Below are 57,671 nucleotides of genomic sequence, written 5' to 3' on the forward strand. Positions count from 1 at the left end.
TAAATGGCGGGGACCCACGGACCGCGAATCCGCGCTGTGCCCATCGCACCGAGCGGGGCCTGCTGTGCGCTCTTCCCGTCGACATCGAAGCTGGCGCGCACGCGATACGCCAGCACGCCCTCCGGCGTAGGTTCGGCGCGCCACGCGATGGAGTCGATCCGTGCGTCGTAGCTGGTAAGCGGCGAGCTCTTGGGATAGAGCGTGAGCACCGCGCCGGGCTGCACGTCGATGTTGTCGGCGACCGGTAGCCAGGCCGTGACCTCGACATGCGCGGGGTCGGCCAGCACCAGAATCTTCTCGCCGACGGCCACCGCCTTGCCAGTCCACTCGTTCGGGTCGCTGAACACGGCCACGCCGGCGCGCGTCGCGTTGACGCTCACGCGCGCGAGCTGCCGCGCCGTGAAATCGAGCTCTGCGCGACTCTGATCGAGCTTGCCGCGTCGCTCGGCCATGTCCAGACGCGTGCGGTCGTCGGTCACGGCAAGCTGCGCCGTCTGACGAAACTCTTCCTGCGCCGCATCGAAGTTCGTGCGGGCCACGGCGTAGCGCGACTGCAAGGTGGTGGCGTCCAGACCGAGCAACGCGGTGCCGGCTTTCACCGGCTCATTCGGCTTCACATACAGATGGTCGATGACGCCGTCGAGCGGCGCACGCACCACGAACGGATCTTTCGGCGTGACTTCCGCCGGCGCCAGCACCGTCAGACGCATCGGTATCAGGCAGATGGCGACGACGGCGATCAGCACGCGGCGCTGCAACTTGCCGGGACGCAGCACGGCCCGCGCGCGATCGAGCCAGCGCGCACGCGGCGAGAAGGCTTCGAGCGCATGCGCCCACACTTGCCCGAGTTCGCTCAGCAGGGCGAGATCGGTGGCGCTCCATGGCGTTTCGCGCGCGAAGACGATACCCCCGGCGGGATGTCCACCGCGATAGGCCAGCGGCAGCCAGGCGCCGTGGGCCGGCCACCACTCGGCCCATTCCGCCGCAATGTGCGGTTCCTCTGCTGCGACGTCGTCCGCCGTGAAGACACGGACTTTGGACTGTGCCGGCAGTACCGCCGCGTCGCGACCTTCCACGTGCGCGGCGGCATCCTTCGGCGGGACCTCGGGCAACCCTTTGGCGAGGATCTTGCACAGCGCCCCGAGCCATTGCACGTAGGGCGCGTTCGGATCGCTTTGCGGCAGGCCGGAGACGGCCGCCACGTGACCCGGCGTGTCGCCCCGCCACCACGCCGCCTGCCGGAAGGGCACGAGGGCCAGCGTCTCGTTGACGATCGTGAAGCCGAGTGTCGTCTCGCTCGTGGCCGCGCGCGCCCGGATCGAGAGTTGCCACAACAGCGCGAGCTGCTGGCCGTCGATCCGGATTTGCTGGGCGTCTTCGGCCATTTGGGTCTGCGTCATGCCGTCACCGCGCGAAGGTCGCCCAGCCGCTCATGCCCGGCAATAGCTCGGGCGCACTGCCGTTGAGGGCGGCCGTCACGTCGACGGTCTGCGTGACGGGATCGACACGCGCGCCAACGCGTACGACCTTGGCCGGATACGTCTTGCCCACTTCATCGACCTGCACGCTGAGCGCATGGCCGGTTCTGAGCCAGCCGAGCCATTTCGACGGCACGATCATCTTCAGTTCGAGATGACTGGTGTCGACGATGGTCAGCAGCGGCTTTCCCGGCTCCGCGAATTGCTGCGGTGCGGCGCTGCGCTTCGAGACTCGGCCGTCGAACGGGGCTGCAATCGAGCACTTGCGCACGGTTGCCTGCATGTAGGCGACGTCGGCCGCCGTCGACTTCTGCTTCGCCTGTGCCTGCTGAACCTCCAGATCACCGATGGAGCGCAACGCCTGGAGCTTGCGGTTCGTCTCGAGCAGTTCGCGCGCGCCATCGGCATCGGCTTGCGCCTTGCGCAACTGCGCGCTGAAGAGCGAACAGTCGAGCGTGACGAGCGTCTGGCCCGCACGGAAGGCATCGCCGTCACGGAACGGCAACGACGCGATCTTCGCGGCGACCTCGCTCGACACGTCCACCTGATCGCGCGAGACGAGCTGGATACGGATGCGCGAATCGTTGCTGTCGGCTGCCGTGGCGGGTACGGCTGGCGACGCTGCTGACGGCGCGGCCGGCGCGTTGCTGGCCGGGAGGCCGGGGACCGATCGCGCCGGGGGGGACGCGACCGGTGCGGCCTGCGGGGATGCCGCCGAAGCGGCATGCGTTGCAACGAGCAGCGTGACGGCAAGCGCTGCCCGGTGAGTCACGAACCACGTCATTTCTGCACGGCTCCCGTCGGCAAGGCTGCCGCAGCGGCAATGGTCGGGCCCGGCTGGGCGAGTGCGGCGGCCTGAACGCCATGCACCGCGATATCGTCCCAGCGCTTCTGTTCCTCGCCGATCGATTGGGTCAGCGACGCGATGTCGTTGCCGTTGAGCTTGGCCGGCACCGGATCGAGGCCCAGCGTGGCCAGCATCTGACCGTAAGCGCTCTCGAGTTCCCCGTAGCTCTGATAGAGGCGCAGCTCGGACATCATTGCCGCCGTTGCCACGCGGATTTCTTCAAGCTTGCCCTTCGCGTTGGTCACCGTGGCGTTGTGCGTCTGTTCGAGGATCTGCTGGTCGACGTCATTGAGGCGCTTGAACAGGTCGAACTGACGCGTCTTGGCGCCGAGTTCGCTGCGCGCGACGTGTACCTGCGTGAGCACGGCCATGCTCAGCGCCATGCGCTGCATCTTCGCGACGTCGAGCTGCGCCTGCGCCGTGCCGCGAATGTTGCCTGCATTGAGCAGGTTCAGCAGGTTCCAGCTCACGCTGATACCGGCCGAGCGCCACGCGTTGTACACGAGGAAGCTGTTGCTGTCGTAATGCGCACCGACGCTCAGTTCGATGCCCGGCAACAGTTTGGCGATCGCCTTGTGCGTTTCGTTGACGCTGATCCGCTCGTTGTAGCTCGCTTCGACGAGTTCCGGGCGACGCTGCAAGGCCATGTCCTCCATGGCGGGCATGGCCATGTCGAAGTTCGGCACACGGAACGTATCGGTCGCGGCGAGCGAGAAGTCGCGCCCCGGCTCCAGGTTCATGAGCGAGGCCAGACGGGGCTTGGCGACTTCGAGTTGATCGCGCACGGCTTCGAGCTGACGCATCAGATCGAGCAGCGAGCGCTGATAGTTGAGCGTTTCGACCGGCGAGCGCAGGCCTTGTGCCTGCGTGGCGCGCGAGTCGTCGAGTGCGCTTTGCGCCTCGGCGAGCAGCGGCCCGATACGGTCGCGCAGGCGCTGCGCGCCGACGGCTTGCCAGTAGGCTTCGCGCACCTGCTGCATCATCAACTGCACGACCTTGCGGCGGCGCTGTTCGAGCACCAGCAGGTGATCGGCCTGTTCCTTCGCTTCGAAGTAGCTCACGCCGAAGTCGAGAATGTTCCAGGACAGATTCAGATCGGCAGTGCGCGCGTTCTTGTCGGTCGAGAACGACGGCACCAGCGATTGCTCACGCGTATAGAAACCTTCGGAGGAGGACGCCAGATCGTGGTTGCGGTTCGTGTAGCCGGCGGCGGCCGTCAGCTTCGGGAGCAGGTCGAAGTTCGACAGGTCGAGCTGACGCTGCGCGAGCGCCTCTTCCATCATCTTCAGACGATGGTCGAGGTTGTAGCGAATCGCGCGGGCCATCGCTTCGTCCAGCGTGATCGGACCGGTGACCGGCTGCTGATCCGCAAACATGGTGGTTCGGTCGGCTTGTGCCGTTGCCGCACGTTCGGCATCGGTGAACGGCACAGGCTTGATCGCGCAGCCGGACAACGACACGATGGCGAGCGCAACCGCGAGCAGGGCGGGGCGCGGCAGGCGTCCCTTGATCGGCTTGTTTTTCACTTCGACGGGTCTCTTTTTAAGTTGAGCGAGTTGAGTCTGGAAAGCTGGGATCACGAGCGGTCTCCCGTGGCAGCGTGCGAGTCGCCGGGGGCTGTCGCGACGTGGAGCGCCGCATGCGCGTTGGCGAACTGCGCAGCGAGCGACGCCTTCGCGGGCGGCAGCGCGGCGTGCGGTCGGGCGGCCGGTGTTGCCGGGGCTGCCGGCGCGTTCGGTGCATTCGGTGCGCGCTGAGCGGGCGCATCGAAGTGCAGCGTCACCTCACGACGCGACAGATTGCCGGCCGCGTCGCGCACGAGCAGCGTCACCTGCATGGCGCGAATGCCGGCCGGCGGCGTGCCCGTGAGCACGTCGTGCTCCACGTCGTAATGCAACCATTGCGGCAGCGGTCCGCCATCGGCCAGCGTGATCGCCACCTGCGTGGCGGCGGCATCGCCGCTGCGTGTGGAAGACGGGGTCTGCACCAGCGGCGTCATCGAGAGCACGAAGGCCTGCCCCGGCTGACGTGCGGGACTGACATCGGCGGCGGGCAGCGTGCGTGCAATCGCGGGCGCTGGCACATCCTGCGTACCCGGCGGAACGATGGAGTCCAGCGCGCTCACATGCGTGTCGCCGAGCGACGCATCGCTTGCCCCGTGTGCAGCGAACGTAAAGGTCGTCCGCGGGGGAATGGCGCCGAATTGGGCAGGCGTGTCGAGGGCGCCGTTCACGATGATCGGATTCGAGACACCGTCACTGTGACCGTTGACGTCCGGGACGATCAGCGGATTGTTCCGTCCGAAGACAATCGGCTGCGGCTGCACGTTGGGCACGTCGAAATGATTCGGCGGCGTCAGCGGCAGGATCGGCGTGCCGACCGGGCTTTGTCCGGCGTTGATTTGCAGCGTGCGTGAAACTGGAGCGCTACTGGCGGTGCCGTCGCCGAGCACGAAGGTCAGCGTCCGGGCGCCGCTCTTGCTTTCGTTTTGCGTGTCGCGATACGTAATGGCCTGAATGGCGGCTTGCCATTGAGCAAGCGTTGCGGTGCCGCTTGCCGAGCTGAGCGTCATCACGCCGTGCGCGGCGTCGTAGGTCGCCGTGATATCGCCCGTCGCCGCGCTGGCGGCAAAGCTCAGCACGTCGTGCACCGGATCGAAGCCCGCGCCGATCGAGACCGTCGCCGACGTCGGCGGCGTGTCGTTCCGGTCGGTCAGCGTAATGCCCGTGCCGATGGCGACGCTCGACGTCGCCTTGCCGTCGGCCGTGTAGCTCAGGGTCGAGCCGTCCGTGCCGACAATCGGCGTCTGGTGCGTTGCCGTGACGCTCACGTCGCGGGTGACCGCGAGGCTGGACTTGGTCCCGTCGTTCACCGAGAAGCTGACGGTACGTGTCGCCGTGTCGGGCAAGACTGCCGTATCGGTGTAGGTCACCGAGCGCAACGCCGCCTGCCACTGGGCGAGCGTGGCGCTTGCACCGGTCGAGGTCAGCGTGAGCGTGCCGGTGGCGGCATCGTAACTGGCGGCGATGTTGCCCATCGACGCACCGTCGTTGACGAAGCCGAGCACGTCTTCGCCGGCATGGAAACCGCTGCCGATCTGGAACGTTGCCGAGGCCAGCGTAGCGTTGTCGAGGTCCGAGATGACGATGCCGCTATCGACGGCCACCGGTGTAGAGACAACGTTGTCGCCCGCCACGAACGGTGCGGCGCCGGTGCTGCTGCTGGTGAGGAGCGGCGTCTGATCGGTCGCGGTGATGGCGATGTCGCGCGAGTAGATGGGGCTGGACTTGGTGCCGTCGCTGACCGCAAAGTCGATGGAGCGTGTGGCCGTGGCCGGTGAGATCGCCGTGTCGATGTAGGTGACGGAACTCAAGGCGGCCTGCCACTGCGCAAGCGTGGCGCTCGCGCCGGCCGAGGTCAGGGTGAGCGTGCCGGTGGCCGCGTTGTAGCTGGCGGTGATGTTGCCCATCGTCAGCCCGTCATTGGTGAATCCGAGCACGTCCTCGCCGGCGTGGAAGCCGCTGCCGACCTGCACGGTGGCTGAGGCCAGCGTGCCGTTATCGAGGTCCGACAGAATGATGCCGTTGTCGACCGTGATCGGCGTCGAGCTGCCGTTGTCCGCCGAGACGAACGAGACCGATCCTGAGTTGACGGAGCCAACAAGCGGTGTCTGATCGGTATCCGCGACCGTGATGTCGCGGCTCAACGCGATGCTGGACTTCGTACCGTCGTTGATCGCGAAGCTGATGGTGCGGGTCGACGTATCGGGCGTGATGGCCGAGTCGGTGTAGGTCACGGCGCGCAGCGCGGCCTGCCACTGCGCGAGCGTGGCGCTGGCACCGTTTGACGTCAGCGTGAGCGTGCCGGTGGCGGCATCGTAGCTGGCGCTGATGTTGCCCATCGTGCCGTCGTTGATGAAGCCGAGGATGTCTTCGCCCGCATGGAAGCCCGCCCCGATCTGGAACGTGGCCGAGGCCAGCGTGCCGTTGTCGAGATCAGACACGACGATGCCGCTATCGATTGCCACCGGCGTGGAGGTGACGTTGTCGCCTGCCGTGAACGGCACCGAGCCGGTGCTGCTGGTCGTGAGGATCGGTGTCTGGTCGGTCGCTGTGATGGTCACATCGCGCGAGAACACGGTGCTCGACTTGGTACCGTCGTTGACCGAGAAGCCGATGGTGCGGGTGGCCGTATCGGGCGTGACGGCCGTATCGGTATAGGTCACCGAGGTCAGCGCGGCTTGCCACTGCGTGATCGTGGCGCTGGCGTTAGCCGAGGTCAGCGTGAGCGTGCCGGTGGCGGGGTCGTAACTGGCGGTGATGTTGCCCATCGTGCCGTCGTTGACGAAGGAGAGTACGTCTTCGCCTGCATGGAAGCCCGCTCCGATCTGCACGGTTGCCGACGCGAACGTGCCGCTGTCGAGGTCCGACAGGGTAATGCCGTTGTCGACGACAACTGGCGTCGACGGCGCATTGTCGGCGGCGACGAACGACGCCGAACCGGTGTTGCTGGAGCCTACGACCGGTGACTGGTCGCTGTCGGCCACCGTGATGTTGCGCGTCAGTGCGGCGCTCGATTTCGTGCCGTCGCTGATGCTGTAGCTGATGGTGCGGGTGGTGGTGTCGGGCGTGACGGCCGTATCGGTGTACGTCACGGCACGCAGCGCGTTCTGCCATTGCTGGAGCGTGGCGCTGGCGTTGGCCGAGATCAGCGTGAGCACACCGGTGGAGGGGTCGTAGGTGGCGCTGATGTTGCCCATCGTGCCGTCGTTGACGAAGCCGAGCACGTCCTCGCCGAGCTGGAAGCCCGCGCCGATCTGGAACGTCGCCGAGGCCAGCGTGCCGTTGTCGAGATCGGACACGATGGCGTTGGAGTCGACCGCCACCGGCGTCGAGATCGCGTTGTCGCCGGCCGTGAACGGCACTGAGCCGGTACTGATAGTTCCCAGGACCGGCGTCTGGTCGGTATCGGTGACCATGATGTTGCGCGTGTACGCGGTGCTGTTCTTGGTGCCGTCGCTGACCGTGAAGTCGATGGTGCGGGTGCTGGTGTCGGGCGTGACGGCCAGGTCGGTGTAGGTCACGGCGCGCAGCGCGGCCTGCCACTGTGCGAGCGTGGCGCTGGCGGTGGCCGACGTCAGCGTCAGCGTGCCGGTGTTGGCGTCGTAGCTGCCGATGATGTTGCCCATCGTGTGGCCGTCGTTGACGAACGACAGCACGTCCTCGCCGAACTGGAAGCCCGCGCCGATCTGCACGGTGGCCGATGCCAGCGTGGTGTTGTCTACATCGAGCAGCGCGATGCCGTTGTCGATCACGACCGGCGTCGAGATATTGTTGTCGGCCGCGATGAACGACACGCTGCCGGTGCTGCTGGTGGAGATCAGCGGCGTCTGGTCGGTGGCCGCCACCGTGATGGTGCGCTCCAGCGTGTTGCTGACCTGCGCGCCCGCGCTGAGCGTGATGTCGATGGTGCGCGTGGCGGTGTTCGGCGTGATGGCCGTATCGGAATAGACAACCGAGCGCAGCGCGGACTGCCATTGGGCAAGGGTGGCCGTGCCGCTCGACGACGTCAACACCATCACGCCGGTCAGCGTGTTGTAGACGCCGCTGATGTCACCCATCGTCGAGCCGTCGTTGGTGAAGTTGAGCACGTCCTCGCTGGTATGGAGGTTGCCTGAGATCGAGATGATGGCCGTGTCCACCACGTTGCCGAGCGGATCGGCAACCGAAATGTTGGTGTCGATCGCCACCGGCATGGAGGGGACGTTGTCGCCGGCCGTGAAGCTGACGCTGCCGCTGCTCGAAGTGGACAGCGCCGGTGCGGAACTGATCACGTCGATCGTGTATGACGCCGGCGTGCTGGTCTTGACGCCGTCGCTGATGGTGATCGAGATCCCGCGCGCGCCGAGCGGCGCGTTGCTGCCGGTCTGGAACTGCAGGTTGTCGAGCAGGCTCTGCCACTGGGCGAGCGTGCCGCCGGTGGAGGTGATCGTCAAGGTGCCGGTGGAAGCGTCGTAGCTCGGGCTGATACCGTTGGTCGGAATCTGTCCCAGGCCGCTGAAGGACAGCACGTCGCCGAGCTCGAAGCCCGAGGTGATCTGCACCGTGATCGTCAGCGAGACCAGTGCGGACGGGCTGCCGATGTTCAGGTCGGTCAGCGCGAGACTGCCGTCGATCGTCGTCGCCGAGTTGCCCGGCAGGAAGTCTTGACTGGTCGACGACCCGGTCGTCAGGACCGGCGTCTGGTGCGTGGCGACGATGCTGAGCGACTTCGTTCCGGTGACGCTCGTCTTGGTGCCGTCGTTGACGGCGAACGAGATGGTGCGTGTCGTGCCGGTCGGCACGGCGGCAAGGTCGGAGTAGGTCACCGAGCGCAGCGCTGCGACCCACTGCGCGGTGGTCGACGCACCGGCCGAGGTCAGCGTGAGCTTACCGTTGCTGGCGTCGAAGCTCGCAGTGATGTCGCCGAACGAACCGCCTAGCGACAGCACATCTTCGCCCGATACGTAGTTGCCGGTGATCTGCACGGTGGCTGACGCCATCGTGGCGCTGTCGCTGTCGGTCAGCGTGAGACCGGTGTCGATGGCCACCGGCGTGGACGGCGCGTTGTCGGCCGAAGTGAAGGTGGTCGTGCCGCCGCTGTTGTCGAGCAGCGGCGTCTGGTCGGTCAGCACCACGTCCACGGTGCGGATCCAGCCGGTGCTGGTCTTGGTGCCGTCGCTGATCGCGAAGCTGATGAGGCGCGGTGTAGTGTCCGGCACCGCCGATGCGTTCTGATACTGAATCGAGCGCAGCGCGGCCTGCCATTGCGCGACCGTAGCGGTGGAGTTCTGCGAGGTCAGGATCATCACGCCGTTCGAGTACGAACTGGAGATGTTGCCCATCGTCGTGGGGTTCGGGACGAACAGCAGCTCGTCGCTGGCGTTAGGGTTGCTGATCGTGACGGTGGCGGAGGTGAGCGTGCCGTTGTCGCTGTCGGACACCACGATGCCGCTGTCCACCGTGACCGGCGTCGAGCTGGTGTTATCGCCCTGCGTGAACGTGACGGTGCCGCTTGAGCCGATGATGAGCGGCGTCTGGTCGGTATCGGTCACGTTGACCAGATCCGTCACGACGGTGCTGGTCTTGACGCCGTCGCTGATGCTGAACGTGACAGTGCGCTGCAGGGTTGACGGCGTGATGGCGGTGGACGTGTACGTGACGGCGCGCAGTGCCGCCTGCCATTGCGCGAGCGTGGCGGTGCCGGTGGGCGAGATCAGCGTGAGCACGTTGTTCGAGACGCTCGCCTGGATGTCGCCGTACAGCACCGTGTTGTCGTTGCTGAACGTCAGGAAATCGGTGGACTGGTAATTGCCGGTGATTGTGACAGTGGCCGTGTGCAGCGGGCCGCCGTCGGCATCGGCCACAGTGATGGTGTTGTCGACCACCACCGGCGTGGAGTTGAGGTTGTCGCCCGCCACGAAGCTGGCGGTTTGGCCGCCGCCGCCGATCACCGGCGTCTGGTCGGTGTCGGTCACGCTGATGTTGCGAGTCGCCGCCGGGCTGATCAGGGTGCCGTCGTTGATCCGGAATGTGAGCACGCGCGTCGCGTTTGACGGCACGACCAGGTCGTTGGTGAAGGTGACGGAGCGCAGCGCGGCCTGCCATTGCGCGAAGGTGGCCAGGCCGCTCTGCGAGGTCAGCGTGAGCAGGCCGGTACTGGTGTTGTAGGTGGCGGTGATGTCACCCATCGTCGCCGGGTTGTCGTTGAACACCAGCTGGTCGTGATTGACCTGGAAGTTGCTGGTGATCTGGACCGTGGCGCTGGTGAGCGTGGTGCTGGTGCCGTCCGAGATCGTGACGCCTGCGTCGACCACCACCGGCGTCGAAGGGGCGTTGTCGCCGGTCACGAACGAGGCCGAGCCGCCGTCGGTGACCACTTTCGGGCCGACCGTCACGACCACGCTGTGATGCAACGCCGCGCTGCTCTTGGCGCCGTCGTTGACCGAGAAAGTGATGTCGCGTGTGCCGCCCGTCGTGCCGCTGGAAGAGGCGAAGGTCACGGCGTCCAGTGCGGCTTGCCATTGCGCAGCCGTCGCGGCGCCACTGCCCGAGAACATCGACAGCGCATGCGTGCTCGGGTTGAAGCTGGCCTGGATGTCGCCGTACAGCGTCGCGTTGTCGTTGGTGAAGCCGAGCGAATCGCCGGTCACGAAGCCGCTGGCGATGGTGACGGTGCCGGTCGCCAGCGTGGAATTGTCCGCATCGCTGACGTGGATGTTCGCGTCGACCGCAGTCGCTGCCGAGCCCGCGAGGTAATTGGTGCTGGCCGCGCCGCCTTCGGTCACTACCGGCGTCTGATCGGTCGCCGTGATGACCATGTTACGGGTGGCGACGTTGCTGACGAAGGTGCCGTCGTTGAACGAGAACGAGATGGTGCGCGTGGTGGTTGACAGGTTGGGCGAGGTCAGCGAGCTGGAGAACGTCACCGATTCGAGCGCGGCCTGCCACTGAGCGATGGTCGCGGTGCCGGCGCCGGTGCTGAGCGTCAGCGTGCCGGTGGTCGGATCGTAGCTGCTGGTGATGCCGTTCTGTGCCGTGAAGTTGAGTACGTCGCCGGTCACGAAGTTCGTGATCTGAACGGTCGCGGTCTTCGCGGTACTTGATCCGCCGTCGCTGAGCGTGATGCCCGGATCGACCGGCACGGGGGCGCCGCCTGTACCGGCGCCGTTATCTGCTGAGCTCCATACGGCGTTGCCGCTGCTGGTGGTGACGGCAGGGCCGGTGTCCTGATAGGTCAGGTTGTCGAGCGACGGCTCGAACGCGCCGGGGTCGTTCTGGTCGATCAGCGAGAACGAGACGATGTTGTTGAAGGCGCTGCCGAGCTGACTCGACACGGTGGCGCCGGGGAAACCGCCCACGGCGGCCGTGGCGAGCTGGATCAGTCCGCTTGACGTGCCGTTGGCGTAGTGCGCCTGAATGTAGAGATCGCCGTTGAACGAACTCAGATCGAAGCTTTGCAGGTTAAAGGTGTGGCCGTTAGCGAGCGAAATGGTGACGTTGCTCATGGCCGAGCCGCCGTCGGCATTGATCTCGAGCACACCATCGGTCGACGAATCGGTAATGTCGGTCGGGCCGTTCGGCGAGTTACTGTCGTTGTACGCGAAGGTGTTAGCGGCCTGATCGAACGTGTAGACGATATTGTTAAGCGTGAATTGCGACGATCCGAGCGCCTGGAAGTTGTTGTTTGCGGCTGTATCGTAGGTTTCTACGGTCACGCCAAGCAATTCGTTGAACTGCGCTTCGGCGCTCGCCGACTCGTTCAACGCGCTATGGACCTTGCCGGCCTGATATTCGAGCGTCCAGTTACCGCCGAGGGACGCCGCACCGGTGGCGTCGGTCGACGCGGCGACGTTCAGATGCGTAATGCCGGCAATTTTCTGTACCAGCGCCTGCCCGTCGGCCAACTGCGCGACATCGCAACCGTAAATCAGGAAGTCGCCGCCCGGCTTCATTGCCGCACCGATCTGCGCGAGATCCGCGGTGTAGGTCGACAGGCTCGACGCCGTCAGCCATGCCGAGCCCGCCTGAATGGCGCCGTCGGTGCCGTGCGAGATCAGCGCGATCGAGCCGACGTTGTGGTGCGTCTGAAGGTATTGCGCGATCTGTGCGAAGCCATCGGTGTTGGCGTCGAGCATGACGTATTGCGTGCCGGCGGGCAGGCCGGTAATCAGCGTCTGATAGTTCGCCACGCTCGGATCGATGAAGACGACCTCGGTCTGCTGCGGCGCTTGCGCGGCGCTTCCCGTATCGGCTGTCTTGGCGTCGGCGTGCGGCTTGTCCTGCGCATTGGGGGCCGCCGAGGGTGTATCGGTGGACGTCTTCGCCGGACGCGACGCACTGCGGTCCGGCGGTGCATTCTCAGTCGCGTTGCCCGACGTGCGCGCGGAGGACGTATCCGTATGCGACTCTCCCGTGCCGTGGTTTTCGGCGTGCGCGTGCTCGTGTGCGTGCGATTGGGCGGCGACGGCAGCTACCGACGCGTCGTAGACCACGCGCGGTTCAAGCGCGAGCAGCAACGGCGAATCCGCCACGCGCGGACCGGGGCGGTCGGCACTCTGCGCTTGGCGCGCGAACCATTGTTTGATGATCTTCATGGCAATGCTCTCCTTGCAGTCGCCTGCCCCAGCTAACCAGTGATGGGTATCGGAATGGGGATGCGTCGCTGTGCGACGGAAATGCTGTGACGGTGTCGGTCGGGTGCGTGCTTTCAGGCGCGCGAAAGCGGACGCTGCCCTGCGAAAGTCGCAGAGGCGCCATCACTTTCCGGGCGTTTCGGTAGCCAACAGGCCGATGACATTTGCCGGGTGAACCGGCTCGTCGATACGGTGCGCCGAAGGGGGTGAGTCGGCCCTGTCGTCGGTCGGCGAGACGATGGGCATTTGTCCGGGCGCGGCACATCGCCCGTCATATTGGGTAGAACTAACACGTTGCGTTTCCCCAGGCCTTGGCCCTGACGCCCATTCGTTCGCACACGCTGGACTTGTGGTCGCGTGAGCCAGGCGTTTTTTCGTTATGTCGTCGGGCCGCGGCCGGTTCCCCCCGTATCGCGCCCTAACCCCGATTGCAAACGCAGCTTCAACTGCGTTTTTTCTTGTTTCGGAATGGATGTTTTGCTAGTAAAAACAGTCCGAAAACTTTCTTAACTTCGACAGCTTTTTGTGTGCGCTAACTTATCCGACTTTTATGATGGTTGGGTGAAAACCTATAATAAATGATAGGTCGTTTTTCCGACGCGTTGGTGTAATCCCCGATACCTGTAATTTGCTATATCAGAGAATTGGGTGCATCTGTTTCGCATCAGATTTCAAACATATGTTTGAAGTGCGTAACAGGGAAAATCGCCAGTATTGGTGCGGTATTGCACAGTAAAACAAACGGAGGGGGACTGTTGTGTAAGGTGAGTTTTAGGGGATTTGTGATTTAAATAATGATGTTTTTTTAATTATTTTAATTTCGCTTGGTAGATTTAAAGCGGATGAAGATTAATTGGCAATTTTTGTCAAAAAATCAACATTATCGTTTGCTGGGAAATTGGTAGTCGATTGAATGGGCTCGGCATGTCGTTGCATCGTTATTACCGACGCAATGCGCGATTCATGAAGTGGAGGGTGCCCACGAGCGAGGTGGCAAGTATGCCGAGGCAGGCCCAGGCGAAGCCGCCGGCACCGGCCCGCGCCAGCAACATGCCCCCGATGGCGCCGCCCGCTGCGACCGCCGTATTCCATCCCGTCGTGTACATGGACTGCGCGACATCCATCGACTCGCCGGCCAGTCGTGAGAGGGCGGTCTGGGTGATCGTGGCAAAGCCGCCGACAGCCAGTCCCCAAATCGCCACGCTGAGATACACCGCCAGTGGATTGGCGCGCCACATGCCCAGCAGCAGCAAGGCCAGAATGAACACGAGAACACTTGCCACCGCGAGGCGCCGAAGCTGACGGTCGACGTGTGTGCCGACGAACCACAGGCCGACGATGGACCCGAGTCCGAAGACGAGCAGGACACGCTCGACGTCCGCGCTCAGCCCCGAGGCTTGCAGCAGTGGCTCGACGTAGATATAGAGGATGTTGTGAGCGGCCACGAACGTGAGCACCACGAACAGGACGGCGCGGATACCCGGACGCAGCAATACGCCCGTGAGGGACAGACGCTCGCTCCGGCTTTGCCCGGGGAAGTCGGGCACGATAGCGAGTACCCAGACGGCGAGCAGCAACGCCAGCGCCGACATCAGACCAAAGGTGCCCTGCCATCCGAGGTATCGCCCGAGCATGGCGCCGAGCGGCACGCCCAGCACCAACGCGACGATGGCGCCGGTACCCGAGATCGCAATGGCGCGTCCGCTCAGGTGCGGGGGTGACATACGAATCGCGTAGCCCGCCAGAAGCGACCAGACGACACCGCCGAACACGCCTGCGAGCCAACGCGCGGTCAGCGAGAGCCAGTAGTGGCCGGAGAGTGCCGTGACCAGATTGACCGCCGCGAATCCGAGCAGGGCGGTGAGCAGTAATGGCCGGCGGCGCATGCCTTGCGTCAACATCGTTACCGGGATTGCGGCGAGAAGCGCACCGACCGCATAGGCGGTGATGAATTGCCCGGCCAACGCTTCGGAGACATGCAAACCTGTGGCAATGGACGACAGCAGCCCCGCGGGTGCGATCTCCGTCAGCAAGGTAATGAAGGCTGCCATCGCGAGCGCGAGCAGGCCCCCAAGTGGCAAGTGGTCGGCGGTCGGGCGATGGGCGGATGTGCTCGGAAGATTCATCTGGCAGTTTCCTTCGTGTGATGTGTTGCGGCTCGCGAGGGAGCACGATGCGGCAATACTGCGGCGGCATGCGTTGAAGAGAAACAGGCTAAAGTGAACAATACTTATGACACTCGCGTCATCAATGACGCAGCGATATGGAAAGTCTTGGCGCTCTGGATATCTTCGTGCGGGTCGGCGAGTCCCGCAGTTTCACCGCAGTGGGTCAGCAACTCGGGATTTCGGCGTCGGCCGTCAGCAAGGCGATTGCCCGGCTTGAGGACAAGCTCGGTACCCGGCTATTTCATCGCTCCACGCGAACCGTCACGCTGACACCCGAAGGCATCACCTTTCTGGCGCGATGCCGACGCATTCTTGGGGAACTGGAGCAGGCGCAAGAGGAACTGGCGCAGTCTCAACGTTTGCCGCGCGGCAAGCTACGTGTCAGCTTGCCTTCGGTCGGCTTGCTGTTCATGCCGCAAGTCGCGCAATTCAATCGGCAGTATCCGGACATCGAACTGGAGATCGATGTGACGGATCGTCTGGTGGACGTGATCGAGGAGGGCTTCGATGCGGTCATCCGAACCGGCGTGCCGAAGGATTCCCGGCTCACCGCACGTACGCTGGGCACCTACCGTCGGGTCATGGTGGGCTCCCCCGACTATCTGAAGGCACGTGGCGTGCCGACGTCTCCCGAAGATCTGTTGCATCACAGATGCCTGCTCTACCGTTACCCGAGCAGCGGAAAGGTCGATGTATGGCCGCTTGGCGGACTCGGGGAGACGCGCTTTGCGGATCTGCCGGATGCGATGATCGCCAACACGCTGGAACCGTTGCTCGTCTTTGCGGTGTCCGGGCTCGGTATCGCTTGTCTGCCCGATATCGCCATCCGGCATCATTTGGAGACCGGCGCACTGGTCCCCGTCCTTGAAGCGTTCAACGACGACAGCACGACCTTGCGTGTGCTGTGGCCTGCCAGTAAACATCCATCTCCCAAGTTGCGAGTCTTTGTCGATTTCCTGACGGACAACCTGATATAGCGGGGGCGTGCTGACGGTACCCCCGCGAGGCGTGGTGCAGGCACCGTGCACCGACCGCCAAACGTCAAAAATCCTTTCTCAGATTTTCCACGCGCGACGCACACGTTCGCGAATGTCCTCCAGGTGACGCACCGACCGTGGTCGTGCGCTCTCGCAAGCCGTGCTTCAACGATTATTCGTTAAGCGAATACTTCGATACATCTTATCGATTTTGAAAATAAAGTCGCGCGACATATCGTTGTTGGACAGGCGTCCGGACGCGCGTCGATGCGTCGGAGCCGATGAAGCGCCGGCACCCTCGTCGGCGTAACGAGGAGATGGATGAGACATGATGCACAACGAGATAGCCTCGTCGTCGCCGGGTGCGATCGATGCCGACGAGAGAAAGATCATATTCGCCGCGTCTCTGGGCGCGGTGTTCGAGTGGTACGACTTCTTTCTATACGGCGCACTGGCCGCCATCATTGCCACACAGTTCTTCAGTAGCCTGAATCACACGGCGGCCTTCGTATTTGCGCTGCTGACGTTCGCGGCCGGTTTCATCGTTCGGCCGATCGGTGCGCTGATCTTCGGCCGACTGGGCGATCTGGTCGGGCGCAAACACACGTTTTTGCTCACGATCGTCATCATGGGGTGTTCCACGCTGCTGGTCGGCGTGCTGCCCGGCTATCAGACGCTGGGCGTGGCGGCCCCCGTCATTCTGGTGCTGCTGCGCATGTTGCAAGGTCTGGCACTCGGCGGCGAGTACGGCGCGGCGGCGACTTACGTGGCCGAGCACGCGCCCAGCGACAGGCGCGGTGGCTGGACAGCATGGATTCAGACGACGTCGACGCTCGGGTTGCTGCTATCGCTGGTCGTCATCATCGCCGTGCGGGCGCTGACGGGGAAGTCGTTCGACGTCTGGGGCTGGCGCATTCCGTTCCTGCTCTCCGGCGTGCTGCTGGCCATCTCCGTCTACGTGCGCGTGTCGATGCGCGAGTCGCCCGCGTTCCAGAAAATCAAGGCCGAGGGACGCACATCCCGCGCGCCGCTCACCGAAGCGTTCGGTCAGTGGCGCAATCTCAAACTGGTGCTGCAAGCGCTGTTCGGCCTTCTCGCGGGACAAGCCGTCGTATGGTTCACCGCGTTGTTCTACGCGATGTTCTTTCTCACGCAGACGCTCAAGCTTGATACCGGTACGACCAATCTGCTGGTGGGGCTGGCGCTGGTGATCAGTTCGCCGCTGTACATCGTCTTCGGCAGGCTATCGGATCGCATCGGCCGCAAGCCGGTGATTCTCTGTGGTCTGTTTCTGGCGGCAGCAACGCTCTTTCCGATCTTCCACGGGCTCACACACTTCGCCAACCCCGCGCTTGCTCGCGCCCAGCAGACGTCGCCCGTGGTCATCGTGAGCGATCCGGCGGACTGCTCGTTCCAGTTCAACCCGACAGGCACCGCGACGTTCGATAACGCATGTGACGTCGCCAGGCGTGTGTTGTCCGCCAACTCGGCGAGCTACGCGACGATCTCCGCCCCGGCGGGGGCGAAGACCGTCGTCAGAGTGGGGACGATGGAAATCGCGGCGCCGTCGTTGCACGGGCTACCGCCCGCGCAGGCCAAAGCCACCGAGCAAGCGTTCCGGGTGGCGACCGGACAGGCGCTCTCGCTCGCGGGCTATCCGGCGAGTGCGGACCCCGAGGTCGTCAACGAACCCATGATTCTGGTCCTGCTGATCGTGCTGATGGCATACGGCGCCATGACGCTGGGCCCGATCGCCGCCATCCTCGTCGAAATGTTCCCGACGCGCATTCGCTACTCGGCGATGTCGCTGCCTTATCACATCGGTAACGGCTATTTCGGCGGTCTTTTGCCGACCGTGTGCTTCGCGCTCGTCGCACAACGCGGCGACATCTACTTCGGCCTCTGGTACCCGGTGGTCGTGGCGGCGATCTCCGGCGTCATCGGTCTGGTCTTCATCAAGGAGCCGACCCGCGATCAGATGTACGGTGACGACTAATTATTCACCATATCAATGGTGTGATGATAACAATCCATTTCATAAATAAATTGCGTTTGTTTAGATTGGTTGGGTAGCGACTTCACGGTGAATTCGCAACGCCCAACCCAACAGGAGGCCATGACATGGCAGACGTGGAACAGTTGAAGCAGGACATCAAGGTGGTGATGTTCGACCAGTACGGCACGGTGGTGGATATGCAAGGCGGTCTGACGCAAGTCGCGACGCCGTTTCTGCGGGACAAGGGGTGGACAGGTAACCCGAACTCGTTCGTGACGTGGTGGCGCCGTACGCACTTCGAGAACTCGATGATCGATGCGTTGCTGCACAAGGCGCACACGCCGTATCGCGAGATCGGTCATCGTGCGGTGTCGTACACGCTTGAGCGTGCCGGTATTTCGTTCACGCGCGAAGAGGTCGAGTACCTGGTGTCCAACATCGAGAAGCTCAAGCCGTTCCCGGATGTCCCCGAAGCGCTGGCTCGACTTCAGACGAAATACAAGATCGTGGTGCTCTCCAACGGGGATCGCGACATGCTGGAGACTGCGAAGCAGTATCACCAGATTCCGTTCGATAACGTGATCTCGGTCGCCGAAGCCAATTCGTTCAAGCCGCATGTGGCGACGTACACGAAGGCGGCGGAAATCATGGGGGTGCGGATGGACGAGGTGCTGTTCGTCGCCAACCACGCGTTCGACTGTCTGGGGGCGAAGGCGGCGGGCATGCGCAGCGCCTTCATTGACCGTCGCAAGCGTCCGTTCGGCGGCACGCCGCATCAGCCGGATATCTGGGTCGACGACATGAAATCGCTCGCCGACGTGATGGTCTGAGACAGCAGGTTTATCGGTGGCTAGCCCGGCGCAGAATGGCTTTGGCGCGATCTACGACCGGGCGATCGACCATGTGGCCATCCATCATGACGGCATGCGAGCGTTGGGTGGCTTCGATGACGCGATGCGCCCACGCGATTTCGTCTGTGGAAGGGGAGAACACGGCGCGTGCAATCGGCAGTTGCGTCGGATGCACGCACAGCTTGCCCAGAAAGCCCAGATTGCGTTCGAACCGGGCCGACCGCTCGAAGGCTTGCAGATCCGCGAGATTCTCGGTGGCGCCGGCAATCGGCGCGGGCAACCCGGCGGCGGCGGAGGCGAGCACCATTCGTGCACTCGGATAAAAGAGGCCGACGTCCTGATCGGGGGGCAACGACAGCGCCGTCTGGAAATCCATATTGCCGAACGCCACGCGGCAAAGCTTGCCGGTGTCGATGATCGATTCGACGTTGAGGATGCCGCGCGCCGTTTCGATCATGCCGACCCGAGGCAGCGACGCCGGTAACGCCTTCGCGGCGGCCATCAGGTCATCGGCGCTGTTGACCATCGTGAGGAACACGCCCGCGATACGCTTGTGAAAGCGGGTGAGCGCCGCGAGATCGTGTGCAAACTCGTCGCCGGTCGAAGGATTGAGCCGGATGGCAACGCGTCGACAGTCGATGTTGCGCACGAACGCTGCCGTGTTTTCACGCGCCTGCGCTTTGTTCGCGCCGATGACCGAGGCTTCCCAGTCGATGATGACGACGTCGGCGTCATACCCCAGCGCTTTCTCGAAACGTTCCGGCCGGTCGCCGGGCGCAAACAGAAACGTCTGGGCGGTGGCGAGGTTCGCGGCATTCCCAAGGGAAGCGGGGCGTGGCGAATCGGCAGATGTCATGGCAAGTGCATTCCTTCGACGTTGACGTCGGCATCACTACATCGTTTGTGCGTTAAAGCACCTTCCAGGTCGACGTCGCGCTGGCCAGCAGCTTGCCGTCGGCGTCGCGGACTTCGGACTGGAGGAAACAGATCTGCCGTCCCTTGCTGCTGAAACGGCTGGTGGCGGTGATTTGCCCTTCGCGAACGGCGCGCGTGTACTGGATGCTCATGGCCAGCGTGGCGCCCGCGCCGACTTCGCGCCTGAGCAGGTGTCCCATGGAAATGTCGAGCAATGTCGCGCTCACACCGCCGTGCAGCGAGCCCTGCGGGTTGAACATGAAGTCCCGCACGGTCATGGTGACGGTGCAGGTCTGATCGGCGTAAGTGACATGCATCCCGTACAGCTTGAGCAGGAAGAAGGTGTCGAAATCCTGGTGATAGCTGCGCAGCGCGGCCTCGAAGGCATCTCGTGCCTGTGCTTCGTCGATTGGTTTGTCCATTTAGTCCTGTGCTGCCGGGGTCAGAAGGTCGCGCACCGTGCCCTGCGCGTTCAACGCATCGATTGCATCGCCAGACAGCCCGAGCACCGCACCGAGAATTTCACGTGTGTGCTGCCCGAGCATGGGCGGTGCGAGGACCGGGTTCAGCGGCTGGTCGTCGAGGCGCACCGGCGACGTAATGTTCTTCACCTCGCCGGCGACGGGGTGCGGCATCGAGACGATCATGCCGCGCTGCGTGAGTTGCGGCGCCTCGCAGACTTCGCCCACGGTGCGGATCAGGCCGCACGGCACGCCTGCCGCACCGAGCTTGTCGACCCAATGGCTTCGTGTGTTGCCACGGAGAATGTCGGTCACCAACGGCTTGAGCGCCTGACGATGTTTCACGCGCAGCGGCGCCGTGACGAAGCGTTCGTCGTCGAACAGCGCCTTCGCACCGGTGACGTCGCAGAACAGCCGCCAGAACTTGTCGTTGGCCACGCCCAGATTGAGCCAGCCGTCCGATGCCTGAAAGGTCTCGTAGGGACTGATGGTCGGATGTTCGTTTCCCCGGCGGCTGGGAGATAGCCCTGTCGCGAAGTAAATGCCGGCGTTGAACGTCAGCAGCGAGGCGAGGGCGTCGAGCATGGAGATTTCCACGCGTCGCGCTACGCCGGTCTGTGCGCGCTCGTAAAGTGCCGAGAGAATGCCCTGAACGGCAAACAGGCCGGCGATCATGTCCGCAATGGACGTGCCGACCTTGGTCGGCTGGCCACCGGGCTCACCGGTTATGTCCATCACCCCGGCTTCGCCCTGAACGATCAGGTCGTAGCCGGGGCGCTGCGCATCCGGCCCTTGCGAACCGAAGCCGGAGATGGCGCAGTAGATGAGTTGCGGGTTGCGCTGGCGCAGCGTCGCGAGATCGAGGCCGAGGCGTTGCATCGTGCCCGGACGGAAGTTCTCGATGACGACATCGGCGGTCTCCACGAGATCGAGCAGCAGCTTGCGGCCGGTCTCATGCTTGAGATCGATGGCGCAACTGCGCTTGTTGCGATTGACCGACAGGAAATACGCGCTCTCGCCTTCGACGAACGGCGGCCCGAAAGCGCGGCTGTCGTCGCCATGCACGGGTTCTTCGATCTTCACGACGTCGGCCCCCAGATCACCCAGATGCATGGTCGCGAACGGACCGGACACCACACGCGTCAGGTCGATGATGCGAATGCCCGCGAGTGGCCGCGCCGCCGCATGCGTCGCGCGGCCGTGATCGTCATGCGGGGCGTTGTCGGTGGACGGACGCAGGCCCATTTTCAGTCTCCTTTTGCACGAATCTCAGGGCAGTCTATCGAGGCCTAATTTATTTATGAAATGGATTTTTAGTATCCAAACATTCATATAGGATATGAAGCAAAGCCCCTGATCGAGAGGATCTGAAATGAATTTGCGCGCTGTCGATTTGAACCTGCTCGTGATCTTCGACGCCCTCATGCGCGAGCGCCACGTGACCCGCGCGGCGTTGCGCATTCCGATGAGCCAGCCGGCCATGAGCAATGCACTGGCACGGCTTCGTCATGTCTTCCGGGACGATCTGTTCATTCGCTCCGGCGGCACGATGGAGCCCACGCCGCGCGCGATCGAACTGGGGGAGTCGGTGCGGCAGATTCTCCGGCAGACGGAGCGGTTGATGTCGAGCGACGTGAACTTCGACCCGGCCACGACGCAGCGCGAATTTACGGCGCGCATGTCGGATCTCGTGGGATGTCTGGTGCTGCCGCAGATTCTCGCGGCCATCGCCGAATCGGCGCCCGGCGTCACGCTCGATATCCTGCACATGTCGCCGGAGCGCACCATCAAGGGGCTGGAGAGCGACGAGCTGGACTTCGGTCTGAGCATGCAGCTTCAGCACGCCTCCAACATTCGCCGGCAACCGCTGTTCATGGATCAGATGGTGTGCGTGATGCGCGCAGATCATCCGCTGGCCGCAGGCAGGCTGACGATGAAGCGCTTTCTCGAAGCCGAGCATCTGCGTGTCGCGATGAGCCCGACGGACATCCGCTTTGTCGACAACGTGCTCGCCGATCAGGGATTCGCAAGAAAGGTCGTCGCGAAAGTCCCGCACTGGCTGCTGATTCCGCCGATTCTGCAAGAAAGTCATCTGATCGCGGTCATCTCCGGCAAGCTGGCGGCGCGCTTCTCGTCCGAGGCGATAGCGGTCCGGCCGCTGCCGTTTCCGTCGGAACCCTTCTCGTGGGATATCTACTGGCATCGTCGCAACGACAACAGCGCCTCGCACAAGTGGATGCGCGATCTGGTCGCGCGAGCCTGTTCTGCCATCTGATCGCGTGGCGTGGCGATCTGTTGTGTTGTCCGTTGCTGGTCTGAGCGCGTAAGCTGCGACTTCGGCATGGCGACCGGGCATTGCCGCGATCACAGCGATCGTGGTGCCCGCGACGGTTGCCCCATTTCTTGATTCGCGAGGTAGGGAATGACGTCGGCAATCGACACGGCAGCATTGAAGCCACAACATGTCGGTCCCGTTGCGGCAACGATCGGTGTGGTCTTCAAAGACGAGCGCGTGCTGCTGGTCCGGCGTCGCAACGAACCGGACGCCGGGTATTGGGGCTTCCCGGGCGGCAAGATCGACCGCGGCGAGACGATCATGGCGGCCGCGACCCGCGAGATATTCGAGGAGACGTCGGTCACTGCCGATGCGGTGAAGACGTTCACGGCGGTCGATGTCCTCGATAAAGATGAGGGCGGTGTGTTGCGCCATCACTTCGTACTGATCGCCGTGCTGTGCCATTGGGTCGTAGGCGAACCGGTGGCGGGCGACGACGCGCTCGAAGCGCGATGGTGGGATCTGGATGCGCTCGACGACGCTGGCCTTGTCATGAGCTTCGGCGTGATGGACGTCGTGCGCGAAGGGTATGCGCTGCTGCACGCACGCCAATAGGCGCCCGATGTCGCTGCGGGGAGGCGTGGGTGCCGCTTCGATCTGCACGACGTATCCCCGTCTGTCAGTCCAGCAACTGCCGAAACGCCCGACGGGTGTCATCCTGCAATTCAAAGCCGATCCCGGGAGCCTGCGGCAAATCGATCATGCCGTCGGCGATGGTCAGGCTGGGCGGCATCACCTGAAACGGCGCGAAAGCCGAAGGATTGAGTTCCGCTCCACCGAGACGCAGGGCGGCCACGACATGCAGCCCGAACAGGTGCCCGCCGTGCGGCCAGAAGGCCGTGCGAGGCCAGCCGCGCCCGATCATGTCGGTCACCATCTCGTAGTAGTGCGTCAGCCCGTAGCAATGGGTCGGATCGAACAGGAGGATGTCCTGCGTTCGCCGCAATCCCCCATGCAGATCGAGCAACCGGGCCTCGGCGCGCGAGAACAGCGCCTCACCGGCGGCGATCGGATGCCCGTAGGTCGCCGCCACGCGCGACTGGGTTTCGAAGTCCAGCGGATCGCAGATGTCCTCGAACCACGCCAACCCGAGCGGTGCGAACGCGCGTGCAGCGCGCAACGCGCCGGCGAGGTCGTAGGCGTTCATCGCGTCCACGGCCAGATGCGATGCGCCTGCGAGCCTTGAGGCGGCGGTATCGATGCGCGCCAGATCCTGATCGAGATCGGTGCCCACCTTGATCTTGGCGCGGGTGAAACCGAGGTCGGTGAAATGACGAATCTCGTCGGCCAGACGGCGGAGATCGTCCTTCGGATAGCGGTATCCGCCACCGGCATAGACCGAAACGCGCGGGGGCAGTGCGTATTGGGACAGAAGTGCAGGGGACAGAAGTGCCGGGGACAGGCGTGCCGACACGTACTGATACAGCGGCCGGTTGGCGATCTTGGCCGCCGCATCCCAGATCGCCATGTCGAGCGTGCCGACGGCAACGCAGCGCTCGCCGTGCCCGCCCGGCTTTTCGCCCCGCATCATGACTGACCACGCGCGCAGCGGGTCCAACTCGTTACCGGCTTCGTTGGACAGCGTGTCGGCCGCAATGAGGCGCGGTGCGAAGCGCTCGCGGATCAGGCCGCCTTGTCCGAAGCGTCCGACGGAAGCGAAACCGTACCCGACGACCGGTGCGCCGGATCGCATGACATCGGTGATCACTGCCACCAGACTGGTCGTCAGGCCGCCAGACGCAATGGTGCTGTCGGCGTAGCGGGATATCGGAATCGTCAGTTCCCTGACTTCGATAATTCGCACCGTGTCTCCTCCTCCGCCCCTTTGCGTTCTTGCCCGTCAGCACCGCTGGATCACAGGCTTTTCTCGATCTCTGCGGATGCGTTCCGGTATTGCGTCAAGCCGTGTGCGACGCGCGTTCGATGGCTTTGACGACAGCCACCATGTCCTGCTCGCCGAAGCCCATCGACTCGGTTTGCGCGTACAGGTCACGGCAGACCTGCATGAGCGGCATGGTGATGCCCGCCAGACCGGCGGCATTCATCACCAGATCGCTGTTCTTCAACACGTCGGTGATGCTCGCCTGCTTCGCAAGATCGTTGTCTCGCAGCTTGCCGATCTTGACGCGCGACACGGCGCTGCACATCGGCCCGGCATCGAGGATCTCGGCGAAACGGCGCATGTCCAGGCCGTGCCCGTCGGCGAAGCGTGCCGCCTCGGCCAGACCGGTGACCATCGTAATCAGGAACGTATTGACCGCCAGCTTCATGCGCAAGGCGCCGGGCACGGGGCCGCAGGTGAAGTGTTGGCGGCACATCGGCGTCAGACGGTCGCTGATGGCCTCGACGTCTTCGGGCGTGCCCGACAGCATGGCGACAAGCTCGCCTTTTTCCGCCGGGATACGCGAGCCCGAAACGGGCGCTTCGACGAAGCGTCCACCGGCGGCACGGATGTCGTCGGCCAGCGCCTGCGAATACTCCGGTTCCACGGTCGACAGGTTCACGACGGTGTGTCCTTGGACGCGCTCGGCAAATGCCGGCGTGCCGCGCGCGAGCACGGCGTCGATGGCCTTGCCGTCCATGAGCATCAACATGACGGTCGTGCATCGGGCGAATACGGCGTTCGCATCCGGCGCGACCTCCGCGCCTGCGGCGGCCAGACGCTCGCACTTTTCAGGCGATCGATTCCACACGACGAGCGGGGCGCCTGAACGGCGAAGATTCAATGCCATCGGCTCGCCCATCGTGCCGAGGCCGATAAATCCAATCGGTGCCATGTCGGTCATGGTTGCATCCTTTGTCGGTGCGCAGGTTCATTGGCGGGAAACTTTGCGGTCGACTATATTCGAATCCTATACTTATTAATATCGAAAATATCTTAAGTGACACTTCACAAAAACGGATGAATTCATGACGACACGCTTTGATGTCGATGCATTGCGCACGATGGTGGCCGGGATCGATCTCGGCAGCTTCGCACGTGCGGCCGTGCAGCTTGGGCGATCTCAATCCGCGGTGAGCATGCAACTCAAGCGTCTGGAGGAGCAGGCCGGTCAGGTGCTGTTCGAGCGGCAGGGGCGTCGGCTGGTCCTCACGGAAGCGGGCGATACGTTGCTGAATTACGGTCGCCGCATCATCGCGCTGCATGACGAAGCGGCGGTCGCGCTCGGGGCGAGTGCCTCTACCGTATCGATCCGGATCGGTCTTCCCCAGGATTTCTGTGAGGACATTCTGCCGATTGCCATGGCCCGGTTCGCACGGGTTCGTCCGGACGTGCATGTCGACGTGCGGGCGGGCCGGAATTACGCGCTCGAAGAAGAGGTGCGTGTGGGCAAGCTCGACATGGCCATCGCGTTCGCCGAGCCAGGGCAGTCGCGCGCCGGTACGTTGCTCGCCACGTTGCCGCTGTACTGGTACGCGAGTCATCGGTTGCGCGGATGGCCCGATCCCGGCCAGCCGGTGCCGCTCGTGCTGTTCGATCATCCGTGCCTGTTCCGTCAGGCGGCGATGCGCGCGCTCGACGGCAAGCAACGCGCATGGCGGCTCGCGCTTACTACGCCGAGCCTGCCCGGGGTGTGGGCTGCCCTGCGTTTCGGGCAAGGGGTATCGGTGCGAACGGCGCACCGCGTGCCGCGCGGCATTCAGGCGTTGAGTGCGGGCGGACTCCCCAGACTGCCGGCGCTTGAACTGCGTTTGTTCGAGCGTAGCCATCTGACGGCGGTCGGCGCGGAATTCGTCGACGTGCTTTCGTCAGTCGTGGGGCAATGCGTGTCGGCGAAGTAGTGTTGGGTGCTGGGTGTGGGGGGTAGAAAACATACCGGTAAAAGACGTTGCCTTGTTAGGCCATTGCCAAGCCGAAACAATCCTCTCGAAGCAAGCATTTCCGTCGCGGCTTCCGACATCGCTCGGCAAGCGCAAGACGGACCGACAACGAAGGGGAGCAGGCAATGCGCATATCTTTTTTACACACGGTCCAGAGCAACCAGCGCTTGTTCGAGGACACGGCCAAACGTCTTGGCGTTGCAGAGGAAGACCTGCGACATGAACTTCGGCCGGCGCTTCGCGAGGCGGTGCAGCGTGCGGGGACGATGCCGGCGGAGGTGAAGGCCGAAGCGAGCCATCGTCTTCTGGCACTGGCGGCCGAGGCAGATGCCGTCATCCTGACGTGCGCTACGCTTGGCGCCGCCGTCGATAGCCTCGAGCACCCCCCGGTTCCCATCGTAAGGGCCGACGTCGCACTGGCTGTCGAAGCGAATCGCGTTGGTGGAAAGATCGTGGTGTTGTGCGCGGTCGAATCCACCATCGAACCGAACCGGCAGCTTTTCAAGCAGTACGCCAGCGACAGGACGACGTCGATCGACGTCGTCCTCGTCGAGCGCGCGTGGGCGCTTTTCAGCAGTGGCAACGCCGACGAGGCACGTGAGTGCCATGCGCGCATCGCCGCCGCCGCGAACGATGCCTTCGATGCGGGTGCGGATGTCGTGGCCTACGCCCATCCCTGGATGGCGGCGGCGCTGGATCTTGCCGACGATGACCGGCGGCCGCTCGACAGCGCGCATGCGGCGCTTCGCGCCGTCCTCGGCACGGCAACGCGGCGCTAGCCCGCTTACGACAAATGCTCGCCAGCGCACTCCGTCACGACTTGCTTGAGTTGTGCGAGCGCGGGCGAGGTGTCCTGATGCCGTCCGTGCAGGCAAAGCTTCACGGACGGTAGCGGGGGAAGACCTTCCTGCGCACCGAGGCGTCTGAGCGACGAGGGAATGCCTGCCCCGGTTCGCAAGGTGATGCCCAGACCTGCGGCAACGCCTGACCACAGGCTTTGCAGACTGGCCGTGGTGTAGGCCAGTCGCCATGAAATGTTGGCGTTGTCGAGCGCTTCGATGCCGGCGCGTCGGAAGAAACAGGGCGGGTTGTACAGGGCGAGATCCAGTGCATGCCCCGGACGTACGACGGCGTCCGTGTCGGCCGGGCCGATCCACGTCATCGGCAGTGTCGCCAGCGGTTCGGCATCGGGACGGTGCTCGTTGCCCATGACGAGCGCGAGATCGAGCTCGCCGCGATCCAGTCGTTCGAGCAGCACGCCGTTTCGCTCGACGGCAACTTCCACGCGCACTACCGGATGCGTTTTCTTGAACCGTCCGAGCGCTGCCGGGAGCCACGTTTCGGCAAAGTCGCCCGGCAGGCCGAAGCGGACAACGCCCTCGATGGAGGCGCCGCGCACCGCCAGCACGGCCTCGTCGTTGAGATCGAGAATGCGGTGCGCGTAGGAAAGGATCATGTCGCCGGCGTCTGTCAGAACGAGCCCGCGCCCCTGTCGGCGAAATAGCGGATGCCCGACCTGTTCCTCCAGCTTGCGCATCTGCTGACTGACCGCCGATTGCGAGCGGCCGATCCGCTCGGCGGCGCGATTCAGGCTGCCGAGCTGCTGGGTTGCGAGAAACGTCCGGAGCGCGTCCATATCGAGATTAGGTAACGGCATCGTTCAGTTTTTCCGAATGGTTGGTGCTGAATTATCGCATTCATTGCACGATTCGTCTGGCTATCATTTGTGCGGGCCATGGATTCGGTGGCGCTCGTCACGTACCTCCGCCTCGACCGATCAGGCCATTCTTTGCGTGCCATTTCGACCTGTCATGGAACGCGTTCATGGAGAAATTTTCGGTATGAGTAGCCAGACGATTTTCAAGCGCAGCATGTTCGTCGCCGCGTTATCGGCGTGCACATTGATGGCGGCTGCCACGCGCGCAGACGCCGCTGCCATCGATCCTTCGTTCGTGGGAACGTGGACGCTGGTCGCGGCCGACGTTCAGCATCCTGATGGTTCGCGCGGTCGGGATTACGGCGCCGCGCCCAAGGGATTCTTGCTGATCGATGCGCAGGGCCATTACTCGTTGCAGATTTTCAAGGCGGAGCGCCCCCGGTTCACTTCCGGCGACAAGGCCACGGGAACGCCCGAGGAGTACAAGGCGGCCGTGATGGGATCGAGTACCCACATCGGCACCATCAGCGTCGATTCGGCGAAGGGCACGCTGACGTTTCACATTCAGAACGCGTCCTTTCCGAATTGGGAGGGCGAGCAACAGAAGCGCAACTTCGAGCTCAAGGGCAATGAGTTGAGCTATCGCGTGGTGCCGCGTCCCAATGGCGATGTGCCGATTTCCATCTGGCAACGGCTGAACTGATCGGGGCGATGGTCAGGCATCGGCCCCCCCATTCTTTTCATCGACAGGGAATTTTTTGGAGGCTTGTGCCGCTTCAGGCGCACGTCGGCCAGTGTTTCTCACACCGGCGTGCGCGTTCCCATGCGTTGGATATTCCCCGGAACCAACGTGTCTGCCTCGTATCAGAACGACCTGAATCCCGGTCGTCCGGTCGCCTGATCTTCCACTCGGCACGCACCTTGCTCTGTCGATCGCATCGACGTTTTCGTCGACGCGCGTCTACCGACGCCCACGCACGCCCACGCAGGGAGGACACGCTTGCAAATCGGTACCCTCACATCGCTTAAGGCTTTCGAAGGCATTTCACCGGCCGACTGGTTGTTCGCGGCTGTCGCCATGTTGTTGAGCTACGGCATTCTGACCGGCGTGTTGCGGTTTGCGCTGGGACGATTCGGGGCGCTGTCGAGACGCTTGCAATCGCCGGCCGCCAGCGTATTCGCCGAGGTGCTCGGGGCGACGCGCCATTTCGTGATCTTCGTCGCCGCGTTGCTCATCGGCCTGAAGATGCTCGACCTCGGCGAGAAGTGGGACACCGCCATCGTGCATGGCTGGACCGTGCTCTTTTGCCTGCAACTCGCGCTGTGGGTCAATCGCGCGGTCGGCGCGTGGTCGACGCGTCGTATGCAGCATCGCGCCACCGTGCCGGATAACCCGGTGATCGTCACCATGACAGCGTGGACGGTGCGTGTGCTTGCCTGGGCCGTACTGCTGCTTGCGATGCTGGCGAACTTCGGTGTGAACATCACGGCATTCGTTGCCAGCCTCGGTATCGGCGGCGTGGCCGTAGCGCTCGCCGTGCAGAACGTGCTCAGCGACCTGTTTGCGTCGCTGGCGATCGGGCTCGACAAGCCTTTCGAAGTGGGCGACTTCATCGTCTTCGGCGACGTGGCGGGGACGATCGAGCGCATCGGGCTCAAGACCACGCGTATTCGCAGCCTGAGCGGCGAGGAGATCGTCTGCGGCAATACCGAATTGCTCAAGAACACGTTGCACAACTACAAGCGCATGTCCGAGCGACGTATCGTGTTCACGTTCAGCGTGAGCTATCACACGGTGCCCGACAAGCTCGCGATGGTGCCTGCGCTGGTGAAGGAGGTCGTGCAGGCGTCGGGCAAAACGCGCTTCGATCGCGCGCACTTCAAGCAGTTCGGCGCGAGTTCGCTCGACTTCGAGGTCGTCTACTTTGTGCTCAGTCCGGATTACAACCTCTATATGGACTTGCAGCAGGACATCAACCTTGCGCTCATGCGTGCGTTTCTGGCGCAGGACATCCGGTTTGCGATTCCGGCCAGCGTTCAGTATTTCGCGCAGGCGCCTGAACCGCCCAGACCTCCCGACGTGGCGTCGGCAACACACTGAGTCTGCCGAACGCCGCAGGCTTGCTGGCACGTACATTGCGGCGTGGTAGCATCGACTGCATCCACGAGGATTCCGATCGTGGCTTCGACCTAATCCGGGCCTGCCCAGGCGCAGGTACATCAGGAGGCCAGTATGTCTGCCGAGCAGAAGACGTCGCATCGCGGGTTCACCATCATTACCGTTCTGGAACGCCTTTCGAAGGGGCGCGCGCGGCTCTCCGCCAAGGTGATCGCCAGCGACGACGACCACAAGCGACGTCTCGGCGGAAAGAAGCTGCTGCAAGCCAAGCGCTGGTTCGATCATTTTGCGGACGATCTCGCCGCGCCGGTGATCGCCGGCCTCAAACACACCATCGATCTCGAACTGGCTGCTACTGCGAAGGCTGCGCCGAAGACCGCCGCGAAGCCGGCGGTGGGGGCTGTCGGGGTGAAGAACGAGAAGCCTGCGAAGGGCGCGAAAGCGGTGAAAGGTGTGAAGGCGGTGAAGTCGGAGGGCAAGACCGTCAAGGCGGTCAAGCCCGTCAAGGCGGTTGAGGCAGCCAAAGCGCCGAAGGCGGAAAAAGCGGCAAAGCCGGCCAAGGTCGTGAAGGTGGCCAAGGCTGGGAAGGGTGAGAAGGGCGAGAAGGACAACCAGGTCGCCAAGCCGGCAAAGGCAGTGAAGGCAGCGACGGCACCGAAACCTGTCGTGTCGGCGAAGGCCGTCAACGGTGCCGCACCGGTCAAGTCACCGGCCCGCGCGCGCAAGCCCGTGACACGTGCCGCCGCGACCTCGCGTCAGCGCATCGGCGCGTAATGGCGTCGTCTAGCCGCGGGTGAATTGACCGTCACGCATTACCGATCGAAGATCACGTTTCCGACATTTGCGATACCTGAAACGGCGCACGCCATCCGGCGATGCGCCGTTTTTCATTGCGTCGTTGATATTTGCCGTGGGGGGCTGGTGCGCGGGCATCGATGCGAAGTCGCACCGCATATTGCGAGCCGGTGATGGACGTTATCAAGGGCACCGAATCATCGATGCCGCGCGTTGCATATGCCGCATATTTCATGTGTTGCAAATGCACCACTGACGTGCGAAGTGTGACGCTAACGTGTCAGAATGCACCCGCTTGCAAGTGACCGGCGGTGCTATTCCTTAATATGGAAAGCACCGTTCGTCATTTGGTGAGTACTCCATTGCATATGCGGTTGCAGCATCGTCGTCACACGGAACGAGGCGGCCGATATTGGCAGGAGACGCCTGCGTGGCAGGCCACAAATATAAGACCACTATCAAAGAGGATAAAGATGAAGCGCTTCCAACTCACGGCGCTGGCGGCAGCCAGCTTCGCCGTTGCCGCGCCGGCAATGGCGCAAAGCTCGACGACCAACGTGACGCTGTACGGCGTGATCGATGCAGGCGTTGCCTACGTCAATAACGTCGCCACCGGTCTGAACGCCAAGGGTGCACACAACTTCCAGGCCGTGAGCGGCATTGGTCAGGGCAACCGTTGGGGCCTGAAGGGTTCGGAAGACCTGGGCGGCGGTCTGAAGGCTGTCTTCGTGTTGGAAAACGGCTTCAACCTGATGAACGGCACGATGCTGCAAAACAGCCGCATGTTCGGTCGTCAGGCATATGTGGGTCTGCAAAGCGCACAAGCCGGCACGGTCACGATCGGTCGTCAGTACGACTCCGTGGTGGACTTCGTGAGCCCGCTCACGTCCGCCAAGCAGTGGGCCACGCAATACGGCGCGCACATCGGCGACATCGACAACCTGTACAACTCGTTCCGCGTGAACAACTCGGTCAAGTACACGAGCGCGAACTACAGCGGCTTCTCGTTCGGCGCCTTGTACGGCTTCAGCAATGAGCCGAACACCGGCAACGGCACGGGCTTCTCGCACAACAACGCTTTCAGCCTCGGCGCTTCGTACGCGAATGGCCCGTTGACCGCGGCCCTCGGCTACATGCACCTGTCGAGCCCGGGTACGGCTAACGCCTCGGGCGCCGTGTCGAACGACTACTCCAGCGCCACGGACATCTTCTACACGAGCGCCGTGGACAAGCACGACATCGCTGCGGCAGGTGTTTCGTACCAGATCCAGGCGGCCACGATCGGCTTCGTGTACAGCTACGCCAAGGTGAAGTACGTCAACCAGTCGTCGATCCGCGTGAACACGTTCGAATTGAACGGCAAGTACCAGATTGCTCCGAATCTGGTGGGCGGCCTGGCGTTCATCTACAGCGATGGCAGCGTGGGCGGTGCAACGGCGCTGTCGGGCATCTCGAAGGGCACGAAGCCGCGCTGGTTCCAGGTCAACGCCGGCACGACCTACGCGTTCAGCAAGCGCACCGAAACGTACCTGAACGGCGTGTACCAGCGCGCTACGGGTGACGCAGTCGTTGCCGCGATCGACAACGTTGGCGGCCCGACGGGCACCGGCGCGCAGTCGCAGATCGCCGTGATCGCTGGCGTGCGTCACAAGTTCTAAGCGACTTTTCAGGCGGAATCCCGCGATTTCGGCTTGATTGGCGGGGAGGGCGACTGACGTCCTCTCTGCCCGGAACGGGCTCTGCCATGCGCTGGCAGAGCCCGTTTTACATGGAGGGGCAGCAAATCGTGTGCATTTGACGTCCTTTCTGTGTATAATCACGACCTTGTCCAAAATATGGGCATTGCGGGAAGCGGGGCTCACTGACGAACGATGAGTACGCCGCTTCGCCATCAATCAACCGTTCAGCCAGTCTGGAAGGCGCGATACCGGGTTCGCAGATAGCGAGCTGGGGGTCGAAAGCCAATCGGGAGATCGCAGAGGAGGTGAGTCGCGGTCCCGCCGGATGTGGTGTAGTGCAGTCCGTAGCAAGTCCGTTCGTCGCGCCTGGCCTGGGGGATGTCTCCGGCAGGGCGGGGAATGGTGTCTTTGCGCGGTAAATCAAATTTACGGCTCTTATGGGCCGAATCACTATTCGAGATATTGCATGACCAAGATCGTTATCAAAGACGGTGAACCCGTTGAAGTCGCACTGCGTCGTTTCCGTCGCGCCATCGACGGCACGGGCCTGATCAAGGAAGTCAAGGCACGCGCTGCTTACGAAAAGCCGACGGCTGAACGCAAGCGCAAGAAGGCTGCTGCCGTGGCCCGTCTGCGTAAGCGTCTGCGTAGCCAGACCCTGAAGAAGAAGATGTACTAAGCACCGGTTGCGCCGTATTGGCGCAATGCAGTGCGAAGTTGAAAAACCCGCCAATTGGCGGGTTTTTTTATGGGCAGACGGGGTGGGGCGATTTGCTACACTCGTGGCCGTTGCCGTCTGTCTGACGCATCACCCCTCACATCACAATATCCCCATGAAAACGTTGACCTTTGCCGCGCTCGACGCGTTGACCGGGCAAGCTGCGCAATCGCCCCGTGCCCGTATGAATCAGAACCTGCACGAATCGCTGGACGATTCGATTCAGCGTCTGGCGATTGCGATGGAGCCTGAGACCTATATTCGTCCGCATCTGCATCACCACACGTGGGAGTTGCTCACGGCGTTGCGCGGACGATTCGTCGTGTTGACGTTCGATGCGGCGGGTGTCGTTGTGGGGCGTGTGGTGTTGGGGGAAGACACGAGCGTGGTCGAGACACCGGTCGGTACCCATCACACTATGCTGTCGCTTGATCCGGGCGCGGTGATCTTCGAGGTCAAGCACGGACCGTATCGTCCGTTCGTCGAGGCGGATTACGCGAGCTGGTCGGCACCGGCGGATACGCCCGAGGCCTCGGCGTTCATGACGTGGGTCAAAACGGCCCAAGTGGGCGATCGCTGGGCGGCGTGAGTCTGCCAACGCCGCGCCGCGCTGTCTGTGTTGGTACGGCGATCACGGACGTGTCCGGTGCGGCTGCAAGCCCTGCTAGGACCCGCTTCCGCTGAGAGGCACGCGTGCGCCCTTTCAACGCCGGCGCTGTGCAGATGTTGACGGGGCGATCAGCGTGTCCAGCCTTCAAACTCCGTTGCCATGGCGAGCAGCGCTGTGGCGGCGGCGTCTACCGCCCCGGGCCAGTCGTCGGCGGCGGGTGGCAATTGGTAGTGGCGCAGGTCGTCCGGTGAGAAGCGATCGTCGGTGCCGAAGTGGGCGTCGTGTCGATCATCACGATTCGAGGCGGCCGACCGGGCAGCACCCAGACGCCAGACGGGGACGCCTAGGCCTTCGGCCAGATGGGCGTGTACCGCATTCAGCGAGATCACCAGATCGAGATTGTCGATGAGCGACGCCGCGTCGGCGAGGTCGTCGCAGTCGGCGCGCCAGTCGATCCAGTCGACGGATTCCGGCGGAATTGCGGCAGACGCTTCATCTCCGGGCTGCCCTAGCGGTATCCACGATACGCCGGGCACGCGCAGCAATGGCGCTAGCGACATCAGTCGCGAGGCGCTTCCCATCGAATCCATTCGTGTGTTGTCCGCGAAGGCTTCCAGTCCGGCAAAACCCACACAGAAACCATGCTGCGCCGCTGCGGCGAGCCGGTCACGCCAATGGCGTGCTGCGGTACTTGCCACGCGCAGAAACGGGCGTCCCGCGTGGGCATGCGCGGCTTGTGGCCCGAGCGTTCTGGCGAGCGTGGCAAGCGGGCAGCGAAGATCCCAGTCCGACACGTCGCGCGGCATGCGCGAGAGTACGACAACCCGATCCCCCATCGACCATTCGACGAGCCGGCGCGCATCGGCCGGCCCCACGAAGCCGATTTTGCCGAACCGGGCGGCAGCGGTTTCCAGATGGCGCAGTTGGCTGACCATCTCGGCGTCATGTCCGGTGCCGATGACGAGCAGATGTTGATGCAGCGTGTCGCCGCCACCGGCCCAATTCGGCAGTGGGCAATCCGGGTGAGGGCTGAGTGCGGCGCCGATCTGGGCCCAGGCATGGGCGATGTCTTTGGCGGCGGGGGCGTCGCTGGCGTCGGTTGTCGGGACTGCGCGCTGCGAAGGCTTCGTCATACGAATCCTGGCATCGAGAAGGGAACAGAAAATGGTGGGGATCGCGGCACCGGACGACAGGCGCGCGGCAACGTTACGGCCGGAGAATGCTGGGGGAAGGCACGAAGTGAATGATAGGGGCGTAGCGGGGTGCGGCTGTGCCGGGGTCTTTGCCCACGGGGCCGATTCGTTTGCCGGACGGCAAAATATTTGATATTTGAAGCAGATCGGGCGAGGGGATCAGATCGGCCGTCGGGTGGTCATCCCGGGAGGTCTGGCGAGGCGATGCTGTCTGATGGGGTTTTCGATCTGCGGAGATCGGATTCGCCCCTCAAACATCGGCAAAAAAGCCGGGTTTGAGGGGGGAGTGCGGGTAACGTCGAATTACTTCTTCTTGCGGACGACCTTCTTGGCGGGTGCCGGAGCGTCGTCGTCCTGAACGGTCAACTGGCCGCCCGTGCCGAGGCCGCCGGCGACGGTTTGTTGCTTGTAGTTCTTCACGGCGCGCACGACGTTGTTGTACGAGTCGGTGAATGCCGCCACGATGACCTTACCTTCGGCGGTGTTCGAGTAGCCGCCGAGCGAGCCGCCAGCCGAGCTGCCGACGATGCGACCGAGCGCGCCGAAGTCCATGGCCGAGGCGCTGCCTTCTGCGGCGGCGATTTGCACGCTGGAGCGGTTGTCGATGACGGTCAGCAGGGTGCTGGCTTCCTTCGAGTTCATGCTGCCGGCGAGTGCGCCGATGGCCGAACCGATGCCGCCCGGCAGGAGGCCGGCGAGGCTGGCGCCGGCACCGCCGGCGTTGTTATTCGTGAACGTGATCGACGGGCTGATCGCGTAGTCGGCGGCGACCATCTTGCCCTTGCCGAAGTTCGACTTGCCGCGCAGTTCACCGGATTCCTGGAGCGAGCGTTCGCCCATGATGGTGTTCATGCCGCGACCGCGATCGACCACGACGAAGCAGTTCGATTGCTGGACGAGGAGCTTGAGCACCGGCACGGTCGAGCCGAGCTTGTACTGGCCGGTCAGCACGCCGTACCACGGCGCGGACGTGTCTTCGATGACGGCGATCGTACCCAGCGGGCGATCGCACTTCTCGAGCGTGGAGTTGGCGTTTTCGGAGTTTGCGCCGCCGGCCGAACCGGTGGCTGCCGTCTTGGCGCTGCTGCTCCCCTGGTTCATGGTCGAGCAACCCGCCATGATGCCGGCCGCAAGCAGCAGACCGGAGATTTTTACGAGATGGTGTGCCATTTTCCTAGTTCTTTAGAATGTTGTTCTGGAAAGGGCGACGCTGCCGCACCCGCATGAAGCCTGGGTTTCGGCCAAGTCGGTGACGCCGCCGAATGCCAGGAGTCCAAAAAAGCAGGAGTGAAAGTCATTTAGGGTAGGACTCCTATGCTGAAATGCTCCGTAAGAACATTCCGCGCCGCATGCTAGCACGGGCGTAATTTGCGTAGACCCTATCAAATTTAGTGGGGATTACGAAGGGATTAGGTGTGTACTTTCGTTAGGATTAGGCGTGGATTAGGTATAAACCATTAGTCGTTCCGTTGATCTCTAACGAATGGACGTAAAGCAGGGCGCTGGAAGGTGGTTGCCGTTTGGGCGTGTGGCGGCGCTCAGATGAGGCGATGGGCGAGCGTCGTGTCGGACGGAAACGAAACAGCAAACAAAAAGCCCCGGCAGCGATCGCTGTACGGGGCGTTTTTCGTTTGGGAATGCGGTGAGGTGACGTCTGCGATAGCGTCTTTTGGTCCCCCCGGCAGGAATCGAACCTGCATCTAGCGCTTAGGAGGCACTTGTTCTATCCATTGAACTACAGGGAGAGACTGGATGCTATCCAGTAGCGCGACACCCTTTTCAATCAAAGGTGCCGCTTTGTTTATGAGGCTTTCCGGGCGATTGTGATACCCCTAACGTACCACTCCGGAACACCTCATTACCTGCTATTTCACGTCGCCATTGCTACAGCAGGAGGAGCGACAGTGGCATCGATTGTGCAGGTAGGAACGCGTTGGCGCATCCAAGTTCGACGCGAGGGCAAGAGTATAGCAAAAACGTTTCGGGCGAAGGCCCGAGCGACAACGTCCTCAGGAATTTCCCGATAGAACAACCGCCTGCGTCGTTTGTTCCATTGACGCTACAAATTGTCGCTCCTAGAGTCAGGGCCATGATGACTCGACCCGATCCGCTCATGAAGACGTCCGCCCTCCGGCGCGCGACGTATCGCGTTCTGCGCGAGTAAGCCGCCCTCGGGACCGTGCGCCAGACATGGCGACTCACTGCGTGAGTGCGCGCACGGCTCTCTGGGTTCGAACCCGCTTCAAAGCTGCTTCGAACCCGCTTCGATTCCATTCGATTCCATTTCGCCCCTAACGTCCGGCGTGCGCTTTATCGCGCACGGCGTGCGATCGTGCGCCCTTGCGTTTGATCGGCTCCCGCGAGTCGGTCACACCACGGCGTCGTGGGGCCCCTGTTTTCTTCAACAAAAGAAAGACGCCAAGCCTCATGAGTCACATCACACGCAAAATCCTGCCTCTCGCCTGCGCTGCCGTATCACTCGGTAGTGCCACTGCACCCGCCTTCGCCCAATCGAGTGTCACGCTCTACGGCGTGATCGAAGCGGCCGTCGTGTCGCAGAACCATTCGAGCCCCACCGGCGGGCGAGTCGTTTCCCTCAACCAGGCCGGCGAAGGCTTCCTCTCCGCCAGCCGCTTCGGCCTGCAAGGCATCGAAGACCTCGGCGGAGGAACGAAAGCCCGCTTCGTGCTGGAAAACGGATTCAACTCGCAAGCCGGCACCTTCGATCAGCAAGGTCAGTTGTTCGGACGTCAGGCGTTCGTCGCGCTGCAAGGCGTCTGGGGCGAGGTCGCCCTCGGTCGTCAATACACCGGTGCCGTCGTGGCCATCTCGATGGTCGATCCGATTTTCATCGGCGCACCCCCCACGAACTCGTGGCTCGTCTTCCTCACCGGTCAGCGCTACAACAACGCACTCACCTGGACAAAGAAGTTCGGCCCGTTCGGCATGAACCTGCAATACGCGTTCGGGGGGATTGCCGGGCAGGCGTCGGCGCGCTCGTCGGCTTCGGGTGGCGTGTCTTGGGAGCAGGGCGGCAACGTCTTCACCGGACAGTTGCAGCAGACGCACGACTCGCAAAGCCGTACCGCCAAGACATGGTCGCTGGGCGCGAAAGTGGGCTACGGGCAGTGGAAATTCCACGCCGACTATCTGCAAAGCCAGCGCGATCCGGGCTTCGATGTGACCAACGGCGGCGTCGATTCGGCATCGATCACCAACATGAGCACTGCCGCCACACCCACGACAGTCGCGGCGATCGGTTCGGTCTTCTCCGCCGCACGCCGCGATCAGTTCTTCACGCTGGGCGTGAGCTATCTGCTCAACCCCACGTGGCAGTTCATTCTGGCGTACATGCAGGACAACACGTCCGCCGTGAACTTCAGCGGCAAACGGCAAACCGTCTACGGTGTCGTCGACTACTTCCTGTCCAAGCGCACCGACGTGTATTTCGCGACCGCCTACGAGCGCGTCGACGGTGGCTGGTCAGGGCTCTTCGGTACGACCACGACCAACTGGACCGGCGGCAACGGCGTGAAACTCAACGGCTTCGATAACCAGATGAGCTACTACGTCGGCCTGCGTCATCGCTTCTGATCCGGGCGTGCTCGCCACCGAAATGTTCTATCCAAACGCATGCGGCGCAGCATCGAAAAATGCTGCGCCGCATCGTGGAACCCCTTGCCGTATCTGGGTTTGCCAGCAGCAACTTCACAATTCAGCAGTTGCTTAGGTGTTTTCCCGATAGGACATTTTGCGGCCCATTTGTTCTATTGACCGGACATTATGACACTTCCAGAATCGCCGCATGGATACCCCACTACCGCTGCCGAAGTACCACCAGATCTATCTCGTACTGCGTGAGCAATTGCAGGAGGGACGCTTCGATCGCGACGGCGTTCCCGGTGAACACCTGCTTGCCGACCAGTTCAGTGTCGCGCGCATCACGATCCGTAAGGCGATGGAAATGCTCGTGGCCGATGGACTGGTGGTGCGCCGTCCCGGCCTCGGGACCTGGCCATTGCATGCGGGGCAGCGCACCGGCGGTGGCAAGGCGCCCGGCATTTCGCGTGAAAAGGCACACCTCACCGGCCTGCTCGAGAACATCGTGAACATGGGGTTGCGCACGAGCGTGGCCGTGCTCGAATCGTCGGTGGTCGGCGCGAGCGAAGCGGTGGCCGAAGCTCTGGCGCTCGAACCCGGCGCGCCGGTCTACAAGAGCATTCGTGTGCGTAGCACGCAGGCCGGGCCGCTCTCGTACATCACGACGCATGTGCCGGAGAGCATTGCGAAGATTCGACGCGAAGCCCTTGAGCGCAAGCCGATGCTCATGCTGCTCGAAGAGGCCGGCGTCGAACTCGGGGCCGCTACGCAAACCATTTCCGCACGCCTGGCCGATGCCGTCGTGGCGCGCCATCTCGACATCGCCGTCGGTTCCGCGTTGCTTGCCGTCACACGTCTCGTGCGCGATGTCGCCGAGCGTCCGGTGCAACTGCTGCAAGGCCTGTATCGCCCCGATCGTTATCAGTACCAGCTCCAGCTCTCGCGCGTTGGCGATATCGACGCCAAGGTCTGGGTGAGCGAAGAACTATCTGCCCAATTCCACTGATCAAGTCCGGAGAATCGTCAATGAGTTCGCGTCGCACGTTCCTGCGTCAGTCCACCGCACTTGCTGCGCTTGCCGCAGCCACCACCGCACCCTGGAGCGCTCGCGCTGCGGGCAAGCCTGTCAAGATCGGCGTGCTGCATCCGGTCACCGGCGCACTCGCGTATTCGGGCCAGCAGTGCCGGCTCGGCGCGTTGCTGGCCATCGATGACATCAACGCTGCAGGCGGCATCAAGTCGCTCGGCGGGGCGCCCATCGAAGCGGTGCTCGGCGACGCCCAGTCGCGGCCCGAAGCGGGCTCGGCAGAAGTGGAAAAGATGAACGAGGCGGGCGTATCGGCGATTGTCGGCGCGTATGCATCGGCTATCTGTCTCGCGACGACCCAGACCGCCGCGAAGTACGGTCTGCCGCACGTGGTGGACGTCGGTGTGGCCGACCAGATCGTCGAGCGCGGTCTGACGAACACCTTCCGTTTCGGCCCGGGCTACCGCATGTGCTCGATGCGAGCGGTCGACGACCTCGCCGCCCTGAACGACGCCGCAGGCAAACCCGCGAAGACCGTGATGATCGTGCACGAGGAATCGCTCTTCGGCACCGGCACGGCGGCCTTGTTGCAAAAGGAATTGCCGGCACGCGGCTTCGAGGTCAAGGAGGTCATCAAGCACGCCAACCCGACGCGCGACTTCAACAACATCGTGCTGCGCATGCGCTCGGTGAACCCGGACATCGTGATCCCGGCGAACTACTACAACGAGTACGCCTTGCTGCTGCGCGCGATGAAGCAACAGAAGGTCCGCCCGAAAGCGATCTACTCGGTGCTTGGCGGCGCGGCGTCGAGCTACAAATTCCTCAAGGAGTTTCCGGATATCGCCGACGGCATCATCGACTGCAACCATTGGTTCAATCCGAAAGACCCGCGCGTGGCGTCGCTCAAGAAGCGCACGGAAGCGAAGGGCGCGTTCTTCAGCTACGAAGTCTTCATGACGTACACCGCCATGATGCTGCTGGCCGACGCCATCGAACGCGCGAAGTCGGTCGATCGTGCGGCGATTACGGCGGCGCTGACGTCAAGCACCTTCAAGGATCACCTGATGCCGTACGGCCCCACGAAGTTCGTGAACGGCCAGAACACGGGCGCGCAGCCGCTGCTCACGCAGGTCTCCGGCGGCGACATCAAGGTGATTCTGCCGGACAGCTACCGTCAGGTCGCGCCGGTCTTCCCGCTCAAGGCCTGACGTGATGCTCGACCCGGTCATTCTGCTGTCGGCCCTGCTCAACGGGCTGACGACGGGCGCGGTCTATGCCCTCATCGCGCTCGGTCTTACGCTCGTCTACGGCGTGCTGCACATCATCAACTTCGCACACGGCGCGGCGTTGATGGTGGCGCTGTACGCCGTGTGGCTGCTCAGGGAGAAGCTCGGCATCGATCCCTATGTGGCGTTGCCGTTCGTCACGCTGGGCATGTTCGCCCTCGGCTATGCATTGCAACGCGTGGTGATCGAACGTGCGAGCCACGGCAAGGACGAGAACATTCTGCTCGTCACGTTAGGGCTGGCCATCGTGCTGGAGAACCTCGCGCTCGTGTGGTTCAAGTCCGATACGCACACCATCGACACGCCGTACACCCTTGCGACCGTCGACATCGGTCCGGTCATGCTCGCCGTGCCGAAGCTGATCGCCTTCGGCGGCGCGCTGGCGGCAGCGGCGATTCTGTTCTGGATCGTGCGCTCGACCGACCTCGGCCGCGCGATTCGGGCCGTCGCGAAGGAAAAGCATGGCGCGAAGCTCATGGGCATCGACGTCGAACGGGTCTACGCGATCTCGTTCGGCATCGGTATGGCATGCGTGGGCGCTGCCGCCTGCTTTCTGCTGCCGACCTACTACGTCAACCCGCAAGTGGGCGGGGGCTTCGTGCTCGTCGCGTTCACGATCGTGGTGCTGGGCGGCATGGGCAGTTTCGCCGGTGCGCTCGTCGGCGGACTGCTGATCGGCGTGGTGGAGTCGCTTTGCGGCCTGTGGCTGGGCGATTCACTGGGACAGATCGGCATCTTCGCCATTTTCATCATCGTCGTGCTGCTGCGTCCGCAGGGGCTGTTCGGTGCACGTGCCTAAAAGGATGAGCAGGAGCAAACGATGAGGGATCTTCGGTGGATTGTGTTGTTCGGTGTCGTTGTCGCGGCATTACTCGTCACGCTGCAATCGGGCGTGTGGCTGTCGTTCCTGATGATGACGCTCTATACCGTGCTGCTCTCGCAGTCGTGGAACATGCTGGGCGGCTTCGGCGGGCAACTGTCGTTCGGCCACGCACTGTTCTTCGGCGTGGGGGCTTACGCGCAGGCGATTGCGCAATTGCAGTGGGGATGGAACCCATGGGTGGCCATGCCGTTCGCGCTGGCGATGGGCACGCTTGTGGCGGTAATCATCGGCGCAGTGACGTTCCGCTACGGCCTCAAGGGTTCGTACTTTGCGCTGGTGACGCTGGCCTTCGCGGAAGTGTTCCGCATTCTCGCGGTGTCGCTGCCCTTCACCGGCGCAGGGGTCGGGCTGATGGTGCCGTTGCGCCAGAGCGTGGGCAATTTGCAGTTCGCGTCGCCGCGCGGCTATGCGTTCGTGCTGCTCGCATTCGTGATGGGGGCGTTGCTGGTCACGGCGTGGCTGCGGCACTCGCGCTTCGGGGCGTGGTTACAGGCCGTGCGCGATAACGAGAACGCGGCGCGTGCCGTCGGCGTGAATCCGCTGCGCGTGAAGCTCGGTGCGATCGCTTTGTCGGGCGCCTTCATGAGCGCGGCCGGCGTGTGCTACGTGCAGATGTTCCAGTACATCGATGCCGGCATCGCGTTCGGCTCGACGATTTCGGTCGAAGCGCTCGTTGGCGCCATCGTCGGCGGGCTGGGCACGCTGTGGGGACCGGTGCTCGGTGCGGCTGCGCTTTACACGCTGGGTGAATTCACCCGCAACCTGTTCGGCGAATTGCCCGGCCTGTCGATGGTGATCTATGGCGTGGTGCTCACGCTGATCGTGATGTTCCTGCCGCGGGGCATGACGGGCGCTGGCGCATCGGTGCGCCGCATGCTGGGCATGGACCGCGCCGGGACTGGCGCAAGCGCCACGTTCCGTGCCACGGACGCTAACGCCCCTCATACCGCCAATGTTGCAAATGCCGCGAATGCCGGCGAGGAGAAGGCCGGTGTCTGACGCCTTGTTGAAAGCCGATGGTCTGTCCATCACCTTTGGCGGCCTGAAAGCCGTGCAGGACGTCAGCCTGAGCATCCGGCCGGGCACGCTCACGGCACTCGTGGGACCGAACGGCGCAGGCAAGACGACGCTGTTCGGTCTGCTCTCCGGCTTTCTCGTGCCGACGGCCGGCCGCGTCGAGTTTCAGGGGCGCGACATCACGGGGCAGGCGCCCTTTGTGACGGCACGTCAGGGCCTCGCGCGTACGTTCCAGATCGTGCAGCCGTTCGGCGCGCAGACCGTACGGGAGAACATCGCCGTCGGCGCGCATCTGCATGAACCCGGTCGACGCCAGGCATTGCGTCAGGCCGAGGAGATCGCACTGCGCACCAACTTGCAGGCGCAGCTCGACAAGCCCGCTGCCGATCTGACCGTGTGCGGCCGCAAGCGCCTGGAACTCGCGCGCGCGTTAGCGACACGTCCGCGATTGTTGTTGCTCGATGAAGTCCTCGCCGGACTCAATCCGAGCGAGATCGACGAGATGATTCCCGTGGTGCGCGAGATAGCCGCGAGCGGCGTCACCGTGCTGATGATCGAACACGTGATGCGCGCCGTGATGAGCCTTGCCGAACACGTCTGGGTGCTCGCACAAGGGAAGTTGATCGCGGCGGGCACGCCTCGGGAAGTGACGTCGGATCCTGCGGTCGTCGAAGCCTATCTGGGACACGGTACGGCGGCGCGTCTGGCGGCGCAATCCACTGAGGCGGCGCAGGCGCCTGAGCAGGGAGGGGCACGATGAGTCACCTGCTCGAAGTCGAAGGCCTGCGCACCGGTTACGGCCGCGTGGAGGTGCTGCGCGGTGTCGATCTGAGTGTCGACGAAGGCGAGATCGTGGTGATGCTCGGCAGCAACGGCGCGGGCAAGTCCACGTTGAACAACACACTCTCCGGTATCAATCCGGTCTGGGCAGGCAAGGTGCGTTTCGACGGTCACGACCTCACCGGACGGCATTACCGGGAAGTGGTCAAGGCCGGGTTGATTCAGGTGCCAGAAGGTCGCCGCGTTTTCCCGAACCTGAGCGTGCTGGAAAACCTGTCGCTCGGCGCTTTCGCCCGGGGTCGCGCGCAACGCGAGCAAAGTCTGGAGCGAATGCTCGATCTGTTCCCGCGCCTGCGTGAGCGCATCGCGCAGCCTGCCGGCACGATGTCCGGCGGCGAACAGCAGATGCTCGCCATCGCGCGTGGCCTGATGGCCGAGCCCCGTCTGCTGATTCTCGACGAACCGTCGCTCGGTCTCTCGCCGCTCATGGTCGAAGAGCTGTTCTCGCTGATTGCGCGACTTCAGCGCGATGGCCTGTCGATTCTGCTCGTCGAGCAAAACGTGGGCCAGTCGCTCGAAACCGGTCAGCGCGGCTACGTGCTCGAGAACGGCTCGATCCGCCACAGCGGCACCTGCGCGGAACTGCTCGCGAGCCGCGAGCTGCGCCGTGCCTATCTCGGAATGTAAGGGAATTACCGTGGCTCAAACTCTGACGCAAAAGCTGCTGGCCGCCGCATGCGGGCGCGCCGAAGTGGCGGTCGGCGAGATCGTGACCTGCAAGGTCGATCTCGCGATGTTTCACGATTCCAGCGGTCCGCGCCGTCTGCAACCGATGCTCGAATCGCTCGGCGCCACGCTGTGGGACAAGTCGAAGGTCGTGCTGGTCATCGATCACTACGTGCCCGAATCGGACGACGAGTCGCGTCGCATCGTACGTATTGCCCGTGACTGGGCGCAAGCGCAGGCGCTGCCCAACGTCTATGACTCGGTCGGCATTTGCCATGTGGTGGTGCCGGAGCACGGGCATCTGCGCCCGGGCATGTTCTGTGTGGGTGGCGATTCGCATTCGCCGACCGGCGGCGCGTTCGGTGCGTACATGTTCGGTATCGGCAGCACCGAAATGCTCGGCGTAGCGGTCTCGGGCGAGATCTGGGTCAAGGTGCCCTCGACCATCCAGATGCGCTGGGACGGACGCCTCACGGACGGCGTGACCGCCAAGGACATGATCCTGCACATGATCGGCCGTTTCGGCATGAACGGTGGACGCTATCAGGCCATCGAGTTCTGCGGCGAGGCTGTGCGAGCGCTTTCCATGCAGGAGCGCATGACGCTGTCGAACATGAGTGCCGAACTGGGCTCGCAAGTCGGGCTCGTCTCGCCGGACGCCACCACGCTCGACTACCTGCGTTCGGTCGGCGTCACGGCGCCGATCGACGTCGATCGCTGGCAGAGTGACGCCGACGCACCGGCCGAAGTGCACACCTTCGACGCCGGCACGCTCGCCCCGCAAGTCGCCGCGCCGCATAGCCCGTCGAACACGTCGGACATTGGCGCCTTCGCCGACGTTGCGGTCGACGTCGCCTATCTCGGCGCCTGCACGGGGGCCAAGCTCGAAGACTTGCGCGCGGCAGCACGCGTGCTCAAGGACCGGCGCGTGGCCGACGGCATGCGCTTCGTCGTTGCGCCGGCATCGGCGCGCGATCAGGCGCAAGCGGCACGCGAGGGCGTGATGGACGTGCTGGTCGCGGCGGGCGCGCAGGTGCTCGCGAATACCTGTGGCGCGTGTGCCGGCTATGGCGGCTCGATCCCGGAAGGGGCGACCGTGATGTCGAGCACCGCACGCAATTTCAAGGGACGCATGGGCGCGGAGACGGCGCAGGTCTATCTCGGTTCGCCATACGCCGTGGCGGCCGCCGCGCTCACCGGGCGCATTGCCGATCCGCGCGATGTCCTCGTCTGATCCCGTACTGACAACGCCTCTCATGACATTGCCAACGTCTTCCCTTGAATCGTCTGCACCCGGGCACCGCGCCTGGGTCGTGGGCGCCGACATCGATACCGACGCGCTCGCGCCGGGCGCGTACATGAAGTTCGGTATCGACGAAATCGCTCGCCATTGCCTGCATCGTGTGCGTCCCGAATTCGCCTCGACGGTGCGTCCGGGCGATGTGCTCGTGGCCGGGCCGAACTTCGGCATCGGGTCGTCTCGCGAGCAGGCCGCTGCGGCGCTCGTGCACCTGGGCGTGCGCGCCGTCATTGCGCCGTCGTTCAACGGACTGTATTTCCGCAACGCCTTCAACGTGGGGCTGTTGCTGCTTACCTGCGCCGACGCGCCGGGCATTGCCGAGGGCGAAACGCTGCGGCTCGCGCCGCGCGAAGGCGTTATCGAACGCGCCGACGGCAGCCGTCTGACCTGCGAGAGCGTGCCGGGCTTCCTGCTCGACATGGTCGATGCAGGCGGTCTGCTCAATCTCCTCAAGCAGCGCAGTTCGACATCTCACGCGACACCTAACGGAGTTACTTCATGCTAGATCCCGTCACCCTGGCGGTCCTCAAGGGCCGGCTGGAGCAGATCGCCGACGAAATGGACGCGACGCTTTACCGAAGTGCCTTCAACCCGATCATTGCCGAGGCGCACGACGCCTGCCACGGCATCTACGATGCGGCGACCGGCGCGACGCTCGTGCAAGGCAAGTCGGGCCTGCCGGTGTTCGTCGGCGCCATGGCGTTTGCCGTCCAGGCGGCCGCGCGCACGGCCGCCGAGCGTGGCGGCATGGTCGAAGGCGATGTCTGGCTCTTCAACGACCCGTACGACGGCGGCACGCACGCCAATGACTTCAAGCTCGTGCGACCGGTGTTTCGCGACGGCAAGCTGTTCTGCTTTCTGGCGTCGGCCGCGCACTGGCACGATGTCGGCGGCGCGGTGCCCGGGAATTACAACCCGGCGGCGACCGAATGCTGGCAGGAGGCGGTTCAGATTCCGCCCGTGCGTATCGTGCGCCGGGGCGAACTCGATGCCGACGTGCTCGCCATCCTCAAGGCGAACACGCGCTTGCCGGATAGCCTGTGGGGCGATCTGAACGGACAGCTCGCCGCGTTGGAGCTGGGTGGGCGGCGTCTGGCCGATCTGCTCGACGAGTACGGCGACGTCACGGTGCACGAGGCGCTGGGGCAACTGCGCGAGCGTGCCGTCAAGCTCATGCGCGCTCACGTGGCGGCGCTGCCCGACGGCGAGTATCGCTACAGCGACACGCTCGACAACGACGGTGTGCGCGACGAAGCGCTGACCATTGCGCTGCGCATGCGGGTGGAGGGCGACACGCTGACGCTCGATTTCACCGGCACGTCGCCTGCCTGCATGGGACCGGTGAACATCTCGCGTGCGACGGCGATTGCCGCGTGTTACGTCGCGCTCAAGCACCTGTTCCCGGACGTGCCCGCCAATGCGGGCGTGCTCGATGCCGTGCGTTTCGAACTGCCCGACGGGTTGCTGATCTCGGCGCAGCGTCCGCGCCCGGTGGGGGGCTACACGGAAACCATTCTGCGCATGATCGACGTAATCTTCTGCGCCATGGCGCAAGCCGCCCCCGAGCGAGCGATGGCGCAGGCGTACGGCACGATCAATGCGCTGTCGATTGCCGGGTATCGCACCGATCCGGCTCGCAAGGGCCAGCGCTGGGTGATGTTCAGCTTCTTCGGCGGCGGGCACGGCGGACATATCGACGGCGACGGCCTCTCACACGGCAACGCGCCGATTTCGACGGCCACCATTCCGCCGGTCGAGATTCTCGAAGCCGCGTATCCGGTGCGCTTCACGCAGTGGGCGCTGCGGCCGGACTCGGCGGGCGACGGTGAGCACCGTGGCGGACTCGGGGCCATCTACGAAATCGAACTGCTCGAAGACAGCGCCGAGGCGTTCGTGTTCGGTGAACGCGGACGCTCGGCTCCGCAAGGCATCGCCGGTGGCGAAGCCTCGGTGCCGAACGTCTTCCAGTATCAGAACGACGGGCAATGGCACACGCCCCCGATGCGCTCGAAGATGCTGGGCATCAAGCTTGCCCGGGGCGAGCGGGTGCGGCTGGAGACGCCGGGCGGTGGCGGATACGGCGACCCGGCCCGGCGAGACGAACAGGCGCGCGCCCATGATCGCGCCATGGGATATGTGACGACGCCGGGCGCGAGCGGGCAGTGTCCCGCCGCCAAGGCAACGAAGGAGCAACAGGCATGAGCGCAGCACCCAACACGAACCCCTCGCTGGTCGTCGGCGTCGACGTCGGCGGGACCTTCACCGATCTGTTCGTGCTCGACGAGGCTGCGGGTGTCGCCCGCATCGTGAAGGTGCCCTCCACGCGTGGCGAAGAGGCCCGGGGTTTCATGAACGGCATTGAACGGGTCGAGTCCGAAGGGCGCGGCGGGGCCGCCGCCATCGCGACCATCGTGCATGGCACGACCGTCGGCACCAACGCACTGCTCGAACGTAAAGTCGCGCGTACCGGCATCATCACGACGACGGGGTTTCGCGACGTGCTGGAAATGCGTCGGCGCGACCGCCCGGCCACGTGGGGGCTGCGCGGCAACTTCGCGCCCATCGTGCCGCGCGATCTACGTCTCGAAGTGGACGAACGCGTGCTCGCTGACGGCACGATCCATACGGCCGTCGATATCGCGCAGGTCGAAGCTGCGGCACGCGCGTTGCTTGAAGCGGGATGCGAGGCCGTTTGCGTGTTCTTCGTGAACGCTTATGCCAACCCGGAAAACGAGCGTCTCGCCGTGGCGGCCGTGCGCGCGCTGTGGCCCAACGGCAACGTGACGGCGGCGACCGAAGTGTTGCCCGAGATCCGCGAGTTCGAGCGTTGCTCGACGGCGACCCTCAACGCTTCGCTGCAACCGGTGGTGGGCAGCTATCTCACGCGTCTGGCGAGCGATTTGCAGGCGCAGGGCTTCGGCGGCGAACTGCTGGTCGTGCAGAGCAACGGCGGCATCATGTCGCGTAAGACGGCAAGCGACGTGCCGGTGCGCACGGCGCTCTCCGGCCCGGCGGCCGGCGTCATCGCCTGCGCGGCCATCGCTCGCGCGGCGGGATTCCCCAACGTGGTGACGGGCGACATGGGCGGTACGTCGTTCGATGTGTCGCTGGTGGCGGGCGGCGAAGCGTCGCTCTCGGCGCAGACGTCCATCGAGTTCGGCATGGTGGTGCGCTCGCCGATGATTCAGATCGAGACGATCGGTGCAGGCGGCGGGTCGATCGCGTCGGTGGATGCAGGCGGTCTGCTTCAGGTCGGCCCGGAGTCGGCGGGCAGCATTCCGGGGCCTGCCTGCTATGGACGCGGCAACACGCGTCCGAGCGTGACCGACGCCAACGTGCTGCTCGGTCGCATTGCGGCCGATCGCCCGCTGGGCGGCGGTCTGCTCGGCAAACTCGATAGCGAACTGGCCGCGCAGGCCATCGACAAGCATGTGGCACAGCCGCTGGGGCTGGACGTCTATGCTGCCGCCGAGGCCATTCTTACGGTTGCCAACGCCAAGATGGCAGGCGCGATTCGCGTGGTGTCCATCGAGCGCGGGCACGATCCGCGTCAGTTCGCCTACATGCCGTTCGGCGGCGGCGGCGCGTTGCATGTGTGCGCGATGATGCGCGAAGTCGGCACTACGACCGGCATCGTGCCGCGCTATCCGGGCGTGACCTCGGCGCTGGGCTGCGTGATTGCCGACATGCGTCATGACAGCGTGCAGACGCTCAACCAGCCGCTCGCCGCGCTCGACACCGACGACCTGGTGGCACGTGTCGATGGCTTGCAGGTGGCGTGCCAGCAGCGTCTGGATTCCGCCGGCGTGCGTTTCGATGCCGTGCGCGAAGTCATCGAGCTGGACATGCTCTACGTGGGGCAGAGCCACACGGTGCGTGTGCCGGTGGCGCGCGATGCGCTGAGCCGCGAAGGCATCGCACGCGCGTTCGAAGCCGCCTATCGCGAGGCGTTCGGCCGCACGCTCGACGGCATTGCCGTGCGCATCATGAATCTGCGCTACGCCCGCATCGGCGTACGCCCGAAGTTCGACCTCGGTGTGCTGGCGCCGCAGGCGCATGAGATGCCGGCGTCGCCCGGCACGCAACGGGTCTATCACGCGGGGCAATGGTGGGATGCCGCGCGCTATCCGCGTCTGGATCTGCCGGTCGGCGCGACGGTCGTCGGTCCGGCGATCCTCGAACAGTCCGATACGACGATCTGGCTGGAGCCGGGCTTCACTGGCCGTGTCGATGCGCTGGGCAACCTGCTCATCACGCGCGACGCATGAGTGCACCGACAGGAGTGATGCCATGAGTGAGACACCCGGGCTTGACGCGGCGCGCACCGCGCTCGTCATCGTCGACCTGCAAAACGACTTCATTACCCCCGGTGGTGCGTACGACCGGGGCAGCGCGGCGACACCGCAGGCGCAGGCGTTGCCCGCCCGTATCGCACCGCTGGCCCGGTCGCTCAAGGCGGCGGGCGGCTACGTGGCGGCGAGCCAGTTCACGCTCTGGCCCGATGCACAGGGCGAGCCGATGATCTCGCCCCATCTGAAACAGCTACGACCGTTCCTGCGACGTGGCGACTTCGTGGCGGGCTCGCCCGGTCACGCCACGGTGGCATCGCTCGCCGAGCATGTGGATGTGTCGGTGTGGAAGGTCGCGTACTCGGCGTTCTTCAACACGCAACTCGATTGGGTATTGCGCCGCGCGGGGATCGAAACGGTCGCGGTGTGCGGCATCGTGACGAATGGCGGCGTTGCGAGCACTGCGCGCGACGCACACATGCGTGACTACCGCGTGCTCGTGCTCTCGGACGGCTGTGCGGCCCCCACGCCCGCCGCGCACGATGCGGCACTGGCGGACTTGCGCACCGTGGGCGAGATCGTGACGTGCGAGGCGTTTGCCGGACGGATCGCGGTATGAGTGCGCCGGAGACATCTAGCGCATCGAGCGCAGCGGTCGCTCCCGTCGTGCCCGTCGTTCGTTACGGCCGTCCCCCGATCGACGATCTGCCGCAAGTAAGCGTGGTCATCGTCGGGGCGGGGGCTTGCGGTCTGAGTACCGCGCTGGTGTTGCAGGACGCGGGCATCGACTGCGTGCTGCTTGAGCGCGACGGCGTGCCGAGCGGCTCCACGGCCTTGTCGTCCGGCTTCATTCCCGCAACCGGCTCGCAGGTCCAGCGTGCTGCGGGGATCGACGACAGTCCGGCGCGGTTCGCCGACGATATCCAGCGCAAGGCCGGGGGCACGGCGGCGTCGCATCTGGTCGACGCGTACGCCAGTGCATCGGGCGCGGCGATGGACATGCTCGCACGCCATGGACTGCATTTCGAAATTCTCGACGGCTTTCTGTATCCGGGGCACAGCGTGCGACGCATGCACAGCTTGCCCGAGCGCACCGGGGCGGCACTGATGGCCGCGCTCGAACGCGCCGTGCAGGCGACTGACGCGGCGATCCTCACGCGCACGCTCGTGCGTGAGCTATGGCTCGACGACGCAGGCCGCGTGCAGGCGGTGGGCGGGGTGAGGCCCGACGGCGCGATGGAGTATCTGGCCTGCGACATGCTGCTGCTCGCCTGCAATGGTTTCGGCGGCAATGCCGAACTGCGGCGCGCGTGGCTGCCGGAGATGGCGGAAGCTGTCTACGGCGGCCATGAAGGTAACGACGGGAGTGCGCTGCTCTGGGGACGCGAGCTTGGTGCTGCATCGGCCGATCTCGGGGGCTATCAGGGGCACGGCTCGTGGGCGAGCCCGCACGGCGTGCTGATTTCGTGGGCCGTCATCATGGATGGCGGGGTGCAGATCAACCGGCTGGGCAAGCGCTTTCACGACGAGACGCACGGCTATTCCGAAGCGGCAGTGCATGTGCTGGCGCAGCCCGACGGTGTCGCGTGGAATGTTTTCGATGCGCAGACGCTGGCACTGGCGCGCACCTTCCCTGACTTTCAGGCGGCGGAAGCGGCGGGTGCGCTACGGACTTGCGCCGACGCCGAGGCGCTGGCGTCCACCATCGGGTGCGATGCCGACGTGCTGCGCGAGACGCTGCTCAGCGTGGCGCCGGACGGCACGCCAGCAGACGGCCGCCGTTTCATGCGCGCGCTCACCGCCCCGTATTACGCGGTGAAAGTCACCGGCGCGCTGTTCCACACACAAGGCGGGCTGGATATCGATGCGCGTTGCCGTGTGCTGCGCCCGGACGGCTCACCGTTTCCGAATCTGCTCGCCGCTGGCGGCGCCGCTCGCGGGGTGTCGGGCAATGCCGTCTGGGGTTACCTGTCCGGCAACGGCCTGCTCTCGGCCGTCGCGGGCGGCTACCTCGCGGCAAACACCATCGTCGACACGCTCGGCGACGCGTTCCCACAACAGGAGATTTCCGCATGACGACATCGTCGTCTCTCAAACAACGGCTGGACCACGGCGTGCTGCTGGCGCCGGGTGTCTACGATGCACTGTCCGCGCTGATTGCCGCGCAATCGGGCTTCGAGGCGCTGTACCTCTCGGGCGCGTCGATCGCCTATACGCGACTGGGCCGCTCCGACATTGGTCTGACGACATACACCGAAGTGGAAGACACGCTCGCGCGTATTGCCGAGCGAGTCGACGTGCCCGTCATCGTCGACGCGGATACCGGGTTCGGTAATGCCCTCAACGTCGGGCGCACCGTGCGGGGATTCGAGCGCGCGGGCGCGGCGATGATCCAGCTTGAGGATCAGACGTTTCCGAAACGCTGCGGGCATCTCGACGGCAAGAGCGTCGTGAGCGCGCAAGAGATGACCGGTAAGGTGCGGGCGGCGGTCGACGCGCGTCATGACAGAAGCACGCTCATTCTCGCGCGTACCGATGCGGTGGCCGTCGAAGGGCTCGACGCCGCGCTCGATCGCGCGGAGCAGTATCTGGAAGCGGGCGCAGACGCGCTTTTCATCGAAGCCTTGCGCACCACGGAGCAGATGGCCGCCGCGTGCGAACGCTTCGCTGCCCGGGTGCCGTTGCTGGCGAACATGGTGGAGGGCGGCAAGACACCCGTACAGAGCGCGCAGGTGCTGGCCGATATCGGCTTTCGCATCGTCATCTTCCCCGGCGGGACGGCGCGTGCAGTCGCCCACACCTTGCAGGGCTACTACGCCAATCTGCATGCTCAAGGCACGACAGCGGCGTGGCGCGATCGCATGCTCGACTTCGATGGATTGAACGACGTGATCGGAACAGCGGAGTTGCTGGCGCAAGGGCAGCGTTACGAGTAGTGCGGCGTAGGGAGGCGTCGTGCGACTCGTCGTCTGATGACGGGATCGCCGGCAGGTGGTTAGCAGATGCTCAGGAGGCGTGGCCCGAACCGACGGGTACGGGGGCGCGTTACGACAGGATCGGCGTGGAACGTGGGTGACGCCGGTTTTTGAGGAGAGGGGGCTTGTCGCGAATCGATTCGCGGCAGGCCCCTTTTTCCATCGGTGCGTGTTGCGTGTCAGACCGTGTCAGACGATGCCGCTGTCGCGCAGTCCGGCGATCTGTGCGTCGTCCAGCCCCAGACGCTCGCGCAGAATGTCGTCGCTGTGCTGACCGAGCGTCGGCGGCGCGCTGTGTGCCACCGGCGGCGTCTCGCTCATCTTCATGGGACTGGCCACCAGACGCGCGACTCCCCCGGACGGATGCGGCAACTCGATCGCCATCTCGCGCGCGAGCACTTGCGGGTGTGCGAAGACTTCCGGCAGCGTGTTGATCGGCCCGCACGGCACGCCTGCGACTTCCAGCTTGTCGATCCATTCGTCCTTGCCGAACTTGCGCACCATTTGCGCGAGGATCGGCACGAGCACCTCGCGATGGCGCACGCGCGACGGATTGGTGGCGAAGCGTTCGTCGTCCGCCAGCGCAGGCTCGCCGCCGGCTTCCACAAATTTGCGGAACTGCCCGTCGTTACCCACGGCGACGATGATCCAGCCGTCATCGCCCGTCTGAAACGTCTGATACGGGACGATGTTCGGATGCGCGTTGCCCCAGCGCACCGGCGCCTTCTCGCTGGCGAGGTAGTTGGTGTTCATGTTCGCGAGCATCGCGACCTGCGTATCGAGCAACGCCATGTCGATGTACTGGCCCACGCCCGTGCGGTCGCGATGGGTGAGGGCGGCCATGATGGCGATGGTGGCGTACATGCCGGTCATGAGGTCGGCGATAGCGACTCCGGCCTTCTGCGGGCCGCCACCGGGCAGCCCGTCGCGCTCGCCGGTAATGCTCATGAAGCCGCCGATGCCTTGCACGATGAAGTCGTAACCGGCGCGCGACGCGTGCGGGCCGGTCTGGCCGAAGCCGGTGACGGAGCAGTAGACGAGATCGGGTTTGACGGCCTTGAGCGAGGCGTAATCGAGACCGTACTTCGCCAGTTGACCGACCTTGTAGTTCTCGACGACGACGTCGCTTTGCGCCGCGAGCGAACGCACGATGGCCTGACCTTCGGAGCGGGATATGTCCAGCGTAAGGGAGCGCTTGTTACGGTTGGCCGCGAGGTAGTACGCGGCCTCTGTGGTGTCGCGGCCTTCGGCGTCGCGTTGGTAGGGCGGACCCCAGCGGCGTGTGTCGTCGCCGGCGCCAGGGCGCTCGACCTTGATGACGTCTGCGCCCAGATCGGCCAGATTCTGCGTCGCCCACGGTCCGGCCAGCACCCTTGAGAGGTCCAGTACCCGGATATGACTCAGCGCACCCATCGTTCGCTCTCTCCTTGATTCTTGTTGTTTGACGGACGGTCCACGCCAAAATGCGGAACATCGTTTTGCATTGCGGAACTTGTGAGCGAGAGTCTACGTCCGTCGGTTCGCGCATGACCAGCACCGTTTCGCACTGCGGTTGGCGGCACAACGCCGTGGAAAGATCGATTTCCCGTATAATCAAAAGTTTGCAAAATACCCCGCCAGGCTTAGCTCGCCCGGTCCCCACGCTCCCACGCACCCTATGAAAGTCGCAGACATTCGGGAAAAATTCCTAAACTTCTTCGAGTCGAAGGGGCACACCATCGTGCGCTCGTCGAGCCTCGTGCCGTCCAATGACCCCACGCTGCTGTTCACGAACTCCGGCATGGTGCAGTTCAAGGACGTCTTCCTTGGCCTGGAATCGCGCCCGTACACGCGTGCGACCACGGCACAGCGCAGCGTGCGCGCCGGCGGCAAGCACAACGACCTCGAGAACGTCGGCTACACGGCCCGTCACCACACGTTCTTCGAAATGCTGGGCAACTTCTCGTTCGGCGACTACTTCAAGCGCGAAGCCATTCAGTACGCGTGGGAACTGCTGACGACCGTCTACAAGCTGCCGAAGGACAAGCTCTGGGTCACCGTCTATCAGGAAGACGACGAGGCCTACGACATCTGGGCGAAGGAAGTCGGCGTGCCGACCGAGCGCATCATCCGTATCGGCGACAACAAGGGTGCGCGCTACGCCTCGGACAACTTCTGGCAGATGGCCGACACCGGCCCGTGCGGCCCGTGCTCGGAAATCTTCTTCGACCACGGCGCTGACGTGTGGGGTGGACCGCCGGGATCGCCGGAAGAAGACGGCGACCGCTACATCGAAATCTGGAACCTCGTGTTCATGCAGTTCAACCGCGACGAGCAGGGCAATATGACGCCGCTGCCCAAGCCGTGCGTTGATACCGGCATGGGACTGGAGCGTATTGCGGCCGTGCTGCAACACGTGCACAGCAACTACGAGATCGACCTGTTCCAGCACCTGATCAAGGCCGCTGGCCGTGAGACGGGCGTGACCGATCTGGCCGCGAACTCGCTCAAGGTGATCGCCGATCACATCCGTGCGTGCTCGTTCCTGATCGTCGACGGCGTGATTCCGGGCAATGAAGGCCGCGGCTATGTGCTGCGCCGTATCATCCGCCGCGCCATCCGTCACGGTTACAAACTCGGCTGCAAGAAGCCGTTCTTCTACAAGCTCGTGCCGGATCTGGTGGCCGAGATGGGCGTGGCCTATCCGGAACTGGCGCAGGCGCAACAGCGCGTGACGGACGTGCTCAAGCAGGAAGAAGAGCGCTTCGGCGAGACCATCGAGAACGGCATGGAAATTCTCGAAGGCGCACTGGCCGATCTGGCCAAGCGCGGTGTGACCACGCTCGACGGCGAACTCGCGTTCAAGCTGCACGATACGTATGGCTTCCCGCTCGATCTGACGGCAGACGTTTGCCGCGAGCGCAGCATCACGGTCGACGAAGCCGGCTTTGACGCCGCGATGGCGCGTCAGCGCGAGCAGGCCCGTGCAGCCGGCAAGTTCAAGATGGCGACGGCCCTCGAATACACCGGCGACAAGACGCGCTTCGAAGGCTACGACAAGCTGGCGCTCGAAGGCGCGAAGGTCACGGCGCTCTACGTCGATGGTACGAGCGTGGGCAAGCTGTCCGCCGGCCAGCAGGGCATCGTGGTGCTCGACACCACGCCGTTCTACGCCGAGTCGGGCGGTCAGGTTGGCGATCAGGGGTTGATCGTTGCGGGCGGCGCACGTTTCGGCGTGTCGGACACGCAGAAGATTCAGGCTGACGTCTTCGGTCACTACGGCTCGCTGGAATCGGGCGAACTGAAGGTGGGCGAGGCGGTGACGGCGCAGGTCGATGCCGTGCGTCGCGCACGCACCGTGCGTAACCACTCGGCCACTCACCTGATGCACAAGGCATTGCGCGAAGTGCTCGGCGCTCACGTGCAGCAGAAAGGCTCGCTGGTCGACGCCGACAAGACGCGCTTCGACTTCGCACACAACGCCGCGATGAGCGCCGACGAAATTCGTCGCGTGGAAGATATCGTGAACGCCGAAGTGCTGGCCAACGCGCCGACGCAAGCTGCGCTGATGTCGTTCGACGACGCCGTGAAGGGCGGTGCCATGGCCCTGTTCGGCGAGAAGTACGGCGATGAAGTCCGCGTGCTCGACATCGGTTCGTCGCGCGAACTCTGCGGCGGTACGCACGTCACGCGCACGGGCGACATCGGTCTGTTCAAGATCGTGATGGAAGGTGGCGTGGCCGCCGGTATCCGTCGCGTGGAAGCGATCACCGGCGACAACTCGGTGCGCTTCGTCCAGACGCTCGACGATCAGGTCAACGAAGCTGCCGCAGCACTCAAGACGCAGCCGGCCGAACTTAGCCCGCGTATCGCGCAGGTGCAGGAGCAGGTCAAGTCGCTGGAGAAGGAACTGGCGGCGCTCAAGTCGAAGCTGGCATCGAGCCAGGGCGACGAGCTGGTCGAGAAGGCCGTCGACGTGAGCGGTCTGAAGGTGCTGGCCGCGCAACTCGAAGGCGCCGATGCCAAGACGCTCCGCGAGACGATGGACAAGCTCAAGGACAAGCTCAAGAGCGCGGCGATCGTGCTGGCGGCGGTCGAAGGCGGCAAGGTCACGCTGATCGCGGGTGTGACGGTCGATGCGACGTCCAAGGTCAAGGCGGGCGAACTGGTCAACTTCGTTGCCCAGCAAGTCGGCGGCAAGGGCGGCGGTCGTCCGGACATGGCGCAGGCGGGCGGTACCGATCCGTCGCAACTGCCGCAGGCGCTCGCCGGCGTGCAGGGCTGGGTGGCCGGCAAGCTGTGATCGTTCGATGGTGATTCGAGCGTGACTCGATGAGGCGGCCGTGAACGTTAGGTCGCCCCACCGAAGCGATCGGGCAGGAACAAGCAAAACGCGCACTTCGGTGCGCGTTTTGCATTTTCGCCCGCAAGTTATGTCTCGCTTCCGGCCGTCGACGTGATGTTGACGCGCCGTGACGGCCGTGTCGGCGTCAGGTGGCCTGACAGACGGGCAGTACAGTTTCGTTTCTGGAAATGATGCGCGCGTGCCGGACTGCAATGTTGCGTGCAGCGCGTGGCAATGCCCTGCGGCGCGCAGGGGAACCATCGCATCCGGCAATGGTTTGCATGTAAAGTATTCAATACGTTGCGCGCGTACGAAGAAATGCAGGAAACATCCAAAGAAGCATTCGCGCGGCAGACGTTCGCTCTCGTTTGTTCTCATTCGCCTGCGGGCCAGCCATCGCCATGTCAGCCACACTCGCCAGTTCCGATCCGGTTTCCTCGACGTTGCCCCAACCCACACCAGAGCGGGCGGCGTGGCGCATTGCCTTGTCGTGCATGCTCGCGTTGTCGGTGGCCATGGGCATTGGCCGCTTCGCCTTCACGCCGATGTTGCCGCTCATGCTGCATGAGCACCTCACCGACATTCAGCACGGTAGCTGGCTCGCGTCGCTCAACTATGCGGGGTATTTCGTCGGGGCCCTTTCGTGCATGTGGCTGCATTTCACGC

General features: G+C 64.0%; 44 protein-coding genes and 1 tRNA gene (2 of these 45 cut by a window edge). 28 read left to right on the top strand and 17 right to left on the bottom strand.

The genetic code is table 11. From position 1 onward, the window contains the following. From A9762_RS22040 to A9762_RS22060, 5 genes are all read right to left on the bottom strand, one after another. Positions 1-1,400 carry the 5' portion of an efflux RND transporter periplasmic adaptor subunit gene (locus A9762_RS22040; RefSeq protein ID WP_069344130.1) on the bottom strand. Its footprint begins 52 nt before the window's first position, so 1,400 of the gene's 1,452 nt are visible here — the first part of the coding sequence; it begins with the start codon at positions 1,398-1,400; the stop codon falls past the left edge of the window. Positions 1,401-1,404: 4 nt separating this feature from the next. Beyond that, complete coding sequence (locus A9762_RS22045) at positions 1,405-2,262, bottom strand: efflux RND transporter periplasmic adaptor subunit (RefSeq protein WP_069344131.1); 858 nt, start codon at positions 2,260-2,262, stop codon at positions 1,405-1,407. Further along, positions 2,259-3,701: a TolC family protein gene (locus A9762_RS22050; protein WP_371443209.1), complete on the bottom strand. Its 1,443-nt coding sequence runs from the start codon at positions 3,699-3,701 to the stop codon at positions 2,259-2,261. The genes A9762_RS22045 and A9762_RS22050 overlap by 4 nt, the downstream gene beginning before the upstream one ends. A 200-nt stretch (positions 3,702-3,901) precedes the next feature. Continuing rightward, positions 3,902-12,460, bottom strand: a complete 8,559-nt coding sequence (locus A9762_RS22055) for a DUF4347 domain-containing protein (RefSeq protein ID WP_069344133.1) — start codon at positions 12,458-12,460, stop codon at positions 3,902-3,904. A gap of 980 nt (positions 12,461-13,440) precedes the next feature. Further along, complete coding sequence (locus tag A9762_RS22060) at positions 13,441-14,625, bottom strand: MFS transporter (RefSeq protein WP_069344134.1); 1,185 nt, start codon at positions 14,623-14,625, stop codon at positions 13,441-13,443. Positions 14,626-14,762: 137 nt separating this feature from the next. Between A9762_RS22060 and A9762_RS22065 the strand changes: the two genes are divergently transcribed. The 3 genes from A9762_RS22065 (at position 14,763) to A9762_RS22075 (ending at position 18,470) form a co-directional block, all read left to right on the top strand. Next, a complete protein-coding gene (locus tag A9762_RS22065; RefSeq protein ID WP_069344135.1) occupies positions 14,763-15,644 on the top strand; it encodes a LysR family transcriptional regulator in 882 nt (293 codons plus the stop codon). 331 nt (positions 15,645-15,975) lie between these two features. Next, positions 15,976-17,640 (top strand): MFS transporter, encoded by a 1,665-nt coding sequence (locus tag A9762_RS22070; RefSeq protein WP_069344240.1) that lies wholly within the window; start codon positions 15,976-15,978, stop codon positions 17,638-17,640. Positions 17,641-17,765: 125 nt separating this feature from the next. Next, positions 17,766-18,470, top strand: a complete 705-nt coding sequence (locus A9762_RS22075; RefSeq protein ID WP_069344136.1) for a haloacid dehalogenase type II — start codon at positions 17,766-17,768, stop codon at positions 18,468-18,470. Between the two features lie 10 nt (positions 18,471-18,480). On the opposite strand, the gene A9762_RS22080 is transcribed toward A9762_RS22075, so the two are convergent. The 3 genes from A9762_RS22080 to A9762_RS22090 are packed head-to-tail and all read right to left on the bottom strand — an operon-like array spanning position 18,481 to position 21,112. Next, positions 18,481-19,347, bottom strand: coding sequence for a CoA ester lyase (locus tag A9762_RS22080; protein ID WP_069344137.1), 867 nt, complete (start codon positions 19,345-19,347; stop codon positions 18,481-18,483). A gap of 52 nt (positions 19,348-19,399) precedes the next feature. Beyond that, positions 19,400-19,828, bottom strand: coding sequence for a PaaI family thioesterase (locus A9762_RS22085; RefSeq protein ID WP_240493671.1), 429 nt, complete (start codon positions 19,826-19,828; stop codon positions 19,400-19,402). Then, positions 19,829-21,112: a CaiB/BaiF CoA-transferase family protein gene (locus A9762_RS22090; protein ID WP_083254185.1), complete on the bottom strand. Its 1,284-nt coding sequence runs from the start codon at positions 21,110-21,112 to the stop codon at positions 19,829-19,831. A 127-nt stretch (positions 21,113-21,239) separates the two neighbouring features. On the opposite strand from A9762_RS22090, the gene A9762_RS22095 reads away from it, so the two are divergent. Together A9762_RS22095 and A9762_RS22100 are read left to right on the top strand one after the other, a co-directional pair. Then, positions 21,240-22,142, top strand: a complete 903-nt coding sequence (locus A9762_RS22095) for a LysR family transcriptional regulator (protein WP_069344138.1) — start codon at positions 21,240-21,242, stop codon at positions 22,140-22,142. A gap of 147 nt (positions 22,143-22,289) precedes the next feature. Continuing rightward, complete coding sequence (locus A9762_RS22100; protein ID WP_069344139.1) at positions 22,290-22,757, top strand: NUDIX hydrolase; 468 nt, start codon at positions 22,290-22,292, stop codon at positions 22,755-22,757. A gap of 64 nt (positions 22,758-22,821) precedes the next feature. Here A9762_RS22100 and A9762_RS22105 read toward each other — a convergent pair whose 3' ends face one another. Together A9762_RS22105 and A9762_RS22110 are read right to left on the bottom strand one after the other, a co-directional pair. Next, positions 22,822-24,006 carry an enolase C-terminal domain-like protein gene (locus tag A9762_RS22105; RefSeq protein WP_069344140.1) on the bottom strand — a complete coding sequence of 395 codons (1,185 nt, stop codon included), beginning with the start codon at positions 24,004-24,006 and terminating at the stop codon, positions 22,822-22,824. A gap of 94 nt (positions 24,007-24,100) precedes the next feature. Then, positions 24,101-24,988 carry an NAD(P)-dependent oxidoreductase gene (locus A9762_RS22110; protein ID WP_083254186.1) on the bottom strand — a complete coding sequence of 296 codons (888 nt, stop codon included), beginning with the start codon at positions 24,986-24,988 and terminating at the stop codon, positions 24,101-24,103. Positions 24,989-25,112: 124 nt separating this feature from the next. On the opposite strand from A9762_RS22110, the gene A9762_RS22115 reads away from it, so the two are divergent. Next, positions 25,113-25,985, top strand: coding sequence for a LysR family transcriptional regulator (locus A9762_RS22115; RefSeq protein ID WP_069344141.1), 873 nt, complete (start codon positions 25,113-25,115; stop codon positions 25,983-25,985). 179 nt (positions 25,986-26,164) lie between these two features. Here the strand turns inward: A9762_RS22115 and A9762_RS28990 are convergent, their stop codons facing one another. Both A9762_RS28990 and A9762_RS22125 read right to left on the bottom strand, forming a co-directional pair. Beyond that, a complete protein-coding gene (locus A9762_RS28990) occupies positions 26,165-26,761 on the bottom strand; it encodes a hypothetical protein (RefSeq protein WP_170836301.1) in 597 nt (198 codons plus the stop codon). A 47-nt stretch (positions 26,762-26,808) separates the two neighbouring features. After that, positions 26,809-27,681, bottom strand: coding sequence for a LysR substrate-binding domain-containing protein (locus A9762_RS22125; protein WP_069344143.1), 873 nt, complete (start codon positions 27,679-27,681; stop codon positions 26,809-26,811). 184 nt (positions 27,682-27,865) lie between these two features. On the opposite strand from A9762_RS22125, the gene A9762_RS22130 reads away from it, so the two are divergent. From A9762_RS22130 to A9762_RS28995, 3 genes are all read left to right on the top strand, one after another. Then, positions 27,866-28,384: a lipocalin-like domain-containing protein gene (locus tag A9762_RS22130; protein ID WP_069344144.1), complete on the top strand. Its 519-nt coding sequence runs from the start codon at positions 27,866-27,868 to the stop codon at positions 28,382-28,384. 297 nt (positions 28,385-28,681) lie between these two features. Next, positions 28,682-29,782 (top strand): mechanosensitive ion channel family protein, encoded by a 1,101-nt coding sequence (locus A9762_RS22135; RefSeq protein ID WP_240493672.1) that lies wholly within the window; start codon positions 28,682-28,684, stop codon positions 29,780-29,782. Between the two features lie 132 nt (positions 29,783-29,914). Then, positions 29,915-30,574, top strand: coding sequence for a hypothetical protein (locus tag A9762_RS28995; RefSeq protein WP_069344145.1), 660 nt, complete (start codon positions 29,915-29,917; stop codon positions 30,572-30,574). Between the two features lie 52 nt (positions 30,575-30,626). Here the strand turns inward: A9762_RS28995 and A9762_RS22145 are convergent, their stop codons facing one another. Further along, complete coding sequence (locus tag A9762_RS22145) at positions 30,627-30,830, bottom strand: hypothetical protein (RefSeq protein WP_139133345.1); 204 nt, start codon at positions 30,828-30,830, stop codon at positions 30,627-30,629. A 238-nt stretch (positions 30,831-31,068) separates the two neighbouring features. On the opposite strand from A9762_RS22145, the gene A9762_RS22150 reads away from it, so the two are divergent. The 3 genes from A9762_RS22150 (at position 31,069) to A9762_RS22160 (ending at position 33,581) form a co-directional block, all read left to right on the top strand. Further along, complete coding sequence (locus tag A9762_RS22150) at positions 31,069-32,253, top strand: porin (RefSeq protein WP_069344147.1); 1,185 nt, start codon at positions 31,069-31,071, stop codon at positions 32,251-32,253. 487 nt (positions 32,254-32,740) lie between these two features. Beyond that, complete coding sequence (gene rpsU / locus A9762_RS22155; protein WP_010806331.1) at positions 32,741-32,953, top strand: 30S ribosomal protein S21; 213 nt, start codon at positions 32,741-32,743, stop codon at positions 32,951-32,953. 154 nt (positions 32,954-33,107) lie between these two features. Continuing rightward, positions 33,108-33,581 carry a WbuC family cupin fold metalloprotein gene (locus A9762_RS22160; RefSeq protein ID WP_069344148.1) on the top strand — a complete coding sequence of 158 codons (474 nt, stop codon included), beginning with the start codon at positions 33,108-33,110 and terminating at the stop codon, positions 33,579-33,581. A 149-nt stretch (positions 33,582-33,730) separates the two neighbouring features. Here the strand turns inward: A9762_RS22160 and A9762_RS22165 are convergent, their stop codons facing one another. The 3 genes from A9762_RS22165 to A9762_RS22175 form a co-directional block, all read right to left on the bottom strand. After that, a complete protein-coding gene (locus A9762_RS22165; RefSeq protein WP_069344149.1) occupies positions 33,731-34,735 on the bottom strand; it encodes a hypothetical protein in 1,005 nt (334 codons plus the stop codon). Between the two features lie 363 nt (positions 34,736-35,098). After that, on the bottom strand, positions 35,099-35,965 hold the full coding sequence (locus A9762_RS29000; protein WP_069344150.1) for a CsgG/HfaB family protein: 867 nt from the start codon (positions 35,963-35,965) through the stop codon (positions 35,099-35,101). Positions 35,966-36,465: 500 nt separating this feature from the next. After that, a tRNA-Arg gene (locus tag A9762_RS22175) sits at positions 36,466-36,540 on the bottom strand. Between the two features lie 682 nt (positions 36,541-37,222). Between A9762_RS22175 and A9762_RS22180 the strand changes: the two genes are divergently transcribed. The 14 genes from A9762_RS22180 (at position 37,223) to A9762_RS22245 (ending at position 52,642) form a co-directional block, all read left to right on the top strand. Next, positions 37,223-38,389 carry a porin gene (locus tag A9762_RS22180; protein ID WP_069344151.1) on the top strand — a complete coding sequence of 389 codons (1,167 nt, stop codon included), beginning with the start codon at positions 37,223-37,225 and terminating at the stop codon, positions 38,387-38,389. 211 nt (positions 38,390-38,600) lie between these two features. Further along, positions 38,601-39,401: a GntR family transcriptional regulator gene (locus A9762_RS22185; protein ID WP_069344152.1), complete on the top strand. Its 801-nt coding sequence runs from the start codon at positions 38,601-38,603 to the stop codon at positions 39,399-39,401. Positions 39,402-39,421: 20 nt separating this feature from the next. Further along, a complete protein-coding gene (locus A9762_RS22190) occupies positions 39,422-40,633 on the top strand; it encodes an ABC transporter substrate-binding protein (protein WP_069344153.1) in 1,212 nt (403 codons plus the stop codon). A 4-nt stretch (positions 40,634-40,637) separates the two neighbouring features. Beyond that, on the top strand, positions 40,638-41,510 hold the full coding sequence (locus tag A9762_RS22195; RefSeq protein ID WP_069344154.1) for a branched-chain amino acid ABC transporter permease: 873 nt from the start codon (positions 40,638-40,640) through the stop codon (positions 41,508-41,510). A 21-nt stretch (positions 41,511-41,531) separates the two neighbouring features. After that, entirely contained in the window at positions 41,532-42,593 is a 1,062-nt protein-coding gene (locus A9762_RS22200; RefSeq protein ID WP_083254187.1) for a branched-chain amino acid ABC transporter permease, read from the top strand. Continuing rightward, positions 42,586-43,371 (top strand): ABC transporter ATP-binding protein, encoded by a 786-nt coding sequence (locus A9762_RS22205; RefSeq protein ID WP_069344155.1) that lies wholly within the window; start codon positions 42,586-42,588, stop codon positions 43,369-43,371. The genes A9762_RS22200 and A9762_RS22205 overlap by 8 nt, the downstream gene beginning before the upstream one ends. Continuing rightward, the gene (locus A9762_RS22210) at positions 43,368-44,078 is read left to right on the top strand and encodes an ABC transporter ATP-binding protein (RefSeq protein WP_069344156.1); all 711 of its coding nucleotides are present in this window, start codon (positions 43,368-43,370) and stop codon (positions 44,076-44,078) included. Before A9762_RS22205 ends, A9762_RS22210 begins: the two co-directional genes overlap by 4 nt. Before the next feature lie 4 nt (positions 44,079-44,082). After that, positions 44,083-45,351, top strand: a complete 1,269-nt coding sequence (locus tag A9762_RS22215; RefSeq protein ID WP_069344245.1) for a 3-isopropylmalate dehydratase large subunit — start codon at positions 44,083-44,085, stop codon at positions 45,349-45,351. A 22-nt stretch (positions 45,352-45,373) separates the two neighbouring features. Then, the gene (locus tag A9762_RS22220) at positions 45,374-45,922 is read left to right on the top strand and encodes a 3-isopropylmalate dehydratase (RefSeq protein WP_069344157.1); all 549 of its coding nucleotides are present in this window, start codon (positions 45,374-45,376) and stop codon (positions 45,920-45,922) included. Continuing rightward, positions 45,916-47,619, top strand: a complete 1,704-nt coding sequence (locus A9762_RS22225) for a hydantoinase B/oxoprolinase family protein (protein ID WP_069344158.1) — start codon at positions 45,916-45,918, stop codon at positions 47,617-47,619. The genes A9762_RS22220 and A9762_RS22225 overlap by 7 nt, the downstream gene beginning before the upstream one ends. After that, positions 47,616-49,685, top strand: a complete 2,070-nt coding sequence (locus A9762_RS22230) for a hydantoinase/oxoprolinase family protein (protein WP_069344159.1) — start codon at positions 47,616-47,618, stop codon at positions 49,683-49,685. Before A9762_RS22225 ends, A9762_RS22230 begins: the two co-directional genes overlap by 4 nt. Before the next feature lie 22 nt (positions 49,686-49,707). After that, complete coding sequence (locus A9762_RS22235) at positions 49,708-50,325, top strand: cysteine hydrolase family protein (protein ID WP_069344160.1); 618 nt, start codon at positions 49,708-49,710, stop codon at positions 50,323-50,325. Then, positions 50,322-51,782, top strand: coding sequence for an FAD-dependent oxidoreductase (locus tag A9762_RS22240; protein WP_083254188.1), 1,461 nt, complete (start codon positions 50,322-50,324; stop codon positions 51,780-51,782). Before A9762_RS22235 ends, A9762_RS22240 begins: the two co-directional genes overlap by 4 nt. Continuing rightward, entirely contained in the window at positions 51,779-52,642 is an 864-nt protein-coding gene (locus A9762_RS22245; protein ID WP_069344161.1) for an oxaloacetate decarboxylase, read from the top strand. Before A9762_RS22240 ends, A9762_RS22245 begins: the two co-directional genes overlap by 4 nt. Positions 52,643-52,870: 228 nt before the next feature. Here A9762_RS22245 and A9762_RS22250 read toward each other — a convergent pair whose 3' ends face one another. Further along, positions 52,871-54,094 carry a CaiB/BaiF CoA-transferase family protein gene (locus tag A9762_RS22250; RefSeq protein ID WP_069344162.1) on the bottom strand — a complete coding sequence of 408 codons (1,224 nt, stop codon included), beginning with the start codon at positions 54,092-54,094 and terminating at the stop codon, positions 52,871-52,873. A 244-nt stretch (positions 54,095-54,338) separates the two neighbouring features. On the opposite strand from A9762_RS22250, the gene alaS reads away from it, so the two are divergent. Both alaS and A9762_RS22260 read left to right on the top strand, forming a co-directional pair. After that, positions 54,339-56,963 (top strand): alanine--tRNA ligase, encoded by a 2,625-nt coding sequence (gene alaS, locus A9762_RS22255; RefSeq protein WP_069344163.1) that lies wholly within the window; start codon positions 54,339-54,341, stop codon positions 56,961-56,963. Positions 56,964-57,406: 443 nt separating this feature from the next. After that, positions 57,407-57,671 carry the 5' portion of a YbfB/YjiJ family MFS transporter gene (locus tag A9762_RS22260; protein ID WP_083254189.1) on the top strand. 983 nt of this gene lie beyond the right edge of the window, so 265 of the gene's 1,248 nt are visible here — the first part of the coding sequence; the start codon lies at positions 57,407-57,409; the stop codon falls past the right edge of the window.

Source organism: Pandoraea sp. ISTKB (genome assembly GCF_001721285.1).
GTDB lineage: Bacteria > Pseudomonadota > Gammaproteobacteria > Burkholderiales > Burkholderiaceae > Pandoraea > Pandoraea capi.

Coding starts and splice junctions, on each gene's coding strand:
- A9762_RS22125 (WP_069344143.1), bottom strand. CDS start 27,681: ATGCCGTTACCTAATCTCGATATGGACGCGCTCCGGACGTTTCTCGCA.
- A9762_RS22250 (WP_069344162.1), bottom strand. CDS start 54,094: ATGGGTGCGCTGAGTCATATCCGGGTACTGGACCTCTCAAGGGTGCTG.
- A9762_RS22075 (WP_069344136.1), top strand. CDS start 17,766: ATGGCAGACGTGGAACAGTTGAAGCAGGACATCAAGGTGGTGATGTTC.
- A9762_RS22245 (WP_069344161.1), top strand. CDS start 51,779: ATGACGACATCGTCGTCTCTCAAACAACGGCTGGACCACGGCGTGCTG.
- A9762_RS22090 (WP_083254185.1), bottom strand. CDS start 21,112: ATGGGCCTGCGTCCGTCCACCGACAACGCCCCGCATGACGATCACGGC.
- A9762_RS22100 (WP_069344139.1), top strand. CDS start 22,290: ATGACGTCGGCAATCGACACGGCAGCATTGAAGCCACAACATGTCGGT.
- A9762_RS22085 (WP_240493671.1), bottom strand. CDS start 19,828: ATGGACAAACCAATCGACGAAGCACAGGCACGAGATGCCTTCGAGGCC.
- A9762_RS22150 (WP_069344147.1), top strand. CDS start 31,069: ATGAAGCGCTTCCAACTCACGGCGCTGGCGGCAGCCAGCTTCGCCGTT.
- A9762_RS22055 (WP_069344133.1), bottom strand. CDS start 12,460: ATGAAGATCATCAAACAATGGTTCGCGCGCCAAGCGCAGAGTGCCGAC.
- A9762_RS22210 (WP_069344156.1), top strand. CDS start 43,368: ATGAGTCACCTGCTCGAAGTCGAAGGCCTGCGCACCGGTTACGGCCGC.
- A9762_RS22195 (WP_069344154.1), top strand. CDS start 40,638: ATGCTCGACCCGGTCATTCTGCTGTCGGCCCTGCTCAACGGGCTGACG.
- A9762_RS22190 (WP_069344153.1), top strand. CDS start 39,422: ATGAGTTCGCGTCGCACGTTCCTGCGTCAGTCCACCGCACTTGCTGCG.
- A9762_RS22220 (WP_069344157.1), top strand. CDS start 45,374: ATGACATTGCCAACGTCTTCCCTTGAATCGTCTGCACCCGGGCACCGC.
- A9762_RS29000 (WP_069344150.1), bottom strand. CDS start 35,965: ATGGCACACCATCTCGTAAAAATCTCCGGTCTGCTGCTTGCGGCCGGC.
- A9762_RS22050 (WP_371443209.1), bottom strand. CDS start 3,701: ATGTTTGCGGATCAGCAGCCGGTCACCGGTCCGATCACGCTGGACGAA.
- A9762_RS22185 (WP_069344152.1), top strand. CDS start 38,601: ATGGATACCCCACTACCGCTGCCGAAGTACCACCAGATCTATCTCGTA.
- A9762_RS22060 (WP_069344134.1), bottom strand. CDS start 14,625: ATGAATCTTCCGAGCACATCCGCCCATCGCCCGACCGCCGACCACTTG.
- A9762_RS28995 (WP_069344145.1), top strand. CDS start 29,915: ATGTCTGCCGAGCAGAAGACGTCGCATCGCGGGTTCACCATCATTACC.
- A9762_RS22145 (WP_139133345.1), bottom strand. CDS start 30,830: ATGAAATATGCGGCATATGCAACGCGCGGCATCGATGATTCGGTGCCC.
- A9762_RS22180 (WP_069344151.1), top strand. CDS start 37,223: ATGAGTCACATCACACGCAAAATCCTGCCTCTCGCCTGCGCTGCCGTA.
- A9762_RS22115 (WP_069344141.1), top strand. CDS start 25,113: ATGACGACACGCTTTGATGTCGATGCATTGCGCACGATGGTGGCCGGG.
- A9762_RS22235 (WP_069344160.1), top strand. CDS start 49,708: ATGAGTGAGACACCCGGGCTTGACGCGGCGCGCACCGCGCTCGTCATC.
- rpsU (WP_010806331.1), top strand. CDS start 32,741: ATGACCAAGATCGTTATCAAAGACGGTGAACCCGTTGAAGTCGCACTG.
- A9762_RS22110 (WP_083254186.1), bottom strand. CDS start 24,988: ATGACCGACATGGCACCGATTGGATTTATCGGCCTCGGCACGATGGGC.
- A9762_RS22065 (WP_069344135.1), top strand. CDS start 14,763: ATGGAAAGTCTTGGCGCTCTGGATATCTTCGTGCGGGTCGGCGAGTCC.
- A9762_RS22160 (WP_069344148.1), top strand. CDS start 33,108: ATGAAAACGTTGACCTTTGCCGCGCTCGACGCGTTGACCGGGCAAGCT.
- A9762_RS22230 (WP_069344159.1), top strand. CDS start 47,616: ATGAGCGCAGCACCCAACACGAACCCCTCGCTGGTCGTCGGCGTCGAC.
- A9762_RS22045 (WP_069344131.1), bottom strand. CDS start 2,262: ATGACGTGGTTCGTGACTCACCGGGCAGCGCTTGCCGTCACGCTGCTC.
- A9762_RS22225 (WP_069344158.1), top strand. CDS start 45,916: ATGCTAGATCCCGTCACCCTGGCGGTCCTCAAGGGCCGGCTGGAGCAG.
- A9762_RS22200 (WP_083254187.1), top strand. CDS start 41,532: ATGAGGGATCTTCGGTGGATTGTGTTGTTCGGTGTCGTTGTCGCGGCA.
- A9762_RS22070 (WP_069344240.1), top strand. CDS start 15,976: ATGCACAACGAGATAGCCTCGTCGTCGCCGGGTGCGATCGATGCCGAC.
- A9762_RS22080 (WP_069344137.1), bottom strand. CDS start 19,347: ATGACATCTGCCGATTCGCCACGCCCCGCTTCCCTTGGGAATGCCGCG.
- alaS (WP_069344163.1), top strand. CDS start 54,339: ATGAAAGTCGCAGACATTCGGGAAAAATTCCTAAACTTCTTCGAGTCG.
- A9762_RS22095 (WP_069344138.1), top strand. CDS start 21,240: ATGAATTTGCGCGCTGTCGATTTGAACCTGCTCGTGATCTTCGACGCC.
- A9762_RS22240 (WP_083254188.1), top strand. CDS start 50,322: ATGAGTGCGCCGGAGACATCTAGCGCATCGAGCGCAGCGGTCGCTCCC.
- A9762_RS28990 (WP_170836301.1), bottom strand. CDS start 26,761: ATGCGCGCTGTCGAGCGGCCGCCGGTCATCGTCGGCAAGATCCAGCGC.
- A9762_RS22130 (WP_069344144.1), top strand. CDS start 27,866: ATGAGTAGCCAGACGATTTTCAAGCGCAGCATGTTCGTCGCCGCGTTA.
- A9762_RS22165 (WP_069344149.1), bottom strand. CDS start 34,735: ATGACGAAGCCTTCGCAGCGCGCAGTCCCGACAACCGACGCCAGCGAC.